The organism is Leucobacter musarum subsp. musarum (genome assembly GCF_001273845.1).
Taxonomy (GTDB): domain Bacteria; phylum Actinomycetota; class Actinomycetes; order Actinomycetales; family Microbacteriaceae; genus Leucobacter; species Leucobacter musarum.
Genome location: NZ_JHBW01000111.1, coordinates 1 through 57,671, shown reverse-complemented (window position 1 = coordinate 57,671; position 57,671 = coordinate 1). Strand labels below are relative to the sequence as shown.

Genomic DNA, 57,671 nt, shown 5'->3' with positions numbered 1-57,671 from the left:
GCCGACGAGATGCGCCATTCGTCATCGACGCGTTCGAGTTCGAAGCGCAGATTCGTGCTCTCCCCCGGCTCGATCGGCAGCATGAAGCCGTCGACATCGAGCTTTGCGGATGCGGCAACCGCGAGTGTGCCCGAGCCGTCTTCATTTGCGGTGAAGGGGCGGCTCCCGTCGTCGATCAGCACATCGGAGTCGGGGTTCCACTGCGAGGCGTAGTTCGGCGCGAGGAACTCGCGGGCCACGGCGTAATTGTCTTCACTGGAGGTCGCCGCCTGCACGAAGCCACGGACGATGTCTTCCTGCGACGCCCCGACAGCGGGTCCGTCCGGGTTGTACTGCACCTGCTGCTCCGCCTGCTGCAGATTATCGAGACCGACCTGCACCGGGCCAGAGCCGGGAATCGCATTGCACCCGGTCAGCGCGAGCGCCGCCCCGATGATCGCGGCGATCGCACCGTATCGTGTTCGCTTCACCGCTTCTCCTTCCGAATTCTGCGCCCCGGGCGTCGCAGCCATCCACCAGTCGCGGTTGGATCCCCCGCCGCTGCGACGTCTTCCGGTACGAGAGGCAGGGGCGACATGAAGCTGACGGCTTCACCCCTGGGCAGCGTCAACCTGAAGTTCGTGCCCTCGCTCAGACGCGACCACGCCTCGATGATTCCGCCGTGCACAGCTGCATCCTCCTGTGCGATGGCCAACCCCAACCCGGTACCACCCAACGTCCGCTTTCGTGACGGGTCCGCGCGCCAGAATCGGTCGAACACGTGCTCGAGGTCTTCCGATCGCATGCCGATGCCCCAGTCGCGCACCGACAACGCGATCGCCGCGGCGTTGGAGTCGATGGCAACGACGATCTGACGCCCTTCACCGTGCTCGATCGCATTGCCGACAAGATTCGACACGATGCGACGGATGCGACGGGCGTCGACGTCGATGGGCGCGTAGCCCCCGAGCGGGCGGACTTCGATGATGCCCTTCGAGAGCGGTTGCAGCCCGGCGACCACCTCGGTCGCGAGGGTCACGAGATTGGTCGGCTCGGTTTCCAAGGTCACGCGACCCGCGTCATACCGCGAAATCTCAAGGAGGTCTTCGAGCAGCGATTCGAAGCGATCGATCTGGTCGCCGAGCACTTCGACGGCGCGCTGTTGGCCGGCTTCAAGCCCCTGCGCGCTGCTCTGCAGCACTTGGCTCGCGAGGCGCACGGTGGTCAGCGGTGTGCGCAATTCGTGCGACACGTCGGAGACAAACCGCTGCTGCATCTCGGAGAGTTGATCGAGCTCCTGAATGCGCATCTGCAGCGTTTCCGCCATGTCGTTGAAGCCCTCCGAGAGCACGTCGAAGTGCTCGTCGTTCTGCAACGGCATGCGCGCTTCGCTCTCTCCGGCTGCCAGCCTGCGGCTCGCCGCAGCCGCCGAGCGGATCGGCCGGAAGACGATGCGCGACATGATCCACACCAGAATGCCGATGAACGCCATCATCGCCGCCGCGGTGATCAAGAGAGTGCGCTGCACGAACGCCAGCGTGTCTTGGGTATCGGCGAGGTTGTAGCCGATGAACAGGTCGTAGGTGCCGGCACCCGAGGGAAACGTCAGGCTCGACGCAACGACGATCCCTGATGAGATCGCCCCGTTCTCGGCAGTGAACGTGACCGCCTGCCAGTGCTGCGCCTCCGTCGTCGACTGCACAGCACGCGAGAGTTCCGGGCTCACGGCGTCGGGCAGCATGGTGCTCGTGAACGAGGGCGGCGGTGCATCGGCGAAGCTCTCTTGCCCCGCTTGCCTGCGCAGATAGACCATCTGGCTCGATGAGGTGTCTTGCACGGTGCGCCGCACCGATGCGGCGAGCGTCGACAGCCCCCCGCGATCCGTCGCGTCCGACGCGTCGATCTGCCGCTGGGCCGCAACGGTCGCTCGCGCGGAGTCTTGCAGCGCCTGCTCCATGCGCGACGAGTACAGGTCGTCGGCGACGCTCGTCAAGATGAAGATGCCCGCCACCAGCACGATGAACCCCGTAACCATGCCGGTGATGGTCATGGTCCGCAGCATCAGCGAACGCCGCCAACGCGCACGGAAGCGGCCCAGTACCGGTTCCGAGAAGCGGAGCCACTTCAAACGAGCGCGCCGCACTGCGGTGATGATCGCTGATCGGCGCGCGCGCGACGACATCACGCCCGCCTAGTCGACGGGGGTACCGGCACGGTACCCGACCCCGCGCACCGTCGTGACGATGGTCGGGTGATCCGGATCTTGCTCGATCTTCGCGCGCAGACGCTGCACGTGCACGTTCACCAGTCGGGTGTCGGCCTTGTACTGGTAGCCCCACACCTTCTCGAGCAGCACCTCGCGCGTGAACACCTGCTGCGGCTTGCGGGCAAGAATTGCGAGTAGGTCGAATTCCAACGGCGTCAACGGAATCGGCTGCAAGCCACGTCGCACCTCATGTGCGGAAACGTCGATCGTGAGGTCGCCGATGCGCAGCGTCTCGACCGAGTCGGGCTGAGGCTCGCGCAGCCGTGCCCGGATGCGCGCGATGAGCTCGGCGGGGTTGAACGGCTTCACGACATAGTCATCGGCGCCGGCTTCGAGCCCGCGGACCACATCGCGGGTGTCCGTGCGAGCGGTCAGCATGATGATCGGCGTGCCCGACTCGGCGCGGATCTTCTCGGCGACCTCGATGCCGTCGAGCCCGGGCAGCATGACGTCGAGCAGCACCAGGTCAGGCCGCATCTCGCGAAACTTCTCAACCGCTTCCGCACCATCGACGGAGTGCTCGGTGACGAATCCTTCGCCCTGCAGCACCATCCCCAGCATCTCCGCCAGAGCCCTGTCGTCGTCAACCACCAAGATGCGCGCGCTCATGGTTCCCATTATGTCTGCAAAGCATCAAGAACTGCGGAATGCTCGACACTCGTCAGGCTAACGCGGCGACCGCACTCGGTCGAGAACGGCGCTGACGCGGGGCGAGCAGCCCTCAGTAGTGGTCGAATCGACCGGGAATCAGATCCCACGGGTCCGCGCCGAGATACTCACAGACCGCACGGTACACGCAGTACTCTAGGAACGACCGCCGGTGCTCGGCATCGTCGACGTGTAGCCCCTTCGCCCGTTGAATTGGCATGCGGTAGAGTACGATGCTGCGCGACGCGCGATCGATCGTGTAGAGCAGGGGCAGTTGACTTTCACCCGGGCCCTGCGATGGAGCCGTCTGAAACCCGAACCGCACTCCGCGCAACTCATCGGGAAGATACCCCTGCAACACCTCTACGGCGGCGCGGGCGTCGGCCTCGAAGCGACGGAATCGGCTCTCGGGATCGGGCAGCGTCGGCCCTGAGAGCGACGAGCGGATCGGCCGCCGCCCGTGTCGTGAACCACGACCGCGAGACGGCACCTGCGGGGCCTGCGGCTCCCTGCGACGACCGAACATGCCTCGAGTCTACGCGCTAGCGCGGGTAGACCGTGAGCGTACCGTCGCGGGGGTCGGGAGCGATGATCGGGTATCCCGCGATCGACGATCCCGACACGATGCGCACGCCGGCGAAGACGGGTGCCGAGCTCGTCAGCACGGCGTCGGCGGGGGCGTCGACGGCGAGAGCCGCACCGGGTTCGACGGTCGCCGTCGTCGGCTTGCCCGACCCGTTCGAGCGCGCGATTTCGAGCTTCGCCTCGTCGGTACCGGGGTTGACTACGACGAGTCGGCCGCCCTTCGCGACCGGCACGGCGACCTCGGTGTCTGCGGCGATCGCCGACGCGGGGGTGAACCATTCGAAATCGTGCGCTTCGTCGGTACCGGCCGAGCCCATGGCGCTCGCGACGATCGGCACATCTGCATCGATCTCGATCGCGTTCGCCCCGGCCGGCAGTGCGGCGACGCTCAGTTCGCCCACGGTGTTCGGCAGGAGGTCGATGGTTCCCAGGTCAGTCGACTTGCCCGCACGATCGACCGCCCGCACTGTCGCGGTGCCGCCAGATTCACCGGGAGCGAGCGCCCGCACGACGACCGGGTATGCATCGCCCTCACCCGAGTCGTTCGGCCCGCGGTCGTCGCCGTCCGCGTTCTCGAATGCCGGAATGACGAGCGAGGTCAGAGGTTCGACCTGCGAGGTAACTGCAGACGCACCGAACGGCGTGATCCCCGAGCTCTGCGCCACGCCGAGGTGGGCAGTAACCGGCGCTCCAGTGCTCTCGACGCGCACCGCGAGGCGTTCGCGATCAGGGGCGTACCCGTTCACCGACACGATCTGCTGCGTTCCGGGCGCAACGAGTACACCTGCAGTCTGCACCGCGTCGACCGCACCGTTCTCGTCGTACACACTGATCGTGACCGTCGCCGGCACCGAGCCGGGGTTGCCCAGGCTCAGGGTGGTCGAAATGCCGAGAGACGTCGCGCCTCCGATGAGCCACTGCTCGTTGACGGGTTCGGTGCAGCTGCTCGCGACGGTGCCGCGCAGGCTGTCAGAGTTCACCGTCTGGGTCTGCACGGTCGCCAGCGGGTCAGATGCCGAGGCGGTGATGACTCCGGGCAGCCCGCTGTCTCCTGAAGACCGGGCGAGCACCGAGTTGCCCGAGGCCGAGCCCGAGAGCGCCAGCGTGGGCTCACCCGCGGGAATCGCTACTCCGGGCTGCGAGGTGTCGGCCCCGAGTTCGGCGAATGCGCCGGCGCACACGAGCGTGCGCGTGGTGTTCTGCGTGGTGTCGACGGTGATCGCCAGAGGCTCCACGGTGACCGAGGGGAGCTCGACGGTGCCGGCGAGCACCGCGGTCGCGCCCGCTGCGGCGACGACGAGCAGGCCGGTGACGGCGCGTGCGCCGCCGCGCAGCAGTCGTGATCGATCGGTCATCAGCGCGTCCCCTCGGTTGAGTCGGTGTCGTCGCCTAAGGGCGCATCGGTCGTCGGTGATGCAGACGGTGCCGGATCGCCCGAAGTTTCGCTGTCTGCGACCTCGGGGGCGGTGACGGGCTCGAGGTCGGTCTGGGGCTCCGCCTCGGGGGCACCCGCGTCGCCGCTGTCGACAACGGGGTCGGTGTGCACGGTGGCCGGTGTCGAGTCTGCGGCGACAGCGACCGCGGCGCGTTCGCGACCCGCGCGCGCCTTGCGACGCGACGGCTTCTTTCGGCGCTCGGGTCGGTAGGTCACCTCGGCCGTCGGCAGCGCGAGCAGCAGGACCCCGAGCAGCACGACGATCTGAATTGCCCAGATCGTCGATCCGCTGAGCGAGGTGCCGCCGAGCCGGGTACCCGCGTCACCGGGGGCGGTGTCGGCGGCTTCGGGCTGCTGCACTCTCCAGAGCAATCCCTGTTCGGTGAGCCCGGCGCTGGAGAGCGCTTGATGCTGATCGAAGACGCGCTGCAGCTCCGAGCGCTCGAGATCGTCTCCGCCGGCGGGCAGCAGCACGAACCCGACACCGGCTTCGTGCAGCGCATCGGTGACGTCGGCACCGCCGACACTGGCCAGACCGCCGACGAGGTCGGCGAGCTGCTGATCCTCAGCGCTCGCTTCTGGCGTGGTGACCGAGGTGCGGATCTCGTCGAGTCGCAGGCCGCTGCCGGTCACGAGTTCGGCGCGCACCGAATGCGCGCTCTCCGCGGAGATGACCAGGGTACGCACGCCGGGGTCGGTCTCGCCCGCCGCCTGCACGAGCGCCGGCATCTGGTCGCTCGCGGGCGCGAAGCCGACTCGATCGAGCACGAGCTGCGTGGCGACCGGGCCGACCGCCACGATCGCGGCGATGAGCGCGACCGACACCACCGGTGCAGCACCGCGCCGCAGGGCGTGGGCGCCCACGGCGGCGAGGCCGACCAGGGCGATCCAGTAGAGCGCCAGGCCTGATCCCGTCCAGACCGAAATCACCGTGTCGCCGGCGACCGTCAGTTGCAGCTGCGCCGCGGCAATCGCTGTGGCGAGGCCCAGACCGCCGAGGGCGGCATGGAGCAGCGTGACGGCGACTCGACCGGTGAAGAGTCCCAGGAGCGCGAGCAGGGCGAGCGGCAGCATGAGCACGCCGACGAGCAGGGTTGCCGGAGGCCCGCCGAGACCGATGCCATCGAGAATTCCGGCCCATCCCTCCAGACCGAACTCCGGGAACCCGAGCATCAGGTGCCAGGTGTTCCCCGGCTGGAACGGTGAAACGATTCCCGGGTCGACGAGGATGTCGAGTGGACGCCCCGCGATCAGGCTCGTCACGATCTTCGGCGCGAACAGAATCGCCGGGACCAGCGCCGTCGTCAACACTCGAGCGGCTCCCCGCAGCGTCGTGCAGAGTCCGATGACCAGCATGACCAGCGCGGCAGGAATCAGGATCGGTGCGGAGGCGAGCGCGGCCGCGGCAAGCAGCGACGCGGTGCCCGCCCAACTCCACGACTCTCGGCAGCGAGAGGCAGCGAGCAGCAGCCACGGCAGCACGACGGCGAGCACGAGCGTCTGCAAGCGGCCACCGGCCAGCGACCCGAGCAGCACCGGGCTCAGGCTGAACCCGAGCGCGAGCAGTGCGCGGCCGGCCTTCGACTCGGTGAGCTGTGCCCCCCAGATCCAGGCACCGAGCGCCGTCAGCGGAATCGATACCACCATGAGCAGCACGATGATGTGCGAGGGGTTCCAGAACGTCAGCGACCCGAGCAGTGCGAGCACCCACGTGAACGGATCAGCGGGGTTGCCGTCGATGGGTCGGGTATTCGACCAGAGCTGATCGATCGGACTGAGCGGTGCCAGGCCACCTCCGAAGAGGCTGGTCTGCGGCAGCGCCCACCACAGCAGTACGACGGCGGCGACCGCGGATCCGGCAAGCACGGCGAGGCCACCCGACGAGATGAAGTGCATCTCGCGACGCTGCTGCCCTGTCGTGGCGAGAATCGCCTCGCGATCGATCATCCGCGCCGTGCGCACGGTCTTCGGGTCGATGCGCAACTGCCGCACGGCTGCCCACCCGGCGTTTGAGTGGGCTCGTATGCGTCGGCGCGACGCGAGGATCGCATGCGGGGTGAAGAATACGGAGAACGTCGCGATCAACTCGCCAAGCATATTGCCGGGCTGTTCGCGGATCAGCGCCCAGAGCACGCGCAGGAGCGCGTAAATCGGCAGTCCCAACCATTCGAAGAACGCGAAGAATGCCGGAGCGTAGGAGATCCGACGATGCAGGTGCGACGCCCGGGCCTGACGATGGGCCTGCCGCATCACCGAGCGGCGTCGATCGATGCGCGGGCCAGCGATGCCGCTCTGCGCAAAACGCACACGTGAGGCCGGCGCGACCTCGACGCGATGCCCGGCGAGCCGCGCGCGCACGCTGAAGTCGAGGCCGTCATCGTAGACAGGCAGTGCGGGATCGAACCCGCCGAGTTGCTCCCAGACGTCGCGACGCACGAGCATGCCGACCGGGCCGACACCCAATACATCCTGCATGTGGTCGTACTGCTGCTGGTCGAGTTCCTGGCGACGCAGTGTCCAACGAGCACCGTAGCGCGTCAGGCTCTGGCCCAGCTCGATGATGCGCTCGGGGTGATCCCAGTCGACAATCTTCGGGCCGGCAACCACCACTGAAGGGGCACGCTGCACGCTGCTGAGAATGTGCTCGAGCGCTTCGGGTTCGGGGCATGAGTCTTCGCTGAGCAGCCAGATCCACTCCGCCTCGGCCGCCGCGGCATCCGTTGCAGACGGTGCCAACGCCTCGATTCCACGCGCAACCGCTTGGCCAAACGAGACGCGAGTCGGAATGCCGACCACTCGCTCCGCACCGCTCGCGAGCAGCTGCTCGCGCACCGAATCGGCACCGCCGTTGTTGACCGCGATGATGTTCGCGGGCGCCAGCGTCTGGCCGGTAATGCCGGCGATGGTCTGTTCGAGCCATTCGCCGCCCCCATGGGCGACCAGGATGGCGGTTACTCGCGTGCGCATCACTCGGTCAGTTTAGGTGCGGAAATTGTGCGCACCGTGGAGCCATGCCGTGCGGGTCAGATCGCGTCGCGGCGCAGCTTGCGGCGCTCACGCTCGGAGAGGCCGCCCCAGATGCCGAAGCGCTCATCGTTCTCGAGCGCGTACTCCAGGCAATCCGAACGCACCTCGCAGCCCTCGCAAATGCGCTTGGCTTCTCGCGTCGAGCCGCCTTTCTCGGGGAAGAACGCCTCTGGGTCAGTCTGCGCGCACAGCGCGTCGGTCTGCCACGCGAGCGCTTCGTCGTCGCCCTCGCGACGAATGCCCGGGGTGCCGAGGAACACCGGATCAACAAACCAGTTGCCGGGCACCGGCGTGTGCGATGTGTCGCTCAACAGACCGTCCCTTCCTCGACGTCAGCGATGCGGGTTCGCGATCGCACTCCCATAATTACACCGTTGTGATTCGTTCAAGTCAAGCTGAGGATTTTAAACCCTCGACAATGCCTTGAGGGTGGTGGACACGCTGGCGTGTCGCAACTGTGCTCCGATGAGTCGGATGCGTCATCCCCAGATAACGAGCATGCGGTAGGTCATGACGGCGACGGAGAGGTGCACCACGGCAAGCACAAGATTGGCCCATCGCGTGCGATCCACAAGCGCCCAGAACCCGGCGCAGAGCGGCAGCAGCAGCGCCACGATCAAGTACATCCAGAACTCGAGCGGGTCGCCAACCGGAGAGTTGCCGACCGCCGGAGCGGCGATCGAGACCACGACCTGCGCCACGAGGAGCAGGGCGACGAGCAGTGTGGCGCCCATGGTGTAATCGTTTGGTGCGCGTTTGCGCAGCGTCTCCACGGAGCACAGGCCGGCTGCCAGCAGCGCGATGGCAATGATCGCGACGGCGAACCACAGGATCACTGCGCGGCCTCCTGCACGACCGGGAAGTTCGTAATCGCCCGCAAGCGCCCCCGCTTCACTTCGACCAGCCCCACCAGACGCTCTCCGGGGCCGACGGCCGCGACCAGCGGGGCATCGTGGTCAGTGCCGCCCTCGGCATCGATCACCACTTTCTTGCCGTTGCCGAGATCGACGGATTGCGACTCGGTGAGGTCGATGCGGGGAAACAGCGCCGTGGCGACCGACGTGGGGTGCAGCAGCGGGAGCGGCCCGCCATCCGCGAGCTCCGCCGCAGCTGCGGCGCCAGTTACGTCGAACGGTCCTACGTGCGTGCGGCGCAGCGCGGTGAGGTGACCGCCGACGTCGAGCAGTGCCCCCAGATCGCGTGCGAGCGCGCGAATGTAGGTGCCTGACGAGCAGCGCACGGTCGCGTCGATGTCGACGACCTCCGCACCTGACTCATCGGTCGTGCGCACCGGATCGCCGAGCTCGAAGGCGTACACGGTCACGGGCCGCTTCTTCAACTCGACCGTCTCACCCGAGCGCACGCGGTCGTACGCCCGACGGCCGTCGACCTTGATGGCGCTCACCGCGCTCGGCGCCTGCTCGATGTCGCCGGTCAACGTGGCCGCTGCGGCAATGATGCGCTCGCGCGTGACCGCTGCGATCTGTTCGGGGGTCGCCGCGCTAATGCGCTCGCCCTCGCGATCATCGGTCACGGTGGCCGAGCCGAGGCGAATCGTCGTGACGTACGTCTTCTCGAGGCCCACCAGGTGCGTGAGCAGTCGCGTCGACGGGCCGGCGCCCAGCACGAGCAGCCCGGTCGCCATCGGATCGAGGGTGCCGGCGTGCCCTACCTTGCGTGTACCCAACGCGCGACGCGACTTCGCGACCACGTCGTGACTCGTCCACCCCTCCGCCTTGTCGATGAGCAGAATGGCGCCCTGGGCGGGCAGCGGAGCGGGGTCGTTCGTCACCCTGACAGCCTACGCGGTCGCACCTCGCAGTCGGCCTGCGCGCCTACACTGGAGCCGATGAGCGCAGCAGACGGAACCGGTGGCCCGGCGGCATCGGCCCTCGCCGAAGCGTTGAACGCCTGGTACCTGCGTTCGGCTCGCGACCTGCCCTGGCGGGCGCCCGATCTCTCGGCCTGGGCGATCCTCGTATCTGAATTCATGCTGCAGCAGACGCAGGTCGACCGCGTGCTCCCCCGCTGGATGAATTGGATGGAGCGCTGGCCGACGCCGTCGGCTCTCGCCGCGGAAGAACCCGGAGAAGCGGTACGGGCGTGGGATCGCCTCGGCTACCCGCGCCGCGCGCTCTGGCTGCACCGCGCCGCAGTCGAAATCGCCGAGCGGCATGGCGATGTCGTGCCCAGCGATGTCGACGAGTTGCTCGCGCTCACCGGCGTCGGCCCCTATACGGCGCGCGCCGTCGCCGCATTCGCCTACGGCGAGCGACACCCCGTCGTCGACACGAATACCCGGCGCGTCATCGCGCGCGCCATCCACGGTCGCGCCGCCGCGGGAATGCCGGCGCCCGCCGATCTCACCGATATGGAGGCGTTGCTCCCCGAAGAGCGCGCGTCAGCTGCCGTCTTCAACGCTGCAGCGATGGAACTCGGCGCCGTCGTATGCACGGCTCGCGCACCGAAGTGCGACGCCTGCCCGATCGCTGCCTGGTGCGAATGGCGGGGTGCCGGCTACCCCGACAATGCTCCGCAGAAGCGCCCTAAACAGGCTGCCTTCGCCGGCAGCGACCGCCAGGTACGCGGCCGCATCATGGCGCTGCTGCGTCGGTCTTCCGAGGCAGTCACGCGCGAAAGTGCGCTCGCAGCTGCCGCCGACGGGGGCGTCCGCGATCCGGAACAGCCGCTTCGCGCCTACGACTCGCTCATCGCCGATGGCTTGATGGTCGAGTTCGCGGGGCGCGCGCGGCTGCCGTAGCGACTACTCGCGCTCGTCGTCAGAAAGCGATGTAATTTCCGTTGTCGTAAAGCAGGAAACTCTCCGCGGCTTCCGGAACTACGTATGCGGTGTATCCGGTGAATGTACTGCCTGGATAGAGCGTCGGTCCATCCATCATTGAGGGCATTCCGTCACCGTAGATGAGAAACTCGTCGTTGTAACGGTTGCCTTCCGACGTCGCGAGGTACAAGTCATAATTCGCGGTAGAGGGCTCAATTCCGTCTTCATCGATTCCCGTCATCGTCAATTCAACGACGACGTATTTGAATCCAGCGGGTGCGGTTGGATTGAACATGTTCCATTCAGAAAGCAGCGCCCCAGCGTTGGCGTCAACGATGCGACCCGTGAGCTGGTACTTATCTCCACCGAACAACCCCTGAGCAACGTATGGCTGCGGGTACGGTGAGCCGATCTTGCCGAGATTTTTCGCGGCTTCTTCAGCCGCCTTCTTGTCAGCAGCGGCCTGCTTTTCTGCAGCCTTCTTGGCAGCTTCCGCTTCCTTCTTGGCTTTCTGAGCAGCGGCATCCGCCGCCTTCTTTTCAGCCGCGGCTTTCTTCTCCGCTGATTTCTTGTCGTCAGCGGCTTTCTTCTCTGCAGACTTCTTTTCGTCCGATGCTTTCTTCTCTGCGGCCGCCTGCTTATCTGCGGCGACCTGAGCAGCATCCTTCGCCTGCTCTTTCTCCTGACTCGCCGCGGCAAGCGCTGCGGCCTCAGAACTTGGGCGAGGTGAGCCGAGCGCTGCAGAGAACGCGATCGTCATGACGAGCGCGGGAATGATTGCTGCTCCACCAAGGATCAGCCCAGTGAGGCTGAGTCCTTTCGGCTGACGCTTCACCATCGCAAATATTCCGAGCGCAATAGCTCCGATAGCGAGAAGCAACCCGAAGTACGGGATCAGTCCTAGCAAGAACGCGACGATGCCCAGCACCAACGCCAGCACCCCAATGGTCTTCGAAGGGACCGGGGCTTGGGCGTGGGGGAATGACGGGTAAGCGCCGGGATCGGAAGGATGCGGAGAGGTCATCCCAGGATTTTTTCAGATTCAGACACCGTACGAATATGAAATTCGACGGTTTTCACCCGATGATTAACCCGTTTTCGCTTCGCGCGCGACTGCCGTAGCGACTACTCGCGCTCGTCGTCCTCACGCGGCTTTACGTACGGATCGGCCTCGCCCGCATACTGCGCACCCGATGCCAGTGCCGCCGACTCCTCGTCGCGACGCTTCGCCTCGGCGAGCAAGTCGTTGAGGTGCTGAGCACTCTCGGGCAGCTCATCGTGGATGAACTCGAGCGTCGGAGTCAACCGCGTGCCAAGCTGCTTGCCCACTTCCGTGCGCAGCATGCCGGTCGCCGCTTTCAGCGCGGCCGCCGTATCCGTCTGCTCCTGCTCATCGCCGTACACGGTGTAGAAAATGCTCGCATGCTGCAAATCGCCCGTCACGCGAACGTCGGTGATCGTGACAAAGCCGAGGCGCGGATCGCGCAGCCCCTTTTCGAGGCGCCGCGCGATGATCTGCTGGATGCGCTCGGCGACTTTACCCGCCCGTGGATTACTCATGCGCCCAGCCTACCGCTGACACTTTCCGAGATCGTGCTGACACTTCCCTCTACGATAGAGAGCAGTCGGAACGTACGCGACCGTCGCTTGAGGAGGCGCTTTCATGACTTATCCGCCCAACCCTGAGAACCCCGGAGCTCCCGAGGAGCAGCCGGTACCGGGCTCGGAGTCCACGCCGGATCCCGCGGCGCCCCAGCCGCCGGCCGCTCCGCAGTGGGAGTCGCCCGCACAGCAGACGCCGCCGACCTTCGAGCCGCCGCAGTACGGAGCTCCCCAGTACGAGGCACCGCAGTACGGTGCACCTCAGTATGGCGCCCCGCAGCAGCCGCCGCCCCCGTACGCGCCCCCGGCCGCTTCGCTGTACCCGAACCAGCCACAGCCCCAGTACGCGTCGGCCCCGGCCTACGCCGCGGGCGTCACGGGAGTGCCCGGGCCCGGCGAACCGTTCAACGGTGCGGTCGACCCCGAAGATCTCCTTCGCCCGCTCTACGGCGCGACCTTCGGTCAGTCGGTGCGCCGCTTCTTCAAGAACTACGCCAACTTCTCGGGCCGCGCTTCGCGCAGCGAGTACTGGTGGATCGCACTGTTCTCGTTCCTGGTGAGCCTCATTCCGCTGGTGCTCTACATCATCGGCATCGTCATGCTGGCGAGCGCGAGCGCAACGTCGTCCTACTACGATGACGACTTCGGCAGCGGGTACGGATCGGCAACGGCCGCACCTGCCGCGGGTGTCGGCATCGGCCTGGTCATCATCGGCGCGATCTTGCTGCTCGTCATCGGCCTCGCAACGCTCGTGCCGGGTCTCGCCATCTCGTGGCGACGATTCCACGACGCCAACTTCGCCGGGCCGTTCTACTTCTTGTCGTTCATTCCCTACCTGGGCGGCCTGGTCGTTCTCGTCTTCATGTGCCTGCCCCCCAGCCCCCTCGGGCGACGCTTCGACCGCGTCTGAGCGCGGCAGCACCGGCTGGGGCCCGCACTTCTTCTTCGAGGAGGTGCGGGCCCCAGTCGTTTCCGGGTTGCGGTCAGCCGCAGATTGCACGCGCGGTCGGAGGCGCCAGGTCGATACAGTGAGGGCATGGATCCCGACCGCGCCGAGCAGCGCCTCCGTGATCTGGAACGCATGCGCCGAGTGCGCGACCGTATCGACCGCGACTATGCAGCGCCGCTCGATGTCGGCTCGCTGGCCGCTGACATCGGATACTCGGCGGGTCACCTGAGTCGCGAGTTTCGCGCCGCGTACGGCGAGTCACCCTACAGCTATCTGATGACGCGGCGCATCGAGCGGGCGATGACACTGCTGCGGCGGCGTGATCTCAGCGTCACGGAGGTCTGCTTCGCCGTCGGCTACGGTTCGCTCGGGACGTTCACGACCCGCTTCACCGAGCTCGTCGGGGTATCGCCCGGCCGGTATCGGCGCGACGGCGCCGCTCCCCTGACCGGCCTTCCGGGTATCGTCACCCTGCGAGTCACTAAACCGGTCAGGAATCGAGAAGTTCCCCCGAGCTCGCCTGACTAGCGTGATGTTCATGAAGATCAACATTCACGTCACGTTCCTCCCCCACCTCGACCCCGATGCCTCAGCCGCGTTCTACCGCGATGTGCTGGGCTTCGAGATCCGCAATGATGTCGGCTACGAGCAGATGCGTTGGATCACCGTTGGGCACCCGGCCCAACCCGACACGTCGATCGTACTGACTCCGCCCGCCGTCGATCCGGGGCTCACCGACGCCGAGCGACAGACGATCAACGAGCTCATCGCAAAGGGCTCGTACGCTTCGGTCGTGTTCGCGACCGACGATCTCGACGGGCTGTTCGAGCGCGTCGAAGCGTCAACAGTCGAGGTGTTGCAGGAGCCGATGGAGCAGGATTGGGGCACGCGCGACTTCGCGTTCCGTGACCCGGCCGGCAATACGGTGCGCGTGCAGCAGCTCGGCTGATGCCGCGGTGCGGCTCGGACCGCACCATTCGCCGTGGTACGCCAGAGGGCGGGCAGGATCACCATTCCGTGATCCTGCCCGCCCTCTGGCGTGGAGTGGCCAGCGACTAGTCGCGCGGCTTCTCGACCATTTCGGTGGTCTCGATCTCATCGCCGATCTGGATGTCGTTGAACTTGCCGAGACCGATACCGGCCTCGAAGTCCGTCTTCACCTCGGTGACGTCGTCCTTGAAGCGACGCAGCGATTCGATGGCGAGGCCATCGGCGATGACGACACCCTCGCGGATGACGCGCGCCTTGGCGTTGCGGGTGATCGTACCGCTGCGCACGATGACACCAGCGATGTTGCCGAACTTCGAGGAGCGGAACACCTCGCGAATTTCGGCGACGCCCGACTGGACCTCTTCGTACTCCGGCTTGAGCATGCCCTTGAGCGAGCTCTCAATGTCATCCAGCGCGTTGTAGATGACGTTGTAGAACCGGATGTCGATGCCTTCGCGAGCAGCACGCTCGCGGGCCTTGACGTCGGGGCGCACGTTGAAGCCGATGACAATCGCGTTGTCGATCGTGGCAAGATCCACGTCCGACTCCGTGATCGCGCCGACGCCGCGGTGCAGAATGCGCAGCTGCACCGAGTCGTCGACCTCGATCTTCATGAGCGATTCCTCGAGTGCCTCAACGGCACCCGACACGTCACCCTTGATGATGAGGTTGAGTGACTCGACCTTGCCGTCTTCAAGCGCCTTCGTGAACTCTTCGAGGCTGATGCGCTTGCGGGCCTTCGCCAGCATGGCGTTGCGCTCGGCGGCTTCACGCTTCTCAGCGATCTGACGCGCCGTACGATCCTCGGAAGTGACGATGAAGTTGTCACCCGCGCGCGGAACGCTCGAGAGACCCTGCACCTGCACCGGGCGCGAAGGCAGCGCCTCGGCGACCGCTTCACCGTTCTCGTCGGTCATCGCCCGAACACGGCCGTAAGCGGTGCCAGCGACGATCGCGTCACCGACGCGCAGCGTACCCGACTGGATGAGCACGGTGGCCACCGAGCCACGACCCTTGTCGAGCTTCGCTTCGATGGCGACACCGCGGGCGTCCTTGTCAGGATTCGCGCGGAGGTCGAGACCGGCGTCAGCGGTGAGCAGCACTGCGTCGAGCAGGTCGTTGATGCCGACGTTGTTCTTCGCCGAGACATCGACGAACATGATGTCGCCGCCCCATTCTTCGGAGACGAGACCGAACTCGGTGAGCTGCTGACGCACCTTCTCCGGGTTCGCGCCTTCCTTGTCGATCTTGTTGACCGCGACAACGATCGGCACGTTCGCCGACTGTGCGTGGTTCAACGCCTCGATCGTCTGGGGCATGATGCCGTCGTCTGCAGCGACCACGAGGATCGCGATGTCGGTGACCTGCGCACCACGAGCACGCATGGCGGTGAACGCCTCGTGACCCGGGGTATCGATGAAGGTCAGCGCGCGTTCGCGGCCGTCGTGCTGGGTGTGCACCTGGTACGCACCGATGTGCTGCGTGATGCCGCCGGCCTCGCCGCCGCCCACGTCTGCCTTGCGGATCGCGTCGAGCAGTCGAGTCTTACCGTGATCGACGTGGCCCATGACCGTGACCACCGGAGGACGGGGCAGCAGAACGTCGTCGCCCTCTTCCTCGAGTTCGGCTTCGATATCGATGTCGAAGCCTTCAAGCAGCTCGCGATCCTCGTCTTCAGGCGAGACGACCTGGATCTTGTAGCCGAGCTCGTCGCCGAGAATCTCGAACGTGGCCTCATCAAGCGACTCGGTCGCCGTCGCCATCTCACCCAGGTGGAAGAGGATGGTGATGAGGTTCGAGGCGCTGGTGTCGATCTTGTCGGCGAAGTCCGAGAGAGATGCGCCACGACGCAGGCGGATCGGGGTCGATCCGTTGCCGCGAGGTACGCTCACGCCGCCCAGCGACGGCGCCTCCCGCATTTCGAACTCTTGCCGCTTCGCCCGCTTCGACTTGCGTGCCTTGCTCTTGGAGCCGCCACGACCGAACGCGCCTGCGGTGCCTGCACCGCGGCCACCACGGCCACGGCCGGCGAATCCACCTGCCGGGCGAGGTGCACCGAAGCCACCTGCACCGGGTGCGCCACCGCCGCCACCGGGACGGTTGAAGCCACCGCCGCCACCGGGACGGTTGCCGCCGCCGCCGGGTCGGCCACCACCGGGACGACCGCCACCGGCTGCGCCACCCTGGGGGCGCGCTGCGGGGCGAGGAATGTTGCCCGGGTTGGGGCGGCCTGCCCCGCCCCCGGGACGACCCATGCCCTGGCTGGGAGCGAACGGGTTGTTGCCCGGACGCGGCGGGCGGGGAATGCCCATGCCCTGGCTCGAGGCGAACGGGTTGTTACCCGGACGCGGGCCGGCGGGCTTCGGAGCACCGGGCTTCGCACCCGAGTTGCCGTCAGCAGAGGCACCGGCGTTGCCGCCGGGCTTCGCCGAAGCAGGCTTCGGAGCGCCGGGCTTGGAAGCGCTGGACTTGGAAGCACTGGGCTTCTTGTCGGCGGCTGGAGCTGCGGCGGGTGCCTCAGCTGCAGGCGCGGCAGGCTCTGCCTGGGGCGCCGGCTTGGGGCCGGGCTTGGGTGCAGCGCCGGGCTTCTTCGGCGCAGGCTTGGGTGCGGCGGCGCTGTCGCTCTGCGACTGCGTCACGCCGTCGGCAGCGAGTGCTGCCTTGACTTTGCGCGCCACCGGGGGCGCGATGCTTGACGAGGACGCCTTGACGAACTCGCCCATATCTTTGAGCTTGGCCAGAACGACCTTGCTATCGACACCGATCTCCGCAGCGATCTCGTGTACGCGTGGGTTTGCCACTTTTCTCCTGTCTGGGTTCACGCCAGACAGGCGAGAACCATTGATTAGCGGACGGGCTTCATCGTGAGCCGCTCATTAGTTGTCCATGAGTGTTTTCAGCCTGTTCTCTAAAGGGCTTGCATCGAGCTTCCCCGATGCTCGCAGCGCTCGAGGGAACACCCCTCGGGTCACTGCGCGGTTCACACATTCGAGTGTGGGATGTACCCACGCTCCTCGCCCGGGAAGCACCGCGCGATCATCGACGTCGAGTCGATTTTCGTGTGCGACCACCCTGAGCAAGTCTGTGCGCGAGGCGCGTTGACGACACGCGACACAGGTCCGAACCGCATCCATCTTACCAGCTTCCGCATTTCAGCACGCCCGGCGGTGCCCCACCTCTCAGGTGGGGCACCGCCGGGATGAGTAGTGTGCCGCGAAGGTATCGCGGCGTCATGACGCACTCCCCAATCAGCACTGTGCTTCGACGAGAGTGCGCGAGCGCCTCAGTTAGTCGTTCATGATCGAATCCGGCTGGATGTCGATCTTCGCGCCCGTGAGCTTGGCGGCGAGTCGAGCGTTCTGACCCTCCTTGCCGATGGCGAGCGACAGCTGGAAATCGGGAACGAGCGCGCGCACCTGCTTGAGCGATTCGTTCAGCATGAAGACGTCGGTGACCTTGGCCGGAGACAGCGCGTTGGCGACGAAGGCGGGCAGTTCGGGCGCGTAGTCGACGATGTCGATCTTCTCTTCACCGAGTTCGCCCATCACGGCACGGACTCGGCTGCCGAGTTCTCCGATGCAGGTGCCCTTGGCGTTGATGCCTGCCTGCTTCGCGCGAACCGCGACCTTGGTACGGTGGCCGGCTTCACGAGCGAGTGAAACGATTTCGACGAGGCCTTCGGCCAATTCGGGCACTTCCCGTTCGAAGAGCTTGCGCACCAGGCCGGGGTGTGTGCGCGACACAATAACCTGCGGCCCCTTGGTGCCCTTGGAGACGCTCGTCACGTAGACGCGCAGTCGGGTGCCGTGCGCATAGTTCTCACCGGGCACCTGCTCTTCAGGGGGCAGAATCGCTTCCAGTTCACCGAGGTCGATGTGCACCATGCGCGGGTTCGGCCCCTGCTGCACGACGCCGGAGACAATCTGTCCTTCTTTGTCTTTGAAGGTGCCGAGCACGGCATCATCGCTGAGATCGCGGAGGCGCTGGTTGATGACCTGCTTGGCTGCGCTCGATGCGACGCGACCGAATTCGTCGGTCGTCACATAGGCTTCGCCGATGACCACTCCGTCGGCGTCAAGCTCAGGGATGAGCACGGAGATCTCACCCGTCTTGCGGTCGAGGGTCACTCGCACGTCGCTTTCGCGGGGCACGGGGAGCTTCTGGTTTTCCGCGTGACGCAAGTAGGCCGACTGGATCGCTTGTTCGATGATCTGAATCAGTTCGTCGAAGGGGATCTCTTTTTCACGTTCGATCTGTCGCAGTGTGACGAGTTCGATCTTCACGGGGCCTCCTGGGTATTGAGATGTCTATTCAGATATGGCCCGCGTTGGCGGGCGAATCACTAGGGTAACGCACTCCGGAGTGAGCCGCGTCAGCTATTGAGGTACGCGCGCAGCGGGCCTTCATCGCCGCGTTCTACCAAAGGCTCGTCTTCAGGGTGGTCGGCTTTGAACTGCGCGAGGTCGCGCACGTTCTTCTGCACGGCGACGGATGCGAACAGGCTCATGGCGAATCCGATTCCGTAGAACCCTTTCTCGCTCAAGATGAGACTCTCCGCGTTCCACAGCCCGATGGCGAGGAGCGAGAGCGAGATCACCACGGCGAACCACGCGATGCCGTAGTAGAGGTTGGTGACGGGAATGCCGTCGGTGCGATCGCGAACGGTTTTCTGGAGGGAGACCGCCGCGAACAGCCCGAACATGAGCAGGGCGAAGTAGTAGCCCTTCTCGTTGAGCTCCATGTGCGAGTTGACGAGGCCGATAAGATAGGTGCCCACGCCGAGAAGGAGCGCTACCCACGAAGCTCCGATGAATGCGGGGGTCGGCTTGTTGGTTCGCTGTGCGTCAGACATGGTGTGCCTTTCTTTCGTCGTACGGGGAAGCGTAGAAGTACCCGCATGCGGATTCGCGAATCTTGACGGCGTCTGCGCCCCTGTCGCAGAGCAGCCACCTCACTCCGTCGTGGCACTTTCATCCCCGGTCGAAGCCTCGTCATCACTCGTCTGCTCGTCTGAATGCTTTCGATGCACGAGTGAACGATGCACGGAACACGGAGAGATGACCTCAACGGACATGCGGTTCTCATTCACCGAGAATCCGAGCAGCGCACCGTCGTCTCGGTCGGCTCGAAACTCCGGTTCCGCCTCAGACGGCGTCGAGCGAACATCGCTCACCGTCCACCCATTCGCTTCCCAGTGCGCCCGCACCTTGGCTGCGGCCAGAAGTGGGTCTGGAGCCGTGCTGTTCTGGAGCCCTTCAACTATCCGCCTCATCGAATCACCGCAGTACTGTGGCGTCCATACGCCGATCATGCTCTGCATATCGGCGTCGCGCTCGAAGCGCCATTCAAAATCGGGCTCGTAAAGATCCATCCACCCGCGTTCCACGCCGCTCGCGCGCACCACGTCGTCGAATTGATCCGCAACCCAAAGCTGTGATTCTTCGCGCGTCATGATTGAAATCGGGTCTCCATTACTAACAATTGGTCGTTCTGACATGCAGCTGGTGACGCCGATTCCGATCACACCGACGGCGGCAACGAATGCGACTCGCGTTGCAAAACGCCCCTTGCTCATCACGTGACCTCGCAGTCCACTCGTCGCGGCAGTCTGACTTCCCCATGGAACATGGGCACTTCGACACAGGCCGATTCGCTTCGGGTCAGCGAGCGCATGAGCTGGTCGCTGACGTGGCCGGTACTGATCTCTGCCACGTTCGCGAGCGACTCCGTTTGCAGGTCCATATATCCGTGATCTCGTGATGCAGAAACGCCGAAGAACCCACGGCGGTCTCCGCTGCCAATCGTCGAGTGCCCATCCGTTGGCAACAGGTTTCGTTTCTCATCCCCCTCGGAAGAAAAGGAGAGCGCCCCGTCGTACACCGGACTCGCCGTGTGGACCGGGAGCAGCCACGGCGCCCGAGCGTCGGGGTTCGGTTGACCGCGCCCCGCAAGCCCCGCGCCAGCCGGCGCAAGTTCATCTTGGGATGCGTGCGTCGTATAGATTGCGCGCTGACCTGGGGTGATCTCCTGAACGTTGAGGTCGTCAAGCGTGCGCACGGTTGCGGTGTCGAGGCCCGCCGAACCGAGCATGATGAACGAGTCGACCGGATACTTCACCAGAGTGAGCGCTATCGAACTCACGGTGGTGCCGTACGAGTGAGCGACCACAGAGATCACGGGCATGCCGCTCCCCTGGGTGACACGGGCATCGGGCATACCATCGAGTTCCAACGCGAGGCGTGCCGCCCCCTGCCGCGCAACCTCGGGGAGCAGCACCTGAAACGTGTCCACGCCATCTGGCGTATCGTATCCGAGCCACGCGACGACTGCGCGAGGCGCGTCTCCGCCCAGTTCCTCACCCTGCTTGCGATACAGATTTCGACTCGACTGGTCCCAGCTCTCCAGGGCCATCGACGCGTCGCTGTTCATCCCGGGCACTTCCCACGTTGCAACGTCGGCCGTGTCGAGATCGCCATACCCGACGGCCGCCCGGGGCACCGATGTCGACATGTCGAACGCCACCATCTGAATGGGAGGGCGGGCAGACCCGCGATCCTTGATCTGTTCCGCCTCGTCATCGAGAATCCGGCTGACATCTGCCACGAGCCGAAGCTGGTCGGGCGAGAGCATCGACGAATGCTCTCGGTAGAACTCGACGAGTTTCCGGTTTGTCGCATCGCGAACACCATAGGGAAGTCCCGGAAGATTCCCGATCACCCACGGCACCTCAGCGATCAGCCGATTCTTGTCGGCCTCGCTCATCGCCGCCCAGCGCTGCGCGACGTCAGCTGAGTTCGCTGGCGCATCCCAGATCAACGACCCCGACTCCGTGCCCAGAAGCTGCGCAAGCAACGGATGCGCCGTGCGCACAGCAGCTTCGGTTGCGGCAACACCCCGATACTCTCCGGCTACCGCAGCAGAGATCGCGTCGATCTGCCTGCTGCTGCCCGCGCCTCCAACACTGATGAGCTGACCGAGAGTTGTGGCTCCCAGCGCACCGGCGAAAGATTTCTCGATTGCCGACCGTTCTTCGATGAGATCGCGCCAGCGACGCGCAGCGTCTCGAATGCTCTCGATCGATGATCGCCACTCCGCCGCCGCCAACAACCACTGCTGGGCGTACATACTCGACAAGCTTTGCACCGCGGCCTCCCGTTGATCGGCGCTCAGCGCGTCTGCGTTCGGTCCGAGAACCGGCGTCGGCATCGCACCGGGCGCCCCTTCATCCCACGCATACCGTGCCGAGATGCGAATCGCCGACGCGATGTCGCCGATGTCGTGAGCGCAGCGTCGAATAGTATCCAGGCTTTCGGCCACGGTCGAACGAACGCCACGGGCAGCTGAGTGAATACGGTCGATCTCAGATGCGTAGGTCGAGCACGCACGGCGACCATGCTCCGCGCTCTCGCGCATCGCGTTCGAGCCGGGGATCAAGCGGCCCGCGAGCTTCGCGCTCAACTGGTCGAGAGACTTGCTCTGGGCGGTTGACAGTGCGACGTGCGCTTGCCGAACGCTGAGTCCATAACGGTTCGCGCCATCGGCGATCGCCGAGGCATACCTGCCCAGCGCGGCCGCTTCTTCGGGCGCACCGACGATCGGAGTGCCGTCGAGCACGGCGTCTGGGCCGGTGGGAACGAAGATCGTCAACGCGCACCCCCACTCAGTGCGAACCCAGTGCCGAGAGCGCTCGCAACCTGCGCGTCAAGGGCCGAAGCATCGCGCATGAGCACCGAGATCTGATCCGTCGCGGTGCGACCGGCATCGGCGAGGGCGAGCATTCCGGTCCGCATTCCCTGCGCGAATGCGCGAACGTCGTTGCCGATTCCAGAGAGACTCTCGAACTCGAACGTGGGGACACCCGTGCTCTGCGCACGCGCAACGTGCGCCGCGGCGACCAGAAATGTTCCGGCCGAACTCAATTGGTCGTCAGAGATGGTAAATCGGTCAGCCAAGCCAACCCCCTCCTTCCAGAGGCAGAGGGGGTGACGGGTGCACGCACCCGCCACCCGGAATGGCTGGCTAGTTGATCTTCGCAGCGATCTGCGAATCGAGATCGCGCATCGCGCTCGCGGTCTGCGTCAGAAACGATTGAATCTCAGTGAGTTTCTGCACGACGGTGTTCGCGCTCGCCGTGTACTCCGTGTAGGCGCCATTGAATTTGCCCGAAGCCTGGTCCGTGACGAAGCCCGACGATACGAGCGTGTTGATGTGCGACTGCATTGCACGCAGTTTCTCGGTGATGTCGTCGCGCCCGGCACCGAGCTGCGATGCCGCCTGCTCGATCTCGGCGTAGGAGACGGTGATGTTGGCCATACGGGGTTCCCTTCGTCAAGCGATCCCCCCGGCTCGCGTGCTGATCTGTGCGTGACGCCCTCAACAGATGGGGCGTGGAAGTTCACGCTACGCGTCGGGCTTAGTCGAGAACGACGATTCCGCAGCATTGTGGATAACTCGCCGAATCGGATATCGGATACACACGCAAAATGGGGGCATCGCCATCGGCGACACCCCCATTTCTGCGCAGGGATTACAGCCCGAACAGCGCCGGTACGTCGGCGAGCGCGACCTTCTCCTTCGTGCCTGCGGCACGATCCCAGACCTCGGCGAACCCGTCCGTTGCATCGCGCCCGACCACGACAACGCGAGGAACGCCGAGCAGCTCGGCGTCGCCGAACTTCACGCCCGGTGACACCTTGGGACGGTCATCGAAGATGACCTCGACGCCGGCACTGTCGAGTGTCGCTGTGAGCGACTCAGCGATCTCGTACACCGCTGCATCTTTGCCCGTCGCGACCACGTGCACGTCGAACGGCGCCACTGCAGCCGGCCAAATCAAGCCACGGTCGTCGTGGTGCAGCTCCGCGAGAATCGCCATGATGCGGGTGACGCCGATCCCGTACGATCCCATGGTCACCGTGACCAGCTTGCCGTTCTCATCGAGCACCTTGAGCCCAAGCGCCTCCGCGTACTTGCGCCCCAGCTGGAAGATGTGGCCGATCTCCATACCGCGAGCGGTCTCGATCGGGCCAGAGCCATCGGGAGCCGGGTCACCGTCGCGCACATTGGCGATCTCGACAACGCCGTCGGCGTGAAAATCTCGGCCGAACACGAGGTGCGCCGCGTGCTTCTGGTCAACGTTCGCACCGGTCACCCACGCGGTGCCTGCCACCAACCGGGGGTCGACCAAGAACCGCAGCCCGGTCGAGCTCTCGGAGCCCAGCATGGCGGTGACATCGCCTGAGTCGCTGACCAGCGCGGGCCCGATGTACCCCTTGACCAGCGCAGGGAGCTTCGCGAGATCCGCAGCCGTTGCGGGCTCGACGTCGGCACCGGCGAAGGCAACCTCGGCGCGCTTCATGTCGGCGTCGCGGTCGCCGGGGATACCGACGACGACGATCTCGCGTTCGCCGCCCACCGGCGTGACCGCCAGCACCAGGCACTTCAGCGTGTCTGCCGCGGTCCAGGCACGTCCGTCTTCGCGGGGCAGCGCCTCGTTGGTGTGCGCGACGAGTGTTTCGATCGTCGGGGTGTTCGGTGAATCGAAGACCAGAGCGGCCGGCTGCCCCTCGATCGGCAGTGCCTCAGGTGCCGGCGTGCGGTAGGCCTCGACGTTCGCCGCATAGCCCCCGGCCGAGCGCACGAAGGTGTCTTCACCGATCGGAGTCGGCAGCAGGAACTCCTCGCTACGCGACCCGCCCATTGCGCCGGCGTCGGCCGAGACAATGGCGTACTCGAGACCAAGCCGCGAGAAGATGCGCTCGTAGGCATTGCGCTGGGCTTCGTAGCTGGCGTCGAGACCGGCGTCGGTCGCGTCGAAGGAATACGCATCCTTCATCGTGAACTCGCGGCCGCGCAGCAGGCCCGCGCGGGGCCGCGCTTCGTCGCGGTACTTGTCTTGGATCTGGAAGATCGTCAGCGGCAGGTCCTTGTACGACGACACGATGTCTTTCACGAGGTTCGTGAAGACTTCTTCGTGCGTCGGTGCGAGCAGGTAGTCGGCGCCGTGGCGATCCTGCAGACGGAAGAGTGCGTCGCCATACTCGTCCCAGCGACCGCTGGCCTCGTAGGGTTCGCGCGGCAGGAGCGCCGGGAAGTGTACCTCGTGCGCGCCCGCGGCAGCCATCTCTTCACGGATGATCTGCTCAAGCTTGCCCTTGACCCGCAGGCCCAGGGGCAGCCAGGCGAAGACACCCGGAGCCTGTCGACGAATGTAGCCCGCGCGCACGAGCAGCTTGTGGCTGGCCACCTCGGCGTCGGCGGGATCTTCACGGAGGGTCTTCAGGAAGTAGGAGCTGAGCCGCGTAATCACCCCACCATCGTATCCCGCGCATCCCGTGTCGGTGGTGCGCCGTAGTCTGGTGCCGTGACGCGATCCCGCTGGTTCCGATGGCTCGCACCGCTCCTGGTGCTCGCGGTCGCGGCCGCCCTCAGGTTCTGGGCGCTCGGGCGACCGGGCACGCTCGTCTTCGATGAGCTGTATTACGTGCGCGATGCGATCAGTCAGTTGGCGCACGGGTACCCGACGGTGTGGCCCGATGACGAGCCCGATATGAGCGGTGCACGAGCGACCGCGTTTCTTGCAGACCCGTCGAATGCCGTGCATCCGCCGCTCGGCAAATGGCTGATCGGGTTCGGCATTCTCGTCTTCGGCCCGGGCAACGGGTGGGGCTGGCGCAGCGCCGTCGCGCTCGCCGGGGTGCTTACGGTGGCGGTGACGATGCGATTGGGGTGGCGGATCACCCGGCGTCTCTCGATCGCCTGCACCGCGGGTCTGCTCCTCGCGATCGACGGCGTGCACGTGGTGCTGACACGCGTCGGCCTACTCGATGGGTTCTTGGCCTTGGCGATCGCCGTCGGCGCACTCTGTACCTGGCGCGACATCGAGCAGACGGCCGCGCGAGGGGCGACCGTGTTGCGCGCGCGGCCGGGCGAGCACACGGCGCGGTTCGTGCTGCCGATCATGTGGCGTCGGCCCTGGCTCCTCGCGGCCGCTGCAGCGTTCGGCGCTGCAGCGGCCATCAAGTGGTCGGGCCTCTATCCGCTCGCGGCGTTCCTAATCTTCATCACCGTGCGCGATCTTGTCTTACGGCTGCGTGCCATTCGTCGCGAACGCGGAGTAGAGATCCGGTCGACCACGCGGGCGCTCGCTGGTGCAGCGATGCAATCCGGCGCCACTGCGGTGATTGCGCTCCCGACGGCGGTGCTCGTCTACCTGACCTGTTGGATCGGCTGGATCGTCACTCCGGGTGGATGGGGGCGCGGCTTCGGAGCGTCATGGCCCGAAGCACTGCTGAAGTACCACGCCGACATGCTGGCCTGGCACAGCACCTTGAGCGCCGAGCACCCCTACGCCGCGAATCCGTTGACCTGGCCGCTCGCGCTGCGACCGACCGGCATGTATGAATCGCATTGGGGCCGTGCAGAAGGCTGCCCGTGGTCGGGGTGCGTCGCCGCGGTCACCCCAATTCCGAACGCCCTGGTGACGTGGGGAGGGGTCGTCGCGCTGATTGCGCTCGTAGGCGTCGTCGTGCACCGCCTGCGGCGCGGGCCAGACCCCGTGACGACCGTGTCTGCGTTCATCGTCGTCGGGTATCTCTCGGGGTGGTTGCCCTGGGTGCTCACTGTGTCGCGCTCGGCGGTGTTCCAGTTCTATGCAGTCGTGCTGACGCCGTTTTCGGCCCTGGCACTCGCGCTTGCCCTCGCGCTCCTCTGCCGAATTGCCATACGACCCGCACTGCCTGACGCCGTCGATGCAACGCACGCCGAGGCGCAGTCGCTCGAGCGCCTCTCACCGACCGGGCCCATCGCCTTGGGGCCGCATGCGGTCGCTGCACCCGAATCTCAGCGCGCGCTCACTGCACCCGAGACCGTACTCGGCATCAGACTCGCCACGGGGCTCTTCCTCGTCGTCGCCGTCGCGGTGTCGCTGCTCTACTTCCCACTCTGGTCAGGAGCCCCGATCGCCGAGTGGTTCTGGCGGGCGCATCTCTGGCTCCCAGGCTGGGACTGAACGGCACTTCGAGGCGACTCGCTGCGGTCAGAGCAGGCGCCGCTGCAGCGCCCATGCAGTGAGTTCGTGACGGTTCGACAGCTGCAGCTTGCGCAGCACGTTCGACACGTGGGTCTCAACCGTTTTCACCGAAAGAAACAGCTCGGCGGCGACCTCCTTGTACGCGTAGCCCCGAGCGATCATGCGCATGACCTCCTGCTCGCGAGCGGAGAGCCGGTCGAGCTCGTCGTCTTGGGCCGCGGTCTCTCCGCCGCCCGCACCGAATGCGTCGAGCACGAAGCCCGCAAGGCGGGGCGAGAACACGGCGTCGCCACCGTGCACCCGCACGACCGCTGCCGTCACCTCGGCTCCCGAAGCGGTCTTGGTCAAGTAGCCGCGTGCTCCAGCCCGGATGACGCTGACGACGTCATCGGCGGCATCAGACACGCTGAGCGCGAGCACACGCGGTGCGGCGTTCGACATCCGTGCGGCGAGCTGCTGCAGCACTTCGGCCCCGCCTCCGCCAGCACCGCCCGGCAGGTGCACATCGAGCAGCACCACGTCGGGCGTCGAACCCACGATGACGTCGATGGCCGCATCGACAGTTGCCGCCTCGGCCACCACTTCGAGCTCGGTGCCGAGTTCGGCCCGAAGCCCCGTGCGAAAGATCTGGTGGTCGTCGACGATGACAACGCGGATGGGCTCGTGGGTCATCGGGGCTCCTCTGCAGGTGCCGGATCGCCCGGCGTTTCGGCGGATGCGTGCTCGTTCGACGCGCTCGCCCTCGGCATCTCCAGGCGCACCGACGTGCCCCCGCCGGGGCCCGGAACGATGCGCGCCTGTCCGTCGGCGCGCACCATGCGGCCGACGATCGATTCGCGCACGCCCATGCGGCCTTCGGGCAGCGCTTCGAGGTCGAGACCGGGACCGCGGTCGGTCACATCGATGGCCACGCGATCCTGCGTCACTTCGATGTAGACCGTCACCTCGCCGCCGGCATGCCGGGCGGCGTTGAGCATTGCCTCTCGGGCCGCGGCCACGATGGGCCCGGGAGCGATGAACCCCTGCCCGGTGCCGACGGCCACAACGTCGAAGCGCACCGCGTGCTCGGCTTCGAGCGCAGCCGCGTGTGCACGCAGTTCGGTGTCGACCGCAGCAAGCTGCGGTTCGGCCCCGCCGTCCGCACCTCGGAACAGCCATTCGCGCAGCTCACGTTCCTGGCCGCGGGCGATGCGTGCGATTTCGCTCCCCGGCTCCGACCGCTGTTGAATGAGTGCCAGGGTCTGCAGCACGGAATCGTGCAGGTGAGCCGCGATATCCGACCGCTCGGCTTCTCGTGCGCGGGCCGCTCGCTCGGCGATGAGTTCGCGGTTGAGTCGTAGCAGCCAGGGCGCTGCGGCGAGCGCGACGCCGGCCAGCACCGCGAAAGCCGCACCGATCACGGTCCATGCATTGGGTTCACGGGCGGTCACGAAGAACATGAGTACCCCGACCGCCACGAGAGCCAATGCGCCGAGTGCCCGTGGAACGGGGTTGCGGTCGGGGCGGTCGCGATCCGCGATCTGCCACCAGGTGAGCCCGACACCGACGAGTACGGCGAGCGCCGGCAGCAGCACATCGAGCCGCAGATGCACGCCGGCCCGGTCGAGCACCAGGCCGGTGCCGGCAACGAGCAAGCAGGCTCCGAGCAGCAGTTCGGCGATGGGCCAGCGGCCCCGGCGTGCGGCGGACTCGTCAGGCGAGTCGGAGTGTTCGGGGCGCGCTGATACGCCCGTCGCGCGCCTTGCTGTGTGCTCCGGAGCGTCGACGACCTTGGAGACCGCAGGCGCTGTCGGTGCTCCTGTCATGGAAGGCACGACAACTGCCGCTGAAGCCGGCGCATTCGGTGCCGCCGGCGTTGACACCGCAGGCTTCGACGCCGCAGGCCGCGTGAGTGCCCGTTTGAGCGGCACGATGCCCTCGGTCTCGCCTGAGCGCGGCACGGTCAACCAGAGCCAGAGGTAGAAGAGTGCCCCTGCTCCGCCGAGCAGAGTGAGCGCGAGCAAGCCGATCCTCACGGTCTGCGACGGCAACCCGAGGTGCGCGCCCAGCCCGCCGCAGACGCCCGCGAGTACGCGATCGTCTGCGGAGCGAATGAGCGGGGCTGCGGCCATGTCTCCATCCAATCAGGTCAGGGGCGCACTCGGGGAGCAGGCGGGGCATGATCAGGGTCAGGTCAGGGTGAACCCCGATGGCTGGCAGCCTGCGACTCGGTCACACTCGAAACATGACTACTGAACCGAATGCAGAACGCCCCGAGGGGCCGCCCCCCGGGCAGGGCTTCTTCGACTGGCTGCGAGGACTCGATGTCACCCGCGGCCCCGATCGTTGGCTGGCGGGTGTCGCCGGCGGCGTCGCCGAACGGCTGAAGCTCGACCCGATCATCGTGCGCGGCGTGTTCGTCGTGCTCGCGCTGCTGGGCGGACCCGGCATCTTGATCTACCTCATCGGCTGGCTGCTGCTGCCGGATACCGACGGTCGCATCCATGTGGAGCAGATCATCCGGGGGCGAGCATCGGCCGGGATGATCACCGCCGCCGTAATTCTCACGGCGCTCGTCATCATTCCGGCATTCTTCGGACTCTTCATTCCCGGAGCATCGTTCCCCGGCTTCAGCGTGTGGAACTGGGACGTGTGGGGGGTGCTCGGCATTCCCGGATGGCTGACCGCCACCTTCGCTTGGTTGTGCTGGATCGCCATATTCGTGCTCGGCTTCATCTGGTTGCGGCGCGTGCTGTTGCAGCGCGGCCGTGCTGAGAGCGAGCGAGCGGCGGCGGCCGGCTCCCCGGAGCCCGCGCCTGATCGCCCCGCGACTTTTGGTGACGCGAGCTTCGGCGACGCGAGCGGGAGTCCTACCGCTCCCGGTGCCGCAGACGCCTCTGCGGCGAGCGCCCAGAGTTTCTCGGATCGCGCCGAAGCCTTCGCGAACCGCACCGCGGATTCCGCGGAGCGCGCTGGCCGCGAGGCTGCCGATTGGGGGCATCGCGCCGGGGAGGCCGCCACTCAATGGAGTCGTGACGTCGGTAAGCAGGCGGATGAGTGGAGTGCACGGTACGCCGACCACCATGACGCGCATCGCCTCGGGGCCGCACACGCGGTGATCACGCTCGCACTCGCCCTCCTCGCCGGTGGACTCGCGGCGCTTTGGGTCTCGGGCATCCCCGCGTCGAGCATTCCCTTTGCGGGGGTCGCACCCGCAGCACTCGTCACCGCGATCATTGCCGCACTCGCCGTGCTGGCGTGCTCACTCATCGTGGCCGGTGTGCGTGGACGTCACACGGGGTGGGTCGGTTTCCTCTCGGCCTGCGGCGTCGTAGCGCTGCTCATCACAGTCGTGCTGCCCTGGGGCACACGGTTCCAGCCCTTCGGCAATATGCACGTCGACGCCGGCGGCGCACCGGGCGCGGCACTGCTCGCCGGGAACGTCACGGTCGATCTCACAGATCTTGGGGACGCCGGCCGAGAGGATGGCCTCGAGGTCTGGATGGTGGCCGGCCGAACGACCATCGCGCTCCCGGAGTCGGAGCCCACCATCGTGCACGTGCGCATGCTCGCGGGGCGAGTCGACGAAACTGACCGCACCGACCTCGACGGTGCAGGCCAGCGCATGACGGCGGGCCCCTTCATCTGGCGGGAGATCCGCTCGCATGTCGGTTCCGGTGAGGCATCATCGGCACACGTCGTCACCGTGACGCTGCTCGCCGGGAGCGTGGAATTCAGCGGAGGTGGCGACGGTGGCGACAGCAGCGGCGCCGACACCGATCGTCAATTAACGGAAGACCGGAGCGATCGTGACGAGCTGGCCGACCGAGCTGCTGCACTGCAACAGGATCTCGATGAGGTGAACTGGCGACTTGACGAGCCGAACATCGACCGCGCCGACCGCCGCGACCTCATCGCGCAACGCGATGACCTTGACGAGCAGATCAACGCACTCGAGATGGAGATGAACCAATGAACGAGAACACTCCGGCCTCGGGCGATGCCGAGCCGACCGTGCCGCTCACTCCCCCGACGCCCGAACCAGTACCAACGCCCAAGCCCACACCCACGGCAGAGTCGGCCCCGACTCCCGCGGAACCGACCTCTGGGCCGACCCCGGCAACGGCAACTGCCGCGCCCGCCGCACCGTCACCGAGTCGTCATCACGGAGACCGCAGTCGGTCGCTGCGGTCTCCGGGCCCGCGCACCGGCCCCATTGTGTGGGGTGCGCTGATCCTCGTCTTCTGCGGATACATCGCGCAGCAGGTCTTCGGTCTCGGGGGCATGGATCCCACGGTTTGGATCACCGCCACCGTCATCGGGCTCGGCGTACTGCTGCTCGGGGTCGGCGTTGCCGTGCTCGTGCGCAACCGTCGGTTGGATCGCCGCCGACCTTCCCGTTAGCGCACAGCGTCTGCGACACAGCCCGCAGACACTACGCCTGAACGCGCGGGATCTCACGCGTTTGCGTTGAGATCCAATGCAGCGGCACCTGAATCGCCACTCGGGTGCCGCCGCCGGCGTCAGGGCCCCAGGTGATGCTGCCGCCGAGTTCGCCCTCGACGAGCGTGCGCACAATCTGCGTTCCGAGCCCGTCGCCGACGGTGCCACCGGGCAGACCGGTTCCCGTGTCGATGACCTCGACGCTCAAGCGCTCGTCGGTACGGTCCGCATGAATGTAGACCTCGCCTTCGCGCCCTGCGAGGCCGTGTTCGACGGCATTCGTCACGATCTCCGTGAGCGCGAGCGCGAGCGGCGTCGCGTACTCAGAGGGCAACTCACCGAACTGCCCCTCCCTGTGCGGATGCACCGTGGTGTTGTGCAGACTCGCCACCTCGGCGGCGAGTCCGAGCACCCGGTCGAAGACCTTGTCGAAGTCGACAATCTGATCAAGACCCGACGAGAGCGTGTCGTGCACCACGGCGATCGCGGCGACACGGCGCATCGCCTGGCCGAGCACCTGCTTGGCTTCCTCGCTGCGGGCGCGACGCGCCTGCACGCGGAGCAGGGACGCGACCGTCTGCAGGTTGTTCTTCACCCGATGGTGAATCTCACGGATCGTCGCATCCTTGGTGATCAGCTCCTGCGCCTGTTGCCGCAGCTTGGTCACATCACGGGTGAGCACGACGCCCCCCACGCGCACACCATCGCGGAAGACCGGGATCGAGCGCAGCGTAATGGTGTGGCCGCGGGCATCGACTTCGACGCGCTTCGCGATCTTGCCCTGCGCGATCAGCGGCAAAGACTCGTTGGTGTCGAACTGCCCCTTCACCACATCGGCGAGCACTTCGCTGAAGTTCTCCCCTTCGATCTCGTCGCGGTAGCCGAGCGACGAGAACGTGGTCTGGGTGTTCGGGCTCGCGAACGTGGCCATTCCTTCGAGGTCGACGCGCACCAGCCCGTCGGAGGCGCGAGGGGCACCCTGCTCGCCGCCGCGCGAACTGCCCGGCACCGGAAAGAGCCCCTGCTGAATCATTCCGAGGAGATCTGCGGCTACTTCGCGGAAGGCCGCGCCGATGCGCGATGCCGTCTGCGTGTCGGCAACGCTGGTGTGCACGGTGATCACGGCAAACGGCCCGTGCTCGGCGCCATCACCGTCACGACGACTCACCGTATAGGCGGCGAGCCGCATCGGGCTCTCTTCGTACCACGCGGGCGACGTCGAGATCACTGGAGCGTTGCTCGACATCGCCTCATCGACGAGCTCGCGCCAGTCGGCGCGCAACAGGTCGCCGATGACATCTCGGTAGAAGAGCGTCACTGAGCCGGCCGGGCGGCTGTGGGCGATGGCGAGATAGTTCTCGTCATTGGTGGGAACCCAGAGAACGACGTCGCTCAGTGCGAGGTCGGCAAGGAGTTGCAGGTCAAGTGTCAGACGCTCAAGCCATTCGATCTCCTCTTCGTCGAGGGATGAATACTTCGTCGCGAGATTACGCAGTGTAGCCACGCGTCAAGCCTAGAGCACGGTTGCTCGGAGGCCGGCCGGACCTCACCACGATGCACGAACACACCGTACTCATACGCTCTGATCTTTTTTGGCACTTGACGCATCCGAGCACACATTCTCTAATCTGGAGCGCACATTAGAAAATCAGACACTGCAGGGCTGCATGGGGGCGCTACAGCAGCGAAGTCTGAACCACGACCGAAGGAGCCCCCATGCCAGCCACTGCACGTTCGCGCGCATTCGACGACCCGCTCGAGTCGGTACTCGCACCACCGTCGAGGCCCGCGGCGCCCCGACATCTGCAGGCCGTACCCGCACCTACGCCCGCAGCGACGCCGAGCGCGACCCGCACGCGGCGAGCCTCGCAACCGGTAGCATCTCTGCCACTGAGGCTCCCGTCGCAGCCAGATCAGGCCCCCGAGGCACCGCCCGCGGCGATCGTGCAGAAACTCGCACTGTTCGCATTCGAAATCCTGGAAGGAATGCGATCAGCCAGTCAGATCGCAACGTGGATCACGCCGGGCGCTTCGAGCCGAGCGCGAGTGCATCACTCGAGATCGGCGGCGCCGCGTGGCGGTACCTGGTCCGGCGCACCTGTGCCGGCCGCTGCCTCTGGTGATCGAAGCGTCAGTCGTGCTGCATCTCGATTCCCGCTCGACCGTGGTGGCGCTGCGCTTCGAACATCGCGAGGATCGCTGGCGCGCAACCGACATCACCGTGCTGTGACACCCGACCTACGAGCGTCCGTCCGTGCGCGTCAGTTGTTCAACCACGACCATCACATCGACCGGAACCCCGGCACCGCGCAGCACATCACGGCTCGACCGCGGCGATCGTCGCCAGCCGTCGTTCCAGCCGCGACGCAAGCAATCGCGCAGCTGAGCTCGCTCGGTCGACGCACGGAACGTGCGGAACCAGCGACGCGCGGTCGCCGCCGAATACAGCAGCTTTTCCCAGGGCAGCAGCGCCGCACTGCGGCGAAACACCCAGAGTTTGTTGCGCACTTCGAAATAGAACCGGGGGCCTGGATCTTGATCGCTCGACCCTCGCTTGACCGTTCGGTGCGTCACCACAGAGGCGGGCACATACAGGCCCCGGGCTCCGCGCAGCAGTCGGGCGGAGTACTCGAAATCGTCGTTCCACAGGAAGTAGTCGGCGATGGGCAGGCCGAGCTCGCGCACCCGCGACGCACGGAGGAATGCCGAGACGAACGAGATCGACCGAATCTCCATCGCCCCGACTGCAGCGGCACGCTCGCATTCTGCCTGCGATGCACGAATCTTGGCTTTGGGCGTATTCATCGGGTGATCCGCCCCATCAGTCCAGATCACACGCGACCCCATGACGGCGAGGTCGTCGGGGCCCTGCGCACGGTAACGCTCATGGGTTTCCAGTGCCCCCGCAAGCGCGTCGGGCCCGGGCACCGTGTCATCGTCCATGACCCACACCCAGTCGGTGTCGTCTTCCACGACCGCAGCCGCGATGCCCGTCGCGAACCCGCCAGCGCCGCCCGTGTTCTCGGTCAGTTGAATGTGCCGGGCGCGTTCGCCCCATGCTTCGAGCATCTCAGCGGCAACCTCGACCGAGCCGTCGTCGGAGGCGTTATCGACGACGACGAGGCGATCGACGGGTCGGCTCTGCGCGGCGAGAGCCGCGAGCGATTGCTGCAGCAGTTCCCGTCGGTTGTAGGCCACCAGCACGGCGGTCACACGCATGCGATCCGACTCCTTCATGATCGTGAACCCGCCTAGTCTAGCCCGGAGGTGCGCCACAGCCTCTGGTAGAACTCGCTGGATCGGGAGGTGACGAGATCGCGGTATTCCTCGGCGGAGAGGTCGAGTATCGATCCGTGAGGCACGTCGGAGCCATCGGTGAGGGCCGAGACACCGATGCCGGCCCGATGATCCTGCACCTCAAGACCTGTGAGCTCGAGCAGTGTGGGATACATACTCATCTGGTCGAGGTCATCGCGGGCGACGCGCAGCCCGTCGGGGCTCCAGATGCGGTTGAAGATCGTGCGGTGGTCGAGGTCCTTGAGCTCGTCCCAGAAGCTGCCGCCCTCCGCGATCATCTTTTGATGATCGCCCATGAGCACCACGGCGGTGTCGTCGAGGTACCCCTGCTGATCGAGGTACTCCACGAACCCAGCGACCTGTTGCATCGAGCAGTACGTGATCGATGTCATCACCGCATCGGTGTCGCGCGTGCAGTAGTCGTAGAGCCGCGGGCCCTCGTGCGTATCCAGCGACAGCATCGTGAGGTTGAATGGCTGGTCGCCCGCGTGCAGTTCGTCTACCTTGTCCTTTGCCTGCGCAAAGAGCCGCCGATCGGAGAGGCCCCAGTCGCCGCGCACCTCGGTCTCACCTTCGGCTTTCCACACGTTCAGATCATCGATCTCGTCATACCCGTGGGTCGAGAGAAAGGCCCCCTTGCCGGCGAAGCTCGCGTCGGCTCCACCGAGGTACACGTTGCGGTATCCCTGATCGGCGAGCACGTCGCCGAGACAGGTTGCACCGGCGAGGTACGGCGCGGCCTTTCCGTCGGCCGAGTCCATCTCGTTGAGTTCCGAGATGTCGGCGGTCGACGAGGCGCTGCGCAGCGGCACCCCGCACTGGGTGCTCAGAATGCCCGACATCGTCCATCCGCCGCCCTCGTACTGCCGATAGTCATCGATCGTCTGCCACCCGCGGGTGACGTCTTCGACGGGTGCGAGCATGTCTTTTTCAAAGAGGTCGTCGTCTGAGAACGTGTTCTCCATCGACTCGAGGTAGATGACGATGAGGTTGCGCGGCTCCGGGCTCCCGGCACCAGGGGCCGCCGACACCTGAGGTGTCTCGTAGTACCGGTCGAATCCGAAGTCGGTCGTGAGGTCGCGGTAGAGCGCCTGCGCGTAGTCGCCCGCCCCGATCGCGGCGCCCAGATACGCGCCGCCTGACACTGGGAGCACGACCGCGAGCAGAGCGGCGATCCAGCGCACGGGTCGTTGCAGGTTCGGGCGTTCTCCGAGCGCTGCGGCACGGTGCCACCGACGGCGGCGGCGCTCAACAAAGATCGCGACGAGCAACACGATGCCGAGCGGGATCACGATGCCGGTCATGACTCCGCCGATGACGAGTCCGGCACCGCCGGCGCCCTCGCCGCCACCGTTCAGGTTCGAGAGCAATTGGTCGATCGATATCGCACCGAAGGTGCGCCGCACCCAGAATCCGATGCCCACGAACGCCGCCGACACCGCGGCGAGCACCCAGAAGGCGACGATTGACGCACCCCGCCAGAGGCGCCGCCGAGACGGCGAAGCTGGTGGCTCCGCCTGTTGCTCGATGGGCTCGATTGAGGGCGGCGCGATCACCAGATCGTCCGTGTCGACTGCACTCACGATTCCGCTAGCCCGCTTCCGTTTCGGCGGGCGAGGCGGCGGCGACGCCGTCGGAGACGAGCTGACGCGTCGTGTCGAAGTCGGGAGCCTCGGGATCGATGGCCGGCGGCACGAGCTCCACGTTCACGATGTCGTGCCCGCGCGCCTTTGCCGCGAGGTCGACGAAGCGCCCCAGCATCGACTCCGGAATATCCGTCTCGACGAGTTCGGTACCCGCGGCAGCAACATCCTGGAATCGCAACAGTACGTTCTGCGGATTCATCTGGGCGAGGATGGCGGCCTGCAAGTCGCGCTGACGCTGCATGCGCGAGTAATCGCCATCGGCAGACCCGTAGCGGGAGCGCGCGTACCACTGAGCGGTGTACCCGTCCATACCCTGCGTGCCCGGTTCGATCCAACCGTCGACGCCTTCGAGCTCACCCGTGTACTCGTTGATGTGACCGCCGATCGGCAGCCGCTCCTGCACATCGATCGTGATTCCACCGAGCGCGTTGATCAGACTCTCGAACGCGTCCATGTTGACGAGCACGTAGAACTGCACGTCGAGACCTGTGACGCCCGAGACCGCGTCTTTCGTGGCCTCGATGCCGGGGGTCGACCCCTTCGACACGGCATCGGCGTACATGCCGTCGTACGACGGCGATCCTGAATCTTCGACCTCGGTGACGAGCGAGTTCAGAGCACCCGTGGTGAAGCAGTAGTACCCGCCACCATCGACGACTTCATAGTTGTTGATCTCGTCGCAGTAGCCCTCAGGGTAGATCGGCTGCATGGGCGAATCGTCGGGGAACGGCGCGCCTTTCATATCGCGTGGCAGGCCGACGATGACCGATTGCCCGGTCTTCGCGTCGACGCTCACCAACGAGATACTGTCGGGGCGCAACCCTTCACGGTCGGCACCGGCGTCGGTGCCGAGCAGCAAGATGTTGTAGCGGCCGTCCACCGGCTCGACCGCCGGAGCACTCGGAAAGAGATCGCTGAGCAGATTGCGGCCAGCCCCGACGGCCGTACCCGCCCATGCGGCCCCGGCTGCCGGCACTACGGTGAGCAGCACCGACAGCATCGCGACCGGCACCCGCCAGTTGCGCTGCACCCGCACGAGCTTCGTGAGACGGAGGGTGTCGATGCCGAGCGCGACCCAAATCACGGCGTAGATGAACAGCGCCCACTGCACGAGCAGCAGCACGGCACTGTTCGTGAAGATCGTGAGCGTGGCGACGCGGGCGAACAGGAACCCGAGCCCCGCGGCGAGCGCGCCGACGACCAGCACGATCGTCGCGATCAGACCGAACCGGCCCAGTTTGCGGTTGCCCGCCACGAGCTGCGCGGTACCCGGCAGCACGAACCCGAGGATCACCAGCCAGCGCGCGCGCTTGCTCATCAGCGGTTCCGACTGCAGGTCGGGGTGGCGCAGCGGCCGCTCGAGGTCGAGCGTCATGCGCCGTACCCGCCGGGGTTCGCCGACTGCCATGCCCAGGAGTCACGGCAGGCCTCGGCGAGACTGCGGGTGGTGCGCCAGTCGAGTTCGATGTTCGCGCGAGTCGGATCGGCCGACATCTCCGCGACGTCACCCGCGCGCGCTGGTTCGATGGTGAACGGAATCTCGCGTCCGGATGCGGCCTCAAAGGCGCGCAAGACCTCGAGCACGCTGGAGCCGGTACCCGACCCGAGGTTGTAGACGGCGACGCCGGGCGCGTTGTGCTCGAGCGCCGCCACGTGGCCCTCCGCAAGGTCCATGACGTGAATGTAATCGCGCACACCAGTGCCGTCAGGCGTCGGATAGCTGTTGCCGAACACGCTGAGGCGCTCGCGCTTCCCCACCGCCACCTGGGTGATGAACGGCATCAGATTGTTCGGGATCCCGCTCGGGTCTTCGCCGATCAGGCCCGAGGGGTGCGCGCCGACGGGATTGAAGTAGCGCAGCAGCACGGCGCCGAGTTCGGGCCAGGCGACCTGTGCATCGCGCACGATCTGCTCGTTCATCGCCTTCGACCAACCGTAGGGGTTCGTGATTCCCACACCGGTCTGGTGATCCTCATCGACCGGCACGTATTGCGGGTCGCCGTAGACCGTGGCCGACGAGCTGAAGACGAAGTTGGTGATGCCCCGCTCGCGGAGCACATCGAGCAGCACCAGCGTGGAGTCGAGGTTGACGCGGTAGTAGCGCGTGGGCTGCGCCACCGACTCCCCCACGGCTTTCAGCCCGGCCAGGTGGATCACCGCATCGAACTCGATCTTGGCGAGCGCCCGCTCGGCCGCTGCGCGCTCGGCCAGGTCGACCTCGACCACGGGGATCGTCTTGCCGCTCAGCTGCTCGACACGCCGAACGGCTTCTGGGCTGCTGTTCGAGAAGTCATCAAGCACGATCACTTCGTGGCCGTGCTCGAGCAGCACCAGTGCCGTGTGAGAGCCGATGTACCCGGCGCCGCCAGTCAACAAAACACGCATGAAGACAGGGTACTTGGCCATTCGGAGAGGTTCCCGGCAGCCGCACCGCGATGCGATGAACTCGGAGCAAGCCCCGAAAATTATTTCAATTGCGTCTCAACCGCGCGTTCACACTGCGCCGCACAGCAGATCTTGCTCTTGGACTCCATACAATATGGAGAACAGCCCAGTGCTGCACCGGTGTTTCGCGATTCGAGGGGAGAACGTATTGGCGACGCTCACCCTCATCGCAGACCCGTTCCCAGATTTCGAATCCGAGGTGCACGCGGCCGCCGCCCGTGACCTCGTGCAGGCTGTCGCAGAGACGGCTCCCCGCAGCTGCAGTGCGCGCTTCCTGCTGTCTCGCGGCTCAGAGGTGCCCGAGTTCGCCTCGGCGCGACTCACCTCAGAGCTGCTCCCGCTGCGCGCCAGCATGCTGCCGCTCGTGTGGCAGAACGGCACGACGGCCCGCCCCCTCGATGGTGAATTCGTACACGCACTGACCCCGATGATGCCGCTGCGTTCGCGCGGTGACGATGATGGGTCGCAGACGTCGGTCACGATTCCCCACAGCATTGCTTGGGACGCACCGTCGTTGATCGGCAATTCACAGGCCCGACTCTTCCGTGCATTCACTCGGCGCGCCGTCAAGCTGGCCGATGTCATTCTGACGCCGACACACGCCACCGCGCGCGTGTTGCAGCAGCAGTACGGCAGCGACCTGCCGGTGCAGGTCTTCCCGCTCGCTCCGCCCACTGAGCTGTCGGCACCCGCGGATGCGGCTGAACGCCGTGCCGCTTGGGGGCTTCCGGATCGCTACGCCGTCACCACGGCACGCACCGGCGAGCACGGCCGCCTCGAGTGGATCTTCGATGCCATGCGTCGCGACGCCGCTCTGCCGCCGCTCGTCGTGCTCGACGGCGTCGACCCGCAGGGTCCGCAGCCGCGCGACAAAGACAAGGACCGCGACGCTTCGGCCCCGACGATCGACGTTCCCGCAGATCTTCAGGGTCGCGTTCGGGTCATCGCCGTCACGCAGCTCTCCGACATCGGCGCCGCACTCGGCGGAGCTTCGGTGCTGCTGCAGCCGCAGGCGTTCGCCGGCACCGGGTATGTCGTACTCGCGTCTCTCGATGCCGCGGTTCCCGTCGTGCACGCGGGGCACCCAGCCACCGCGGAGCTCGTGCTCGATGCCGGTGTATCAGCCGACACGGCCGACGGGTTCGCTGCCGAGTACAGCCGACTGATCGGTCAGTCGGGTGCGCTGCCCACGCTGACGGTGCTCGCCTGTGATCGCAGCCGCGGGTACAGCTGGCGCTCATCGGCATGGCAGCTGTGGGAGACGCACGCCAACCTGTGATCAGGTGAGCGCGTCGGCGCAAGCTGGCGCCCGCACCGACGGCCCGCGCGCTACTCGGCCGCGATGCGCGCTTTGAGGGCGTCGTTCTTCTCGCCCACCGCGGCGGTGAGACCCTCGGCGTAATCGGCGAGACGCTGCGCGACCTCGGGGTCGGCTGAGCCGAGGATGCGCGCGGCCAGAATGCCCGCGTTCTTCGCGCCGCCGATCGAGACGGTGGCGACCGGAATGCCGCCTGGCATCTGCACGATCGAGAGCAGCGAGTCGAGACCGTCGAGCTTCGCGAGCGGCACGGGCACGCCGATGACCGGCAGCGTCGTCATCGAGGCGACCATGCCGGGCAGGTGCGCGGCGCCGCCCGCGCCTGCGATGATGACGCGGATGCCGCGGGCCGCCGCTCCGCGCGCATAGTCGACCATCTTGTCGGGCGTGCGGTGGGCACTGACGACCTCGACCTCGTGGGCGATGCCGAACTCGCGGAGCGCCTGCACCGCGTCGGCCATGACCGAGTAGTCGGAATCGGAGCCCATGATGACGCCGACGAGGGGCGCGGTGGTTTCAGCCATGCCCTCCATCGTATCGGGGCGCGGAATCAGGCGAACGCCGCCGCAGCGGCCACGGCCTCCGCACGCACCGCAGCGAGGTCGTCACCGGTGACCGTGACGTGCCCGACCTTGCGGCCCGGCCGGGGCTGCTTGTCGTAGCTGTGGATCTTGGCGGTCGGGTGCGCGGCGAGCGCCTCGGCGTAGCGCACCGGCATGGGCCCCTCGGCAGGGCCGCCGAGCACGTTGACCATCACGGCGGCGGGCGCGGTCATCGAGGTGTCGCCCAGCGGCAGGTCGGCGACAGCGCGCAGGTGCTGCTCGAACTGGCTCGTGACGGATCCCTCGATCGAGAAGTGGCCCGAATTGTGGGGGCGCATGGCGAGCTCGTTCACCAGCACGCGCCCGTCGCGGGTCTCGAACATCTCGACGGCGAGCACGCCGGTCACTGCGACGCCCTCGGCGACGACGGATCCGATGCGCGCGGCCTCGGCCAGCACCTCGGGCCGGTCGGTCGGTGCGGGGGCGAGCACCTCGGCGCAGACCCCGTCGCGCTGGATGGTCTCGACGACGGGCCAGGTGCGGGTCTCGCCGCTGGGCCGACGTGCGACGAGCTGCGAGAGCTCGCGCACGAAGTCGACGAGCTCTTCGACGAGCAGGAAGCCGCCGTTCGCGTCCTCGGCGAGCGCGGTGAACCAGTCGTGCACCTCGGTGGCGTCGGAGATGACCCGGACGCCCTTGCCGTCGTACCCGCCACGGGCGGTCTTCACGACGGCGCGGCCGCCGTGGGCGTCGAGGAAGGTCTGGAGGGCGGCCTCGTCGGCGACGGTGCCCCAATCGGGGATGGGCACGCCGAGTTCGGTCAGCTTCTCGCGCATCACGATTTTGTCTTGCGCGTACTGCAGCGCATCTGGGCGCGGGTGCACGGCGACACCGCGGGCCTCCAGTTCGCGCAAGATCGCCTGGGGCACATGCTCGTGATCGAACGTGACCACGTCGACCGTCTTTGCGAACGCGTAGACCGTCTCGGGATCGCGGTAGTCGCCGACCGCATCGGCGGCACGCTCCGCGCTCGAGCCCTCGTTCTCGGCGAGCACGCTGATGCGCAGACCGAGGTGAATCGCGGGTGGCACCATCATGCGGGCGAGCTGCCCGCCGCCGATCACGCCGATCTTGATGCTGCCGTTTTGCGTCACGTCGCTCCCGAGTTCAGTCGCCCTGCAGTTCGGCACGTGCGCAACGCGCGTACCACCCCTCTATTCTGCCGCATCGACAGAGGGGTGATCCCGCGCCGGCGCATCGATGCGTGGCGCGAGCAGCGCCTCGCAATAGTTGACTCCCATCAACCAATGTCGTATAGTTGACCTTCATCAACGAATACTCGACGACCTCGCGAAGGATCCCGCCCTCCGAATGACCACCAGCACCGCGCCCGCGCCGCGCACCCCCGCACCCACCACCCCGAGCGCCCCCGGCGACGGCCTCCTCACGGGCCGCGCGAAGAACCTCGCCCTCACGGGCCTGTTCCTCAGCATGGCCGTCTCGATGCTGTCGATGACCGTGGTCGGCACCTCGATGCCGATCATCATCGCCGACCTCGGCGGCAGCCAGGCCGCCTACACCTGGGTGGTCACCGCGACGATGCTCGCGTCGGCGATCTCGACGCCGATCTGGGGCAAGCTCGCCGACCTGACGAGCAAGAAGGTGCTGCTGCAGGCGTCGCTGGTTATCTTCGTGGTGGGGTCGGCGCTCGCCGGCACCGCGACCGACTCGGCGTGGCTCATCGGCTTCCGCGTGCTGCAGGGGCTCGGCGCGGGCGGCCTGGGCGCACTCGGCCAGATCGTGCTCGCCGAGATCATCAGCCCGCGCGAACGCGGCAAGTACATGGGCATCATGGGCGCGATCATGGCGGTCTCGACGGTCGGCGGCCCGTTGCTCGGCGGCGCCATCACCGACGCGATCGGCTGGCGCTGGAACTTCTACGTCGCCGCCCCGATCGCCATCATCGCGATCATCGTGCTGCAGCGCACGCTGCACCTGCAGACGATCAAGCGCAAGGTGAGCATCGACTACCTCGGTGCCGCACTCATCTCGATTGGCTTCGCGAGCCTGCTCATCTGGGTCACCCTCGGCGGCACGCAGTTCGACTGGTGGTCATGGCAGACCGTCGCAATGGTCGGCGGTGGCCTCGCCCTGCTGGTCGCGGCCGTCTTCGTCGAGCTGCGCTCCCCCGAACCGCTAATCCCGATGCACCTGTTCGCCAACCGCACCTTCACCATGTCGGTGATCGCGTCGATGGCGGTCGGTCTCGCCATGTTCGGCACCTCGGTGTTTCTCGGGCAGTACATGCAGCTCGCCCGCGGCAAGACTCCGACCGAATCGGGCCTGCTCACCATTCCCATGATGGCGGGCGTACTGCTTGCGTCGACCCTGGTCGGGCAGCTCATCACCCGCACCGGTAAGTGGAAGCGCTACATGGTGTCAGGCTCCGTCATCATGCTCGGCGGCCTGCTCCTGATGGGGCAGCTGCGCGCCGATACCTCGTTCTGGTACGTCGGCATCTCGATGTTCGTGCTCGGCGCGGGTGTCGGCATGTGCATGCAGAATCTGGTGCTCGTGGTACAGAACACGGTGTCGCCGAACGAACTCGGCGTCTCGAGCTCGGCGGTCACCTTCTTCCGCACCATCGGCGGCACCGCCGGCATGTCGGCGATGGGCGCCATGCTCTCGCACCAGATCGTCACCTTCATCACCGACGGTCTCGGGGCCCTCGCGAAGTCGAATCCCGAGGCGATGGCCGGCGCGAAGGCACTCGAGGGCGGGGCGATCCCGAAGCTCGCCGAGCTCACGGCCCCGATTCGCGAGGTCGTCGAGAACGCCTACGGTCACGGCATCGGCGACGTCTTCCTCGCCGCGGCTCCGGTCGGCATCGTCGCAATCATCGCGATCGCATTCCTGCCGAACCTGCCCCTGAACACGAAGAGCGCGGCGCAGCAGCGCGCCGATCTGCAGCGCGCCCAGCGCGAAGCCGAGCTCGGCGCGGCACACTAGAAGCTATGCACGACGCCAGCGCCTCCGCCGCGCACCCCGACGCCGCAGCGCACACCGATCAGATCTCCGACATCATCGCGGAGTTCTCCGAGGTGTTCGCGTTCGCACGCACCCGCTGGGCGCGATATGCGGAAGAGGTCGACCCCGAGCTGAAGGGGGTCGGCATCATGGTGCTGCAGCTGATTCTGCGCAAGGGACCGATCACGGCGACCGGCATCAGCCAGTTGCTCGACATGGACAAGGCGATGGTCAGCCGGCAGATCACCAAGCTGCGCGATCTCGGCCTCGTCGACACCGAGCCGTCACCTGAAGACCGCCGGGTCGTGCTGCTCACTCCGAGCCCGAAAGCGGAAGACCTGCTTGGTGCGGTTCGGGCGCAGTGGGCGCACGCGTATCACGAGCGGTTCGTCGGCTGGAGCCCCGACGAGCTCGAGCAACTGCGCGCCGCACTGCACCGCTTCAACGCAGCCTCGGCCGACAGCCTGCGAACGGACACCCCCGCCGCTCGGTGCGCACGCGATTCGCATGCACAGTCAGGCGATGGTGGATCACCAGACCCCGCCACGGGCTCCGCAGCAAACGCTGAATAACCCGATCACAGCGAAAACACTCGCCGTTCGCCGATCGTTCACGCGCCCGTTACCGCCCGGGCCACCGTAACCAAGTTGTGACTTATAGGGTTGGGCACATGACCACCCAGGCGCCGCTTCACGTGCAGCTGTACGAGGAGATGATCCACCGCATCCGAACAGGCGCGTGGCAGCCCGGTGACAAGGTACCCAGCGAGAAATCGCTCGTCGCCGAGTTCGGCACCTCCCGCGGACCGGTGCGCCAAGCCCTCGCCGCGCTCCGCGCCGACGGCATGATCGTGGGAGGTCGCGGCACCCCGCCGCGCGTGCAGCACACCGCGCCGGCGCAGTCGTTCGACACCTTCATCTCATTCAGCGAGTGGGCGCGTGAACTCGGGCTCACGCCCGGGCAGCGCGTCATCGAGGCGAGCCGGCGCACTGCCTCCGAGGAGTGCGCCCGCGAGCTGCAGATCGCCCCCGACTCCCCCGTGGTCGAGATCATTCGCGTGCGCTATCTCGACGAGAAGCCGGCCATGCTCGAGCGCTCCCTGTTCCCGTACGAGATCGGCAAGCACCTGCTCGGCACCGACTTCCACCACGGCAGCGTGTACCAGGCGCTCGCGCACGTCGGCATTCTGCCGACGCGGGCACGCCACACCATCGACGCGATCGCCGCACACCCGCTCGAAGTCGAGCAGTTGCACATCGCCCCGGGCAGTCCGCTGCTACGCGTGCGCCGCCTGGCCTACAACGAATTCGGCATCGTCATCGAGAGCGCCGACGATCGCTACCTGCCGACCATGGCGACGTTCGTGATCGAGAACAGCGCGAAGCACCGCAATCCGCTCTCGCGTCAGGCGGCGAGCCCGGCGACCGGGCTGCTCGCCACCTACGATCCCGGTCTAGGGTAGTTCGCCGCACTGGGGTGCTGCGCCGCAGCGCCCGCCGCCTTAGGCCGCCGCGGGCACCGGCAGTGCGAGATCGCTCATCGCGGCGGTGACCATGATCGGCAGGTGATCCGACGTGCCGCGGTCGAGCGTGCGCACGCTCGCGATGTCGAGACCCGATGAGGTCGCGAAGTCGAAGTGCCCGCGGAACATCTTGTAGCGCGTATACGTGCGCTTGTCACTGAGGCTGAGCTCGTAGCCGGTGTCGCGCATCTCGGTATCGAGGCGCCCTTTGAAGACCGGGTAGTTGTAGTCGCCGACCATCAGGGCGGGCAGGCCCGGCCCGAGCTGGCGCAGCTCGGCGAGCGCGGCGTGGATCTGGTGCCGTCGCAGCGAGTTCAGCGCGGTGAGCGGTGCGGCGTGGAACGAGGCGACGACGAGGTCGCGCTGCATCTCGGAGTCGTGCAGGCGCACGCCGAGCAGACGCTCGTGAGCGGGCGCGAGCAAACGGTCGTGCAGCGACTTCTTGAGCTGGAAGGTGTGCGCTGATCGCGTGTGGAAGCGCTCGTCGCGCACGTACATGGCGAGGCCCAGCCGGTTACGCTCGGTGGCGTGCACGAGCGAGAGGTGCCCGAGGCGCGCCGGGAGCGCGACCGCTTCGGCCTCTTGCAGGCACAGCACGTCGACGCCGTGATCTTCGGCGAGCGCATCGAGTTCGCAGACGGCACGGTTCTTGCGCAGGTTGTAGCTGATGACCTTCATACTCGGGCCTCCACTGGGTTGGCGCGGGCCGTTCGGCAGCCCGACAGATGCCACACTACGCCCGTCGACCTGTGGAGTCAGCGAGTTCTGGCTGACAACTCGTTCAGGTGCGTGAACGTTCGGGGTGCCGCGTCACCCAGCCTCACCGCTCAGCCGAGCTGGTGCAGACGCACCTGCAGGGTGCCGATGACCAACTGCTCGGTCGCCGGAGCGATGCGGCCGGGCTCGAGCGACGTGGTCGTGCCCCCGGCGTCGACGAGGGCGACGCCGTTGGTCGACTGCAGGTCTTCGATCGTCCATTCCTCGCCGTCGCGGCGCAGGCGCGCGTGCGACTTCGACATGGTGCGGGTCGGGTCGGTGATCTGCAGCACTGTCGCACCGTCACGAGGCTCCGGCTTGCGCCCCACGATCACGTCATCGCCGACCAGTTCGAGGGTTTCACCGTCGGGGAGTTCGATGCCCCAGCGCGCGCGGCGGGAGACGACGACGGTGTGGTCTTCGTCGAGAACTCCGGCGTCGGGCGTCGGAGCCGGTGCGACGGGAGCGGGCGTTACCGCCGCGGCGGGTTCGAACGCTGCTGGAGCCGCAACCGCCTCCGGTGCCGCGGGGATCACCGGAGGCTCTGCAGTCACCGGCGCCGCGGGTGCGAGACCGATCGCGGGCGCCGCGGGGGCCTCACGGTCGAAGATCGACGGCTCAGGCGTCTGCGGAGTCTGCGGCTCGGAGGCCAGCGGGGTCTGCGGCTCGGGCGCGGAGCTCGCAGTGGCGAGCGTCGGGTAGCTCGGTGCGGGCGGTTCGACGGCCGGGGCCACCGGTACCTCCGGCACCACCGAGGCGGGTGGCTCGGGCAGAATCAGCGGGCCCGATTCGCCCTCGACGTTCGATTCCTGCACGGCGGGCCAGGAGAACGGCTGGGGTGCCGCGACACCGCCGAGGGGCGCGGGCGCCGCGGGGGTGTGCCCCTCAGCGGCGAGACGCGCGTAGTCGCCCTCGGTCGTGTTGCTGAAGCCCCAGTTGTTGGGTTCGGGCGCCTGCGGCTGCGCAGGCCCAGGCTCGGCCGGAGCCCCGAAGAGCCCGCCAGACGCAGGCGCACCGGGAGTCGGTGGCACCGCCGGCTGGCCTGCCTGCGCAGGCTGCGCCCAGGGGTCGGCAGCGGGTGTCGGGTACCCGGAGGCCGGCTGTTGCGGGGCCGCCCACGGGTCGGCCGCAGCCTGAGGCTGAGCCTGAGGCACCGGCGGCAGGCCCTGCCAGGCGGGGTCGGGCTGCTGCGCACCGAATGCTGCAGAATCAGCCGCGCCCTGCGGCGCGAATCCCCCGTAGCCGCCCTGGGTCGCCTCGGCGCCGTAGCCCGTCGCACCGGAAGCGGCAGCACCGGGGTAGGCCGAGTCGTATCCGCCCACGGGGTAGCCCTGGTCGCCGTACTCGCGATCCCGCAACTGCGACCCGAAGAGTGTGGCCCACAGCGGCGGGATGAATGCACCGAGCACGGTGAAGCCGGCGCCCTTGCCGAATTCGCTGTTGATGCGGTGAATAGCGATGATCGAGACGACGAGCACGACGATGCTCAGACCCGGGATGAAGCCCAGCAGCACGAGCCAGCCGGGCAAGCCCCCGCGCTGCACGAGCTGCCACTGGTTCCACACCGGAATCCAGCCCCAGCCTGACGGCAGACCGAGGTAGGGGAAGAGTCGCGACAGCGCCCACAGGTACCACACGTAGAACGCGAGGCCGACGAGCGACCAGATGCCGAAGACCAGGAAGAAACCCGCGCCGAGCTGCGTCGAAGTCTCGTAATCCATCACTCACTCTTTCCCGCTGCGCGATGTCGGCCCGGGCCGGCCGAAGATGTGCCGCAGCTGCATCCCTGACAGCGTATCGGTCAGCGCCGCATTCGAGAATCCCGAGTGCGAGCTATTGCTGACCGGTGGGTTCCGTTTCCTGCGTCGTCGGAGCATACGCGAGCTGCACGATCTGGTGCCCGCGGGCACGCGACACGACCTGGGCACGGCCCGGTGCGCTCGGGATCGCCTTGACCTTGCCGATCAGCTGCCCCTCTTCGGGGCTGCCACTCAGCAGCACGCCGGTGACGCCAAGATCGGTCATGCCCTGCAAAATCGGATCGTAGGCCGCGCGCGAGGCGCCACCCAGACGTCGCGTCACGATGACGTGCAGCCCGAGATCGCCCGCCTGTGCGAGCAGCTGCGCGAGCGGCGCCGCCGGGTTGCCCTGCTGCGTGGCAACGAGATCGTAGTCGTCGATGAGCACGAAGCCCTCCGCGCCCGTCCACCAGTTGCGTGCACGCAGCTGGTCGGCGGTGACGTCGGGGCCGGGCAGTCGGTCGCGGAAGAACTCGACGAGCTGCGCGACGGCGCCAGCGGTCTGATCGGCCGTCGTGAGGTAGGCGCCAAGGTATTCCTCGGGAATTTCGCCGAGGTGCGCACGACGGTAGTCGATCATGAAGATACGCGCCTGGCCCGGTTCGTAGCGGCGCGTGATCTCGTGCATGATGCCGCGGAGCATCGACGACTTACCTGACCCCGAGTCGCCGTAGAGGTACAGGTGCTGCTCGCGATCGGGGTCGATGCCGACCGGGGCGAGCTCGGCCTCGTCGAGGCCGAGCAGCAGCTGCTTCGCGTTGGCGGCCGGGTGCTCGCGCAGCTCGGCGAGCGGCAGGCGCTCGGGCAGCAGGCGCAGTTTGGGGCCGTGCTCGCGCTGCCAGGCGCTGCTGATCTTGGCGACGAGGTCGTCGACGCCGTCAACGAGGGTCTCGGCACCGGGCTCGCCGTCGATGCGCGGCAGTGCCGTGAGCATCTGCAGGCCGGCGGGGTCGAGGCCGCGCCCGGGCAGCGCCGAAACGTTGGCCGCCGCGCGGCGATTGACTTCGGAGTCGGAGGCGTCGCCGAGCCGCAGCTCGATGCGCCCGCCGAGCAGGTCTTTCACGTTCGGGCGAATGTCGAGCCAGCGGCTCGCCGTGAGCACGAGGTGCACGCCGAAACTCAGTCCTCGCGCCGCGAGCTGCTGCACGGGCACCTCGAGCGACTCGTAGTCGCTGCGCAACGTGGCCCAGCCGTCGATGACGAGGAAGATGTCGCCGTACCCGTCGTCGACGAGCCCCTGCGCGCGACGGGTGCGATAGGTGTCGATCGAATCGATGCCCTGCGCGCGGAAGTAGGCCTCGCGGGCGTTGAGCAGCGAGGTCACCTCGGCGACGGTGCGGCGAATCACTTCGGGTTCGCCACGGGTCGCGAGCCCCGAGAGGTGGGGCAGGTCGCGCAGACCCGCGAAGCTGCCACCGAAGTCGATGACGAACACCTGCACCTCGTGCGGGGTGTGGGTCAGCGCGAGCGCCGAAACAAGCGTGCGTGCAGCGGTGCTCTTGCCCGAGAGCGGGGCGCCGACGATGGCGACGTTGCCTGCGGCTCCCGAGAGGTCGAGAGTGAGCACGTCACGGCGCTGGTAAAGCGGCACGTCGACGATGCCGACCGGCACCGTGAGGCGGCGGTGCTCGCGCCACCGCGGCGCGTGCAGTCCGAGCTCGTAGCTGACGGCGAGCTTGCCGAGCAGCTGGTCGAGGGTGGCCGGCTCTTCGAGCGGCGGCAGCCAGACCTGGTGGGCGGCCGGGCCGAGGCCCGACATCCGTGAGACGGCGAGTTCGAAGGTGCTGCGGGTCTCCTCGGGCTCGCTCGCGGCGAGCTCTTCGGCGCGGCGCTCGGCCTCGGCGTTCGCACGTGCGGCCTCGACTGCGGGGTCGGTGAGCTGCTGCGCTGCCGCGGTGAACGGGGTGATGCGCACGGTGCCGCCCGCGGTGGCGCCAGTGTCGCCGGAGGTGATGGCACGTCTGGCGGGCGGCGGCCCCGAAACGTAGGCGGCGCGGAACTGGGTCAGGTTGTCGTCGCTGCCGACCTTGAGCAGACCTCCGCCGGGCTCTTGCGGCAGGTGATACGCGTCGGGCACGCCGATGACGGTGCGCGACTCTGCGGCCGAGAACGTGCGCAGACCGATGCGGTATGAGAGGTGGGTGTCGAGGCCCTTGAGGCGAGACTCTTCGAGGCGCTGCGAGGCGAGCAGCAGGTGCACGTGCAGCGAACGGCCCAGTCGGCCGATCGCGACGAACGACTCGATGAACTCGGGCTTGGCGCTCAGCAGCTCCGAGAACTCATCGGCGACGATGAGCAGCGCGGGCAGCGGCGGCAGATCGGATCGCCCGTTCTTTCGCGCTTTCTCGTACTCGCCGACGTTCACGAAGTTGCCGGCGGAGCGCAGCAGCTCCTGGCGCCGCGTCATCTCGCCCTGCAGCGCGTCTTGCATGCGATCGACGAGGCTGATCTCTTCGCCGAGGTTGGTGATGATCGCGGAGACGTGCGGCATATCGGCCATGCCCGCGAACGTCGCGCCGCCCTTGAAGTCGACGAGCACGAAGTTCAGCTGCTCGGGCGAGTGGGTCAGCGCGAGCGACAGCACGAGCGTACGCAGCACCTCAGACTTGCCGGAACCCGTCGCGCCGATGATGAGGCCGTGCGGGCCCATACCCTGCGAGGCCGATTCTTTGAGGTCGAGGATCAGCGGGGCGCCGTTCGTATCCTGGCCGATGGGCACGCGCAGCCGGTCGCGCTCCGGCAGGTACCGCCACTGCTGCTCGAGGTCGAGGTCGCGCACGTCGGGCAGGTCAAGGAGTTCGAGCAGCTCCTGCTGTCGCTTGCTGGCACGGGTTGCTGATCCGCCGCCCCCACCCTCTCGGTGCAGCGGCGCGAGCCGACGGGCCACCGCTTCAGCCTCGACCACGCTCATGTGGTCGGGGGTGATCTGCTGCGAGCCGGTGCGCCCCTCGGCGACCTCCGCGGAGTCGGAGCTCACGCGTATGCGCGCGGTGTTGGGGTCATCGTTGTCGTCCCAGGTGTTGGGGAGGTCGAGCACGGTCACGCCCTGCAATCCACCAGCGAACACTGAATCGCTGGGGGGTACCGATGCCCCGTCGACGACCACGAGCAGATGCGGGCCGGTGGTTGCCGGGCCGTCGAGACTGAAACGCGGCCGCTCACGCAGGTCGGCCGGCAGCATGCGCAGCAGGGTGTCAAGATCGGAGCCGATCATGCGCGCCGGCCCGAGGGAGTCGCGCAGGCGCGACGATTGCGCGTGGGGCAGCCACTTCGCCCATTCCCAGTGCGGCAGCGCTTGGGGGCTCGCCGCGATCACGATCTGCAAGTCGTCAGGGCTCTGCAGCGCAGCGGCATGGGCGATGATTCCGCGCGCCAGACCGCGGATGCGCTCGAGGTCGTCACCGACGACTTGCACGCTGCGGTAATGAGAAAGTCGCAGATACGTGGGCAGGTCGGGTTGCGTCTCGTGGGTGACCAGGAAACGGTGCGCGGCGGTCGTGGCAACCGGATCGAGGTCGGCGATCGGAGGAAGCTCTGGGGCGACCAACGACAAGCACAACGGCTGCTCACTGGTGCCGATGCGCACGGCGAGGTGATCGTCGGTCTGAGCGTCGCGCTCCCACACGCGCGCGCCGTCTTCGACGAGGTACGTCAACGCTTCGGGAGCGGGGTACCGCCAATTGCGTTCGCGTCGCTGCGCTTTCGCCGCGGTGCGCACGGTGTCGCGGAGCTCCCGAAGGTAGGCGAGGTACTCCCTGCGTGAACTCAGGATCGAGGCCTGACGCGTCGCACGCTGGCGCCAGCCGTTCACGAACACGAACCCCAGGGCGCTGATGAGGAACATGCCACCGGTGATCCAACCCGTGGGCCCCGCATTGCTCACCGACACCATGATGATCGCGCCGACGCTACCGAGCATGGGGAGTGCAGAAGTGAGCAGATTGCTGCCGCCCTCGGCAGGCTCGATCTCGGGCGGCGCCTGCAGTGTGACGCTGCCCGATGGCACGCGCGGTGGCGCGAGACGGCTACTCATCGACTTGCTCCCCCAGCTTCGGTGCGGCCGCGGTTCCCGCTCCGCAGCCATCGGTTCAGCGTATCAATCATGCGAGACGAGGATCGTGCGTTGTCCCTGGAACACTCAGGGATCGGCTTCGCACAGCTCTTCGCCGATGCCAAGCGTCGTGGACGAATCGGAAGCCGGTGTGCCGACGCTGTTCTCACAGGACGTCAAGTTGTCTCTTCGCCCGGCGTCGAGCCGCTGCGATGATCATGACGATCACTGTCGCAACGACAACAAGAAACCCGAGGCCACCCCACAAGATCGGTATGGCCCACTGCTCAACAAGTGAAGCGAGCGTGACAGGCGGCTTCACATCACCTTGGGCGAAGTCCCCGCGTAGATCAGCGATGGTCGGAGCCCCAGCCCATGCGCAGGCCTCCAGTGTGTCCGTGGGTGCCGCAGTCGCGCCAGCCCCACATCGAGGGTCATCGCTGCTCTTCACGAAGAGCGGATTCTCGTCGGGGTACTCTGTGGGATCTGTGCCGAGCATGCCCAGAGGACTCACAATCCCGTACCCGTAATCATCATCGATCCAAGCAGCATCATGCACGGAACCTTCGCCGGTCGTTCGCACGAGTGCCTGCAGAATCTGATTCGCTGTTGCGGAGGGGAACTTTTCAAGACCGAGTGCAATTGACCCAGCTACCAAAGGGGTGGCCAGCGAAGTACCAGATGAAAGTCCTGCGCCCCAGCTGCCTTGGTCGGCAGGGACAAGAACCTGATATCCCGGCGCCACAAAACCTCGGTTATCTGAACCCGGCGGAGTCACATCCTGTTGCCGTTCTTCGTCATACCAGGTAATCACATTCCCGTCGGGCTTCACACCACCGACCGCAACGGTCCCGTTGAGCGCGGCTGGAACTACTTCGAACGACTGCTCGATCGTAGAGTCCGGGTTACGCGTTCCCGCAACAATTGGAATTCCTTCTCGCAGCGCACGCGTCGCAACTGGCGACCAGGAGATGGAGTTCCATGCAGAAGACACAGAAGAAATGCTGATGATGTCAGCCCCGTCGGCGATGGCTTGCCTCGCGGCGAGCGCCTCCGGAACGGTCAGGTTCATATCGACGCTGGGATCATCCCCGGCAATCTCTACATCGCTCTCGAACTCGCCGGTAACCGGATTGTAGGCTTCGCACCCCCAGGTGCCGTCGGCTCCAGGCACGCCGTCCGCAGCGTAGAACAGCACTTTCGCACCGGGAACAATACCTCGCGTGCCAGCGCCCCCGTCGGCTGCTACGCCGTTGCCCACAAGCATTGAGACCACATCAGTACCGTGCGAGGTGGCGGGGTCATCGGTCACTGCGGGGAGTTCCGCTCCCGTGGCGGCCTCACGGCAAAATTGCCCGCGGACTTCAATATCAGCGCCTCGCAGTTCTGCGACATCCGGATTGATTGCATCGTCGATGACGGCGATCGTCACTCCTGACCCAGAGAGTCCTTGCGCTGCGATTTCGTCAAAGCGCAGATTGGTGGCGTACCACAAGCCCTCCTGACGCTCGCCGGGACCCACCGTAGCTTGGGCAGGTGCCGCGAACATCACCGAAAGAACACCGACCATAAGAGAGACCAGGAGCTGCGCACTTCGATTCGTTCCTGTGTTCGTGCCAGTCATCCGATTGCGTTCCTCTGATATTTGGTGTGCTGACGATTCCCGCGGAGGTGATGCACGATCATTTCATCGTCACTGTTGACCTCTTAAGCTCCAGCGCGGGGGGGGGGATTTCATATATCTACAGTGATCCATCGCGATTCGTCGGTGTTCCGTCCGCCCGCTTCGACCGCCGAGTTCGCTGGCGAGCAACAACAACAGCGATCACAACTGCGCCGAGCAACACGAGCGCGATGGATGCGATCAGTACGATGCTGCCCACCGACTGCAGGAGTTTGGCGGCTGGGGATGACTCGGTGACGTTGTCGTTTCTCACGCCCGGCGGAAGTTGCGCCTGAACGGCATCAATCGTTGGGCCGACCGTCCATCGGCACTGCACCAATTCTCCGTTGCTCGAGACTGATGCACCCGCGCCACAGCGCGGGTCATCAGGCGACGTGACAAAGAGTGGATTTTCGTCGGGAAACTGCAGCGGGTCGACACCCAGCATCGCTACCGGATTGACGATGCCGTATCCGTACTGCGGGTCGATCCACTCGGGTTCTCGCACAGTTCCTTTTCCGGTGCTGCTCATCATCGCGCGAATCACCTGATTCGCCGTCGCATCGGGCGTGTGTTCGAGCCCGAGTGCAATGGTTCCTGCAATGAGAGGTGTCGCAAGCGAAGTTCCAGACGCCAGCCCGGGCGACCAACCGCCCGATGATGAGGGAACGAGCATCTGATACCCGGGACCCGCGAACCCCATGTTCTGGAGGCCATCCGCCTCAGTGATATCGCCGAGTTCTTGATCGACGCCGAGAATCGGATTGCCATCGACATCGACGCCCCCCACTGCAACGGATCCGTTCAGACCAGCTGGGATCGTGTTCAGAGCTTCGTCCAGGGTCGCTCCCGGGTTATTCGTCCCGGCAACGATCGGGATTCCCTGTTGCAGCGCATAGATCGCGACCGGCATCCAATCGATCGAACTCCACGCTGAGGTGACAGAGGAAATACTGATGATATCCACGCCGTCTTGAATCGCTTGATAGGCCGCGAGCGCGCTCGGCACCGTCGGGAGCCCTCCGAATTCAGAGAGCCGCACGTCGCTGTCCGATGCGAATTCCCCAGTCACCGGATTGTAGGCATCACAGGTCCAGTCGCCGTCAGTGCCAGCGACGCCGTCCGAGGCATAGAAGCGCACCGTCGCGTCGGGCACAATTCCCTGCGTACCTTGGCCGCCATCCGCGGCGACACCATTTCCGACGAGCATCGCGGTCACATCCGTGCCGTGCGCGCGCGCCACGTCATCAGTGGCCGCAGGCAACTCCGACCCTGATGCCTGATCGCGGCAGAACTGACCCACCACTTCGATATCGGCGCCTTGCAACTCGGCGACCTCAGGATTGATCGCGTCGTCGATCACCGCAATGGTGATCCCTTTTCCGGTCAAGCCGAGGTCGCGCACCTCAGGCAGTTTCAGCCGATCTACGTACCACAGCCCTGAGACTCTGGCGCTCGCGTCAGCTTCCGCGTGGGCAGGAACAGCCACGCTTCCCGCTCCTAACGCAGCAAGCATAACCGTCACGCAAAGGCGCGCAGCCCAATGCTGTTTCACCGCACCATCCCACGAACGCATCGGTGCGCGCACGCGTCAAACACTGTGATACTAGTCTCGGCTGCCTGCGCGAGAGGCGTCGGCCGCAGGGCCACCATCACCCTCGTCATCCAGATGAGGGGCAATGTATCCGCCCAGGCCTGATTTCTTTGCCTGCTTCTTTTCAGAGCCTCCGGCGCCGCCACCCATCATCATGCCGCCCGGGCGAGCGCCACGAGCGGCACTTGCCGCGCCTGCCGCACCAGCACCACCGCCGCCCGTACCTGCGGCAGCTGCAGCTCCGCGCAGACCGCCGGTCAAGCCCGCAAGACCCTGCCCCAAGCCACCGCCCGCGCCCGACCCACCAGCGCCAGCCGCGAGTCGGGCGCCGGCCGCAAGGCCGGCCGCACCCAGGCCCGCCGCACCCAGACCACTGCGCACTGCGGAACCATCGAGACTGCTATCAACGCTGGGACGGCTCCCTGAACCGCCGCCTGCGCCTTCATTCCCGCCGCCACCCCCGCTGCCCGGGTTGTTCGGGTCATACGGAGGATCCACGACAGGCGGATCCCAATGGAATTCAGGAAGGTTCGGGTCAGTCCCAGTTCCTCCCCCGTTATTGCCTCCGCCACCATTGCCATTGTCACCCGGACCGCCAGGCCCTCCCGGAAAATTGGGTCCCCCGGGGAATACACCGTCTGGGAATCCGGGAACACCCCCACCGGTGCCACGGGCCCCGGGTGACCCTCCAATGCCTGCGAGGTCGAAGTTCTCCGGCTTATCGAACCCGCCATCGCCGCTCGGCAACGGATCGTAGGCAACGCTCAAACTCTCTATCCGCTTTTGCTCGGCAAGGATGAGATCGCGCATCTGATCGAGCTTCTCCTTGGCAGCAGCTTCGCGACCCGCCCCCAAGCTGTTGGCAAGATCTTCAACACCTCGATTGAGGTCGACCGTACCGAAGAACGGCACCTCAATGGTCTTCCCCTGATTCACCGCATCATGCACGAATTGAGGCACGACCCCAGATGGGAGTTCTTGGAGGAGTCGCTGAGCCTCTGAAGCGCGCCGCGAGTTCGCACTATCGGCACTGCAAGCAAACTCTCCCATGCCAGTGATGATGCTCTGAGCTTCGAAGAGCATCGTGCGAAACTTACTGAGATTCGAGAGGTGGACATTGAGTCGAGAAATCGCGGTCGTCGAAGCTGATCCAGTCCACTTCCCAGAGAGCTGATTCACGGTCTCGGTGATCCTCGACTGCACGCTTTCAACTGACGAGATAAGCCCGTTGAGATGCTCGAGGTTCCAGTCTTCCCCGAAAGCCAACTCTTCCAACTGGCGTTCGTAAGATTTCCCACTCATTTCTCATACTCCGATACGTTCACTGAAGGCGAAGAGGTCTGTGTGTTGCGGCGTCGCGATCGGGTGACGACAATTGGCACGATAATTGCCGTGGCAGCCACTCCAAGAATTGGAAGACCGACCACCGCGAGCATAAACATTGTGGTTCTGTCAAAGCTTGAGGGCTCATCGTCGGAGCCTTCTGGCCATACCCGATCTGCCATGGGTACGGTTGCCCAAGTGCAGTTGGCGAGATCGGGTGTCGGCTGCGAAGTCGCACCCGGCCCACACCTTGGGTCATCACTACTTTTCACAAATAGTGGGTTCTCGTCAGGGTACTGAGTGGGATCCTGTCCCAACATTGCAACAGGATTAACAATGCCGTATCCGTATAATCGATCCACCCAGCCCGGATCCTGCAAAATACCCTTTCCGGTCGTCCGAACCATTGCCTGCAAGACTTGGTTTGCGGTGGCGTCAGGGTACTTTTCAAGCCCCAGAGCGATCGTTCCGGCAACGAGAGGAGTAGCGACGGAGCTCCCCGACACTGTCCCGGAGGCCCATGTAGTCCCATCAGAGGGGCCCAGGAGCTGATAGGCGGGACCCGAGAAACCCATATTATCTACGCCACGCTGCGTCTGCAGGTCGCCCGTTGTCGGATCAATGCCGGTGATCGGCTCACCTTGATAGTCAACCCCGCCGACCGCGACAGTGCCGTTCAACACTGCTGGCAGGAGTTGCAAAATATCCGCCGTCGTACCATCGGGGTTGAGCGTACCCGCAACAATGGGGATGCCCGCTCGAAGCGCGAGGGTTGCAACTGGAGACCAACTCAACATCGACCAGACCGATGACACCGAAGACACGCTGATGATGTCGGCTCCGTCGGCAATGGCCTGCTTTGCTGCGACCGCCATCGAATAGTCGATCGAAACGTCAGTTTCGCTGTCGTAGTCTTCAGCGTCGAGATCGAACTTTTCATCGGCTCCGAACTCTTGAGTGATGGGGTTGTATCCGTCACAAGTCGCGGCACCGCTCTCGTCGGTGGGCCCGTCTGCCGCGTAAAACAGCACCCGAGCGTCAGGAACGATTCCCTGAGTGCCTGCTCCGCCATCAGCAGCGACACCATTGCCTACGAGCATCGACACCACCGACGTTCCGTGCGCTCGCGCGGGATCGTCGGTGGTAGGTAAAAACTCTTCGCCGGTGGCACGATCACGGCAAAATTGGCCGCGAACTTCGACGTCTGCTCCCTGCAGTTCCGCCGCATCGAGGTTGATCGCGTCGTCGATCACTGCAATCGTGATGCCGTCGCCAGTCAATCCCTGCTCACGAATCTGATCGAATTTGAGCCTCTCCGTGTACCAGAGTGCCGTCGCCCGCTCGTCATCCGTCATCGCAGCTTGAGCTGCACTGCTCCCCAGAAGCATCGCGCCGAACCCCATGAGAACGGCGAGTGCGGTTGCCGCGACCCGGCGAATCACCATGAATCCTTGCCATTGCCGTCGCTGCCTGACGAGTCGGCCGCGTCGCTCGGATTCGAGACCTTGGATGAAATCTGGACGTCGACCGTATTCAGTGCAGTTGCGATTTCGGCGTCGAGGGAATGCATCGCATCGATAATCTCAGCTGACTGCGTGCAATCCGACTGCACCTTTGCCAGCAGGCGCGAAGCCTCCTGAGCGAAGGCCTGACCGGCCCTTCTCAAAATTTCAACGTACAACTGCGCCGAGGCGGCTTGCGTTCCGCTGACCGATCCCATTTCCGCGTTCGTCGGGGCATTCGGATTGTAGTTCGCGAGCGACCAGACAAGGTCTCGCGAATCGTCAGTCGCACCAATCGGATCTTGCACCGTCATGAGCAAGCGCTCCCCTTTTGCATTCCAAACAAGTCGACCACGCAGCGAGGCCTGAAACCTCGGCTCAATCTCACTGCGCTAAAAAAGGCAGATGGGCGGCGAGCCGATTTCTCATCGACTCAACCGCCTCATTCCCTTAGCCTGCGAAGCGGCCGG

At 66.1% G+C, this 57,671-nt stretch carries 49 protein-coding genes (1 of these 49 running past the window's edge); 12 read left to right on the top strand and 37 right to left on the bottom strand.

Annotation, left to right across the window (positions count from 1 at the left end; translation table 11 throughout):
• The 9 genes from CH42_RS15680 to truB all read right to left on the bottom strand — a co-directional run.
• Positions 1-470: the 5' portion of an LpqB family beta-propeller domain-containing protein gene (locus tag CH42_RS15680; RefSeq protein ID WP_053354145.1), read on the bottom strand. The gene continues 1,201 nt to the left of window position 1, outside the view; only the first 470 of its 1,671 coding nucleotides appear in the window; its start codon is at positions 468-470; the stop codon falls past the left edge of the window.
• Complete coding sequence (gene mtrB, locus CH42_RS15675; RefSeq protein ID WP_053354144.1) at positions 467-2,161, bottom strand: MtrAB system histidine kinase MtrB; 1,695 nt, start codon at positions 2,159-2,161, stop codon at positions 467-469. Before mtrB ends, CH42_RS15680 begins: the two co-directional genes overlap by 4 nt.
• 9 nt (positions 2,162-2,170) lie before the next feature.
• Positions 2,171-2,854 carry an MtrAB system response regulator MtrA gene (mtrA, locus tag CH42_RS15670; RefSeq protein ID WP_053354167.1) on the bottom strand — a complete coding sequence of 228 codons (684 nt, stop codon included), beginning with the start codon at positions 2,852-2,854 and terminating at the stop codon, positions 2,171-2,173.
• 112 nt (positions 2,855-2,966) lie between these two features.
• A complete protein-coding gene (locus tag CH42_RS15665; RefSeq protein WP_053354143.1) occupies positions 2,967-3,419 on the bottom strand; it encodes a metallopeptidase family protein in 453 nt (150 codons plus the stop codon).
• 16 nt (positions 3,420-3,435) lie between these two features.
• Positions 3,436-4,833 (bottom strand): DUF5719 family protein, encoded by a 1,398-nt coding sequence (locus CH42_RS15660; RefSeq protein ID WP_053354142.1) that lies wholly within the window; start codon positions 4,831-4,833, stop codon positions 3,436-3,438.
• The gene (locus CH42_RS15655) at positions 4,833-7,880 is read right to left on the bottom strand and encodes a glycosyltransferase (RefSeq protein ID WP_164477404.1); all 3,048 of its coding nucleotides are present in this window, start codon (positions 7,878-7,880) and stop codon (positions 4,833-4,835) included. The genes CH42_RS15660 and CH42_RS15655 overlap by 1 nt, the downstream gene beginning before the upstream one ends.
• Before the next feature lie 56 nt (positions 7,881-7,936).
• Entirely contained in the window at positions 7,937-8,251 is a 315-nt protein-coding gene (locus CH42_RS15650) for a WhiB family transcriptional regulator (RefSeq protein ID WP_075201299.1), read from the bottom strand.
• A 168-nt stretch (positions 8,252-8,419) separates the two neighbouring features.
• Positions 8,420-8,776: a hypothetical protein gene (locus CH42_RS15645; protein WP_053354141.1), complete on the bottom strand. Its 357-nt coding sequence runs from the start codon at positions 8,774-8,776 to the stop codon at positions 8,420-8,422.
• Positions 8,773-9,732, bottom strand: coding sequence for a tRNA pseudouridine(55) synthase TruB (truB, locus tag CH42_RS15640; protein WP_053354140.1), 960 nt, complete (start codon positions 9,730-9,732; stop codon positions 8,773-8,775). The genes CH42_RS15645 and truB overlap by 4 nt, the downstream gene beginning before the upstream one ends.
• A gap of 57 nt (positions 9,733-9,789) precedes the next feature.
• Between truB and CH42_RS15635 the strand changes: the two genes are divergently transcribed.
• Positions 9,790-10,701 (top strand): A/G-specific adenine glycosylase, encoded by a 912-nt coding sequence (locus CH42_RS15635; protein ID WP_053354139.1) that lies wholly within the window; start codon positions 9,790-9,792, stop codon positions 10,699-10,701.
• Positions 10,702-10,720: 19 nt separating this feature from the next.
• Here CH42_RS15635 and CH42_RS15630 read toward each other — a convergent pair whose 3' ends face one another.
• Both CH42_RS15630 and rbfA read right to left on the bottom strand, forming a co-directional pair.
• Positions 10,721-11,746 (bottom strand): DUF4190 domain-containing protein, encoded by a 1,026-nt coding sequence (locus CH42_RS15630; RefSeq protein WP_156322620.1) that lies wholly within the window; start codon positions 11,744-11,746, stop codon positions 10,721-10,723.
• Between the two features lie 101 nt (positions 11,747-11,847).
• Positions 11,848-12,282, bottom strand: a complete 435-nt coding sequence (gene rbfA / locus CH42_RS15625; protein WP_053354137.1) for a 30S ribosome-binding factor RbfA — start codon at positions 12,280-12,282, stop codon at positions 11,848-11,850.
• A gap of 103 nt (positions 12,283-12,385) precedes the next feature.
• Here rbfA and CH42_RS16260 point away from each other — a divergent pair, with 103 nt between their 5' ends.
• The 3 genes from CH42_RS16260 to CH42_RS15610 all read left to right on the top strand — a co-directional run bounded on the left by CH42_RS16260 (position 12,386) and on the right by CH42_RS15610 (position 14,222).
• Positions 12,386-13,234, top strand: a complete 849-nt coding sequence (locus CH42_RS16260) for a DUF805 domain-containing protein (protein ID WP_053354136.1) — start codon at positions 12,386-12,388, stop codon at positions 13,232-13,234.
• A 126-nt stretch (positions 13,235-13,360) separates the two neighbouring features.
• A complete protein-coding gene (locus CH42_RS15615) occupies positions 13,361-13,801 on the top strand; it encodes a helix-turn-helix transcriptional regulator (protein ID WP_053354135.1) in 441 nt (146 codons plus the stop codon).
• A gap of 10 nt (positions 13,802-13,811) precedes the next feature.
• Complete coding sequence (locus CH42_RS15610; RefSeq protein WP_053354165.1) at positions 13,812-14,222, top strand: VOC family protein; 411 nt, start codon at positions 13,812-13,814, stop codon at positions 14,220-14,222.
• Between the two features lie 106 nt (positions 14,223-14,328).
• Here CH42_RS15610 and infB read toward each other — a convergent pair whose 3' ends face one another.
• From infB to CH42_RS15570, 9 genes are all read right to left on the bottom strand, one after another.
• A complete protein-coding gene (gene infB / locus CH42_RS15605; RefSeq protein ID WP_053354134.1) occupies positions 14,329-17,064 on the bottom strand; it encodes a translation initiation factor IF-2 in 2,736 nt (911 codons plus the stop codon).
• 75 nt (positions 17,065-17,139) lie between these two features.
• Positions 17,140-17,397, bottom strand: a complete 258-nt coding sequence (locus CH42_RS16135; protein ID WP_075201300.1) for a YlxR family protein — start codon at positions 17,395-17,397, stop codon at positions 17,140-17,142.
• Positions 17,398-17,550: 153 nt separating this feature from the next.
• Positions 17,551-18,546, bottom strand: coding sequence for a transcription termination factor NusA (gene nusA / locus CH42_RS15600; RefSeq protein ID WP_053354133.1), 996 nt, complete (start codon positions 18,544-18,546; stop codon positions 17,551-17,553).
• Positions 18,547-18,635: 89 nt separating this feature from the next.
• On the bottom strand, positions 18,636-19,115 hold the full coding sequence (gene yiaA / locus CH42_RS15595) for an inner membrane protein YiaA (RefSeq protein ID WP_053354132.1): 480 nt from the start codon (positions 19,113-19,115) through the stop codon (positions 18,636-18,638).
• 99 nt (positions 19,116-19,214) lie between these two features.
• Positions 19,215-19,838 carry a hypothetical protein gene (locus tag CH42_RS15590; protein ID WP_156322619.1) on the bottom strand — a complete coding sequence of 208 codons (624 nt, stop codon included), beginning with the start codon at positions 19,836-19,838 and terminating at the stop codon, positions 19,215-19,217.
• The gene (locus CH42_RS15585) at positions 19,838-21,910 is read right to left on the bottom strand and encodes an alpha/beta hydrolase (RefSeq protein ID WP_053354130.1); all 2,073 of its coding nucleotides are present in this window, start codon (positions 21,908-21,910) and stop codon (positions 19,838-19,840) included. The genes CH42_RS15590 and CH42_RS15585 overlap by 1 nt, the downstream gene beginning before the upstream one ends.
• Positions 21,907-22,215 (bottom strand): hypothetical protein, encoded by a 309-nt coding sequence (locus CH42_RS15580; protein WP_053354129.1) that lies wholly within the window; start codon positions 22,213-22,215, stop codon positions 21,907-21,909. The genes CH42_RS15585 and CH42_RS15580 overlap by 4 nt, the downstream gene beginning before the upstream one ends.
• 67 nt (positions 22,216-22,282) lie before the next feature.
• Positions 22,283-22,576 carry a WXG100 family type VII secretion target gene (locus CH42_RS15575; protein WP_053354128.1) on the bottom strand — a complete coding sequence of 98 codons (294 nt, stop codon included), beginning with the start codon at positions 22,574-22,576 and terminating at the stop codon, positions 22,283-22,285.
• 214 nt (positions 22,577-22,790) lie between these two features.
• The gene (locus tag CH42_RS15570) at positions 22,791-24,572 is read right to left on the bottom strand and encodes a proline--tRNA ligase (protein WP_053354127.1); all 1,782 of its coding nucleotides are present in this window, start codon (positions 24,570-24,572) and stop codon (positions 22,791-22,793) included.
• Between the two features lie 54 nt (positions 24,573-24,626).
• On the opposite strand from CH42_RS15570, the gene CH42_RS15565 reads away from it, so the two are divergent.
• A complete protein-coding gene (locus tag CH42_RS15565) occupies positions 24,627-26,273 on the top strand; it encodes a phospholipid carrier-dependent glycosyltransferase (protein WP_053354126.1) in 1,647 nt (548 codons plus the stop codon).
• Positions 26,274-26,300: 27 nt separating this feature from the next.
• On the opposite strand, the gene CH42_RS15560 is transcribed toward CH42_RS15565, so the two are convergent.
• Both CH42_RS15560 and CH42_RS15555 read right to left on the bottom strand, forming a co-directional pair.
• Positions 26,301-26,966, bottom strand: coding sequence for a LuxR C-terminal-related transcriptional regulator (locus tag CH42_RS15560; protein ID WP_053354125.1), 666 nt, complete (start codon positions 26,964-26,966; stop codon positions 26,301-26,303).
• Positions 26,963-28,405 carry an ATP-binding protein gene (locus tag CH42_RS15555; protein ID WP_053354124.1) on the bottom strand — a complete coding sequence of 481 codons (1,443 nt, stop codon included), beginning with the start codon at positions 28,403-28,405 and terminating at the stop codon, positions 26,963-26,965. The genes CH42_RS15560 and CH42_RS15555 overlap by 4 nt, the downstream gene beginning before the upstream one ends.
• Positions 28,406-28,518: 113 nt before the next feature.
• On the opposite strand from CH42_RS15555, the gene CH42_RS15550 reads away from it, so the two are divergent.
• Together CH42_RS15550 and CH42_RS17050 are read left to right on the top strand one after the other, a co-directional pair.
• On the top strand, positions 28,519-30,249 hold the full coding sequence (locus tag CH42_RS15550) for a PspC domain-containing protein (RefSeq protein WP_053354123.1): 1,731 nt from the start codon (positions 28,519-28,521) through the stop codon (positions 30,247-30,249).
• Positions 30,246-30,677 (top strand): hypothetical protein, encoded by a 432-nt coding sequence (locus CH42_RS17050; protein ID WP_053354122.1) that lies wholly within the window; start codon positions 30,246-30,248, stop codon positions 30,675-30,677. The genes CH42_RS15550 and CH42_RS17050 overlap by 4 nt, the downstream gene beginning before the upstream one ends.
• 31 nt (positions 30,678-30,708) lie before the next feature.
• On the opposite strand, the gene CH42_RS15540 is transcribed toward CH42_RS17050, so the two are convergent.
• On the bottom strand, positions 30,709-32,220 hold the full coding sequence (locus CH42_RS15540; protein ID WP_053354121.1) for a sensor histidine kinase: 1,512 nt from the start codon (positions 32,218-32,220) through the stop codon (positions 30,709-30,711).
• 408 nt (positions 32,221-32,628) lie between these two features.
• On the opposite strand from CH42_RS15540, the gene CH42_RS17260 reads away from it, so the two are divergent.
• Positions 32,629-32,946, top strand: a complete 318-nt coding sequence (locus tag CH42_RS17260) for an Rv3235 family protein (RefSeq protein WP_306455212.1) — start codon at positions 32,629-32,631, stop codon at positions 32,944-32,946.
• A gap of 8 nt (positions 32,947-32,954) precedes the next feature.
• Here the strand turns inward: CH42_RS17260 and CH42_RS15535 are convergent, their stop codons facing one another.
• From CH42_RS15535 to galE, 4 genes are read right to left on the bottom strand one after another with little or no spacing between them, the layout of a single operon-like run.
• On the bottom strand, positions 32,955-33,935 hold the full coding sequence (locus tag CH42_RS15535; protein WP_053354164.1) for a glycosyltransferase: 981 nt from the start codon (positions 33,933-33,935) through the stop codon (positions 32,955-32,957).
• A gap of 32 nt (positions 33,936-33,967) precedes the next feature.
• Entirely contained in the window at positions 33,968-35,596 is a 1,629-nt protein-coding gene (locus tag CH42_RS15530) for an LTA synthase family protein (protein WP_053354120.1), read from the bottom strand.
• A gap of 7 nt (positions 35,597-35,603) precedes the next feature.
• Complete coding sequence (locus CH42_RS15525) at positions 35,604-37,034, bottom strand: LCP family protein (RefSeq protein WP_053354119.1); 1,431 nt, start codon at positions 37,032-37,034, stop codon at positions 35,604-35,606.
• Complete coding sequence (galE, locus tag CH42_RS15520; RefSeq protein WP_053354163.1) at positions 37,031-38,044, bottom strand: UDP-glucose 4-epimerase GalE; 1,014 nt, start codon at positions 38,042-38,044, stop codon at positions 37,031-37,033. Before galE ends, CH42_RS15525 begins: the two co-directional genes overlap by 4 nt.
• 208 nt (positions 38,045-38,252) lie before the next feature.
• Between galE and CH42_RS15515 the strand changes: the two genes are divergently transcribed.
• On the top strand, positions 38,253-39,383 hold the full coding sequence (locus CH42_RS15515; protein ID WP_053354118.1) for a mannosyltransferase: 1,131 nt from the start codon (positions 38,253-38,255) through the stop codon (positions 39,381-39,383).
• Positions 39,384-39,433: 50 nt separating this feature from the next.
• Here CH42_RS15515 and purE read toward each other — a convergent pair whose 3' ends face one another.
• Complete coding sequence (gene purE, locus CH42_RS15510) at positions 39,434-39,946, bottom strand: 5-(carboxyamino)imidazole ribonucleotide mutase (RefSeq protein WP_053354117.1); 513 nt, start codon at positions 39,944-39,946, stop codon at positions 39,434-39,436.
• 26 nt (positions 39,947-39,972) lie between these two features.
• Entirely contained in the window at positions 39,973-41,118 is a 1,146-nt protein-coding gene (locus CH42_RS15505; protein ID WP_075205428.1) for a 5-(carboxyamino)imidazole ribonucleotide synthase, read from the bottom strand.
• Positions 41,119-41,335: 217 nt separating this feature from the next.
• Between CH42_RS15505 and CH42_RS15500 the strand changes: the two genes are divergently transcribed.
• The 3 genes from CH42_RS15500 to CH42_RS15490 all read left to right on the top strand — a co-directional run bounded on the left by CH42_RS15500 (position 41,336) and on the right by CH42_RS15490 (position 44,453).
• Positions 41,336-42,973: a DHA2 family efflux MFS transporter permease subunit gene (locus tag CH42_RS15500; protein ID WP_053354116.1), complete on the top strand. Its 1,638-nt coding sequence runs from the start codon at positions 41,336-41,338 to the stop codon at positions 42,971-42,973.
• A gap of 5 nt (positions 42,974-42,978) precedes the next feature.
• Positions 42,979-43,563, top strand: a complete 585-nt coding sequence (locus CH42_RS15495; protein ID WP_053354115.1) for a MarR family winged helix-turn-helix transcriptional regulator — start codon at positions 42,979-42,981, stop codon at positions 43,561-43,563.
• A 98-nt stretch (positions 43,564-43,661) separates the two neighbouring features.
• Complete coding sequence (locus CH42_RS15490; protein WP_053354114.1) at positions 43,662-44,453, top strand: GntR family transcriptional regulator; 792 nt, start codon at positions 43,662-43,664, stop codon at positions 44,451-44,453.
• Positions 44,454-44,492: 39 nt separating this feature from the next.
• On the opposite strand, the gene CH42_RS15485 is transcribed toward CH42_RS15490, so the two are convergent.
• The 8 genes from CH42_RS15485 to CH42_RS15445 form a co-directional block, all read right to left on the bottom strand.
• Complete coding sequence (locus CH42_RS15485) at positions 44,493-45,191, bottom strand: endonuclease/exonuclease/phosphatase family protein (RefSeq protein ID WP_053354113.1); 699 nt, start codon at positions 45,189-45,191, stop codon at positions 44,493-44,495.
• Between the two features lie 149 nt (positions 45,192-45,340).
• A complete protein-coding gene (locus CH42_RS15480; RefSeq protein ID WP_053354112.1) occupies positions 45,341-46,990 on the bottom strand; it encodes a DUF5684 domain-containing protein in 1,650 nt (549 codons plus the stop codon).
• Positions 46,991-47,102: 112 nt separating this feature from the next.
• On the bottom strand, positions 47,103-51,101 hold the full coding sequence (gene eccCa / locus CH42_RS15475) for a type VII secretion protein EccCa (RefSeq protein ID WP_053354111.1): 3,999 nt from the start codon (positions 51,099-51,101) through the stop codon (positions 47,103-47,105).
• A 184-nt stretch (positions 51,102-51,285) separates the two neighbouring features.
• Positions 51,286-52,743, bottom strand: coding sequence for a S8 family serine peptidase (locus tag CH42_RS15470; protein WP_082309497.1), 1,458 nt, complete (start codon positions 52,741-52,743; stop codon positions 51,286-51,288).
• Between the two features lie 118 nt (positions 52,744-52,861).
• Positions 52,862-54,370, bottom strand: coding sequence for a S8 family peptidase (locus CH42_RS15465; RefSeq protein ID WP_082309496.1), 1,509 nt, complete (start codon positions 54,368-54,370; stop codon positions 52,862-52,864).
• Positions 54,371-54,388: 18 nt separating this feature from the next.
• Complete coding sequence (locus CH42_RS16465; protein ID WP_156322618.1) at positions 54,389-55,312, bottom strand: hypothetical protein; 924 nt, start codon at positions 55,310-55,312, stop codon at positions 54,389-54,391.
• 362 nt (positions 55,313-55,674) lie between these two features.
• The gene (locus CH42_RS15450) at positions 55,675-57,144 is read right to left on the bottom strand and encodes a S8 family serine peptidase (protein ID WP_053354106.1); all 1,470 of its coding nucleotides are present in this window, start codon (positions 57,142-57,144) and stop codon (positions 55,675-55,677) included.
• On the bottom strand, positions 57,138-57,515 hold the full coding sequence (locus CH42_RS15445; protein WP_053354105.1) for a hypothetical protein: 378 nt from the start codon (positions 57,513-57,515) through the stop codon (positions 57,138-57,140). Before CH42_RS15445 ends, CH42_RS15450 begins: the two co-directional genes overlap by 7 nt.
• Positions 57,516-57,671 lie beyond the last annotated feature (156 nt).

Bases quoted from the DNA above. Each gene is read 5' to 3' on its own strand.
- CH42_RS15485 (WP_053354113.1), bottom strand. From the start codon at position 45,191: ATGAAGGTCATCAGCTACAACCTGCGCAAGAACCGTGCCGTCTGCGAA.
- CH42_RS15660 (WP_053354142.1), bottom strand. From the start codon at position 4,833: ATGACCGATCGATCACGACTGCTGCGCGGCGGCGCACGCGCCGTCACC.
- CH42_RS15525 (WP_053354119.1), bottom strand. From the start codon at position 37,034: ATGACGCTCGACCTCGAGCGGCCGCTGCGCCACCCCGACCTGCAGTCG.
- CH42_RS15470 (WP_082309497.1), bottom strand. From the start codon at position 52,743: ATGACTGGCACGAACACAGGAACGAATCGAAGTGCGCAGCTCCTGGTC.
- CH42_RS15665 (WP_053354143.1), bottom strand. From the start codon at position 3,419: ATGTTCGGTCGTCGCAGGGAGCCGCAGGCCCCGCAGGTGCCGTCTCGC.
- CH42_RS15450 (WP_053354106.1), bottom strand. From the start codon at position 57,144: ATGGTGATTCGCCGGGTCGCGGCAACCGCACTCGCCGTTCTCATGGGG.
- CH42_RS15630 (WP_156322620.1), bottom strand. From the start codon at position 11,746: ATGACCTCTCCGCATCCTTCCGATCCCGGCGCTTACCCGTCATTCCCC.
- CH42_RS15535 (WP_053354164.1), bottom strand. From the start codon at position 33,935: ATGCGTGTGACCGCCGTGCTGGTGGCCTACAACCGACGGGAACTGCTG.
- CH42_RS15590 (WP_156322619.1), bottom strand. From the start codon at position 19,838: ATGAGCAAGGGGCGTTTTGCAACGCGAGTCGCATTCGTTGCCGCCGTC.
- CH42_RS15490 (WP_053354114.1), top strand. From the start codon at position 43,662: ATGACCACCCAGGCGCCGCTTCACGTGCAGCTGTACGAGGAGATGATC.
- CH42_RS15495 (WP_053354115.1), top strand. From the start codon at position 42,979: ATGCACGACGCCAGCGCCTCCGCCGCGCACCCCGACGCCGCAGCGCAC.
- CH42_RS15445 (WP_053354105.1), bottom strand. From the start codon at position 57,515: ATGACGGTGCAAGATCCGATTGGTGCGACTGACGATTCGCGAGACCTT.
- CH42_RS15615 (WP_053354135.1), top strand. From the start codon at position 13,361: ATGGATCCCGACCGCGCCGAGCAGCGCCTCCGTGATCTGGAACGCATG.
- CH42_RS15575 (WP_053354128.1), bottom strand. From the start codon at position 22,576: ATGGCCAACATCACCGTCTCCTACGCCGAGATCGAGCAGGCGGCATCG.
- CH42_RS15635 (WP_053354139.1), top strand. From the start codon at position 9,790: ATGAGCGCAGCAGACGGAACCGGTGGCCCGGCGGCATCGGCCCTCGCC.
- eccCa (WP_053354111.1), bottom strand. From the start codon at position 51,101: ATGAGTAGCCGTCTCGCGCCACCGCGCGTGCCATCGGGCAGCGTCACA.
- CH42_RS15555 (WP_053354124.1), bottom strand. From the start codon at position 28,405: ATGGCCGCAGCCCCGCTCATTCGCTCCGCAGACGATCGCGTACTCGCG.
- CH42_RS15500 (WP_053354116.1), top strand. From the start codon at position 41,336: ATGACCACCAGCACCGCGCCCGCGCCGCGCACCCCCGCACCCACCACC.
- CH42_RS16260 (WP_053354136.1), top strand. From the start codon at position 12,386: ATGACTTATCCGCCCAACCCTGAGAACCCCGGAGCTCCCGAGGAGCAG.
- rbfA (WP_053354137.1), bottom strand. From the start codon at position 12,282: ATGAGTAATCCACGGGCGGGTAAAGTCGCCGAGCGCATCCAGCAGATC.
- CH42_RS17050 (WP_053354122.1), top strand. From the start codon at position 30,246: ATGAACGAGAACACTCCGGCCTCGGGCGATGCCGAGCCGACCGTGCCG.
- purE (WP_053354117.1), bottom strand. From the start codon at position 39,946: ATGGCTGAAACCACCGCGCCCCTCGTCGGCGTCATCATGGGCTCCGAT.
- mtrA (WP_053354167.1), bottom strand. From the start codon at position 2,854: ATGAGCGCGCGCATCTTGGTGGTTGACGACGACAGGGCTCTGGCGGAG.
- mtrB (WP_053354144.1), bottom strand. From the start codon at position 2,161: ATGTCGTCGCGCGCGCGCCGATCAGCGATCATCACCGCAGTGCGGCGC.
- CH42_RS15480 (WP_053354112.1), bottom strand. From the start codon at position 46,990: ATGGATTACGAGACTTCGACGCAGCTCGGCGCGGGTTTCTTCCTGGTC.
- CH42_RS15610 (WP_053354165.1), top strand. From the start codon at position 13,812: ATGAAGATCAACATTCACGTCACGTTCCTCCCCCACCTCGACCCCGAT.
- galE (WP_053354163.1), bottom strand. From the start codon at position 38,044: ATGCGTGTTTTGTTGACTGGCGGCGCCGGGTACATCGGCTCTCACACG.
- CH42_RS15550 (WP_053354123.1), top strand. From the start codon at position 28,519: ATGACTACTGAACCGAATGCAGAACGCCCCGAGGGGCCGCCCCCCGGG.
- yiaA (WP_053354132.1), bottom strand. From the start codon at position 19,115: ATGTCTGACGCACAGCGAACCAACAAGCCGACCCCCGCATTCATCGGA.
- CH42_RS15560 (WP_053354125.1), bottom strand. From the start codon at position 26,966: ATGACCCACGAGCCCATCCGCGTTGTCATCGTCGACGACCACCAGATC.
- CH42_RS16135 (WP_075201300.1), bottom strand. From the start codon at position 17,397: ATGGATGCGGTTCGGACCTGTGTCGCGTGTCGTCAACGCGCCTCGCGC.
- CH42_RS15655 (WP_164477404.1), bottom strand. From the start codon at position 7,880: ATGCGCACGCGAGTAACCGCCATCCTGGTCGCCCATGGGGGCGGCGAA.